Source organism: Candidatus Paceibacterota bacterium (assembly GCA_028697015.1).
GTDB lineage: Bacteria > Patescibacteriota > Minisyncoccia > Minisyncoccales > GWA2-38-27 > JAQVFW01.
The window spans coordinates 1-43764 of record JAQVFW010000004.1 but is presented as its reverse complement, the minus strand read 5'-3'; the positions used below and the strand labels follow the sequence as shown (position 1 = coordinate 43764).

Annotated in this window: 42 protein-coding genes and 8 tRNA genes; 23 read left to right on the top strand and 27 right to left on the bottom strand. The window is 38.0% G+C overall.

What is annotated here, in order from left to right; all coding sequences use genetic code 11:
- The first annotated feature begins 119 nt into the window (after positions 1-119).
- Complete coding sequence (locus PHH50_02230; GenBank protein MDD3729112.1) at positions 120-437, top strand: recombinase family protein; 318 nt, start codon at positions 120-122, stop codon at positions 435-437.
- Between the two features lie 928 nt (positions 438-1365).
- Here PHH50_02230 and PHH50_02225 read toward each other — a convergent pair.
- The 3 genes from PHH50_02225 to PHH50_02215 all read right to left on the bottom strand — a co-directional run bounded on the left by PHH50_02225 (position 1366) and on the right by PHH50_02215 (position 2220).
- Positions 1366-1451, bottom strand: a tRNA-Ser gene (locus tag PHH50_02225).
- Positions 1452-1455: 4 nt separating this feature from the next.
- Positions 1456-1528 (bottom strand) — tRNA-Arg (locus tag PHH50_02220).
- On the bottom strand, positions 1519-2220 hold the full coding sequence (locus PHH50_02215) for a methyltransferase domain-containing protein (protein ID MDD3729111.1): 702 nt from the start codon (positions 2218-2220) through the stop codon (positions 1519-1521). The genes PHH50_02220 and PHH50_02215 overlap by 10 nt, the downstream gene beginning before the upstream one ends.
- Before the next feature lies 1 nt (position 2221).
- On the opposite strand from PHH50_02215, the gene PHH50_02210 reads away from it, so the two are divergent.
- Complete coding sequence (locus PHH50_02210) at positions 2222-3742, top strand: tRNA uridine(34) 5-carboxymethylaminomethyl modification radical SAM/GNAT enzyme Elp3 (protein MDD3729110.1); 1521 nt, start codon at positions 2222-2224, stop codon at positions 3740-3742.
- Between the two features lie 121 nt (positions 3743-3863).
- Here the strand turns inward: PHH50_02210 and PHH50_02205 are convergent, their stop codons facing one another.
- From PHH50_02205 to PHH50_02185, 5 genes are all read right to left on the bottom strand, one after another.
- Positions 3864-4808: a Nif3-like dinuclear metal center hexameric protein gene (locus PHH50_02205; GenBank protein ID MDD3729109.1), complete on the bottom strand. Its 945-nt coding sequence runs from the start codon at positions 4806-4808 to the stop codon at positions 3864-3866.
- A 1-nt stretch (position 4809) separates the two neighbouring features.
- Entirely contained in the window at positions 4810-4986 is a 177-nt protein-coding gene (locus tag PHH50_02200) for a hypothetical protein (protein MDD3729108.1), read from the bottom strand.
- An 80-nt stretch (positions 4987-5066) separates the two neighbouring features.
- On the bottom strand, positions 5067-6293 hold the full coding sequence (murE, locus tag PHH50_02195; protein ID MDD3729107.1) for a UDP-N-acetylmuramyl-tripeptide synthetase: 1227 nt from the start codon (positions 6291-6293) through the stop codon (positions 5067-5069).
- Between the two features lie 5 nt (positions 6294-6298).
- Positions 6299-6862, bottom strand: coding sequence for a Holliday junction ATP-dependent DNA helicase RuvA (locus PHH50_02190; protein ID MDD3729106.1), 564 nt, complete (start codon positions 6860-6862; stop codon positions 6299-6301).
- A 77-nt stretch (positions 6863-6939) separates the two neighbouring features.
- Positions 6940-8448 carry a radical SAM protein gene (locus PHH50_02185; GenBank protein ID MDD3729105.1) on the bottom strand — a complete coding sequence of 503 codons (1509 nt, stop codon included), beginning with the start codon at positions 8446-8448 and terminating at the stop codon, positions 6940-6942.
- A gap of 116 nt (positions 8449-8564) precedes the next feature.
- Between PHH50_02185 and rpsT the strand changes: the two genes are divergently transcribed.
- Positions 8565-8837: a 30S ribosomal protein S20 gene (gene rpsT, locus PHH50_02180; GenBank protein ID MDD3729104.1), complete on the top strand. Its 273-nt coding sequence runs from the start codon at positions 8565-8567 to the stop codon at positions 8835-8837.
- On the opposite strand, the gene holA is transcribed toward rpsT, so the two are convergent.
- From holA to PHH50_02165, 3 genes are all read right to left on the bottom strand, one after another.
- Positions 8820-9749, bottom strand: a complete 930-nt coding sequence (gene holA, locus PHH50_02175) for a DNA polymerase III subunit delta (GenBank protein MDD3729103.1) — start codon at positions 9747-9749, stop codon at positions 8820-8822. The two genes, rpsT and holA, sit on opposite strands and share 18 nt — an antisense overlap.
- Positions 9746-10600, bottom strand: a complete 855-nt coding sequence (gene mutM / locus PHH50_02170; protein ID MDD3729102.1) for a DNA-formamidopyrimidine glycosylase — start codon at positions 10598-10600, stop codon at positions 9746-9748. Before mutM ends, holA begins: the two co-directional genes overlap by 4 nt.
- Positions 10601-10690: 90 nt before the next feature.
- Positions 10691-11059: a response regulator gene (locus PHH50_02165; protein ID MDD3729101.1), complete on the bottom strand. Its 369-nt coding sequence runs from the start codon at positions 11057-11059 to the stop codon at positions 10691-10693.
- A gap of 201 nt (positions 11060-11260) precedes the next feature.
- Between PHH50_02165 and nusA the strand changes: the two genes are divergently transcribed.
- From nusA to rny, 5 genes are all read left to right on the top strand, one after another.
- Positions 11261-12436 carry a transcription termination factor NusA gene (nusA, locus tag PHH50_02160; GenBank protein MDD3729100.1) on the top strand — a complete coding sequence of 392 codons (1176 nt, stop codon included), beginning with the start codon at positions 11261-11263 and terminating at the stop codon, positions 12434-12436.
- 63 nt (positions 12437-12499) lie between these two features.
- Entirely contained in the window at positions 12500-13045 is a 546-nt protein-coding gene (locus tag PHH50_02155) for an inorganic diphosphatase (protein MDD3729099.1), read from the top strand.
- Positions 13026-14261, top strand: coding sequence for a trigger factor (gene tig, locus PHH50_02150; GenBank protein MDD3729098.1), 1236 nt, complete (start codon positions 13026-13028; stop codon positions 14259-14261). The genes PHH50_02155 and tig overlap by 20 nt, the downstream gene beginning before the upstream one ends.
- A gap of 94 nt (positions 14262-14355) precedes the next feature.
- The gene (locus PHH50_02145; protein ID MDD3729097.1) at positions 14356-14940 is read left to right on the top strand and encodes an ATP-dependent Clp protease proteolytic subunit; all 585 of its coding nucleotides are present in this window, start codon (positions 14356-14358) and stop codon (positions 14938-14940) included.
- Positions 14941-15176: 236 nt separating this feature from the next.
- Entirely contained in the window at positions 15177-16706 is a 1530-nt protein-coding gene (rny, locus tag PHH50_02140) for a ribonuclease Y (GenBank protein MDD3729096.1), read from the top strand.
- 53 nt (positions 16707-16759) lie between these two features.
- On the opposite strand, the gene PHH50_02135 is transcribed toward rny, so the two are convergent.
- Both PHH50_02135 and PHH50_02130 read right to left on the bottom strand, forming a co-directional pair.
- Positions 16760-16833: transfer RNA gene (locus PHH50_02135), tRNA-Gly, on the bottom strand.
- Positions 16834-16843: 10 nt separating this feature from the next.
- A tRNA-Pro gene (locus tag PHH50_02130) sits at positions 16844-16914 on the bottom strand.
- 139 nt (positions 16915-17053) lie between these two features.
- Here PHH50_02130 and PHH50_02125 point away from each other — a divergent pair.
- The 6 genes from PHH50_02125 (at position 17054) to PHH50_02100 (ending at position 19513) form a co-directional block, all read left to right on the top strand.
- Complete coding sequence (locus PHH50_02125) at positions 17054-17968, top strand: HAMP domain-containing sensor histidine kinase (protein ID MDD3729095.1); 915 nt, start codon at positions 17054-17056, stop codon at positions 17966-17968.
- Positions 17969-17994: 26 nt separating this feature from the next.
- On the top strand, positions 17995-18426 hold the full coding sequence (locus tag PHH50_02120; protein ID MDD3729094.1) for a hypothetical protein: 432 nt from the start codon (positions 17995-17997) through the stop codon (positions 18424-18426).
- A gap of 55 nt (positions 18427-18481) precedes the next feature.
- A tRNA-Arg gene (locus PHH50_02115) sits at positions 18482-18555 on the top strand.
- 118 nt (positions 18556-18673) lie between these two features.
- Positions 18674-19150 (top strand): hypothetical protein, encoded by a 477-nt coding sequence (locus tag PHH50_02110; GenBank protein MDD3729093.1) that lies wholly within the window; start codon positions 18674-18676, stop codon positions 19148-19150.
- Between the two features lie 119 nt (positions 19151-19269).
- A tRNA-His gene (locus PHH50_02105) sits at positions 19270-19342 on the top strand.
- 18 nt (positions 19343-19360) lie between these two features.
- Positions 19361-19513, top strand: a complete 153-nt coding sequence (locus PHH50_02100; protein MDD3729092.1) for a hypothetical protein — start codon at positions 19361-19363, stop codon at positions 19511-19513.
- Positions 19514-19545: 32 nt separating this feature from the next.
- Here the strand turns inward: PHH50_02100 and PHH50_02095 are convergent, their stop codons facing one another.
- The gene (locus tag PHH50_02095; GenBank protein MDD3729091.1) at positions 19546-20568 is read right to left on the bottom strand and encodes a trypsin-like peptidase domain-containing protein; all 1023 of its coding nucleotides are present in this window, start codon (positions 20566-20568) and stop codon (positions 19546-19548) included.
- Positions 20569-20641: 73 nt separating this feature from the next.
- On the opposite strand from PHH50_02095, the gene PHH50_02090 reads away from it, so the two are divergent.
- Positions 20642-20716 (top strand) — tRNA-Arg (locus PHH50_02090).
- 2137 nt (positions 20717-22853) lie between these two features.
- Here PHH50_02090 and PHH50_02085 read toward each other — a convergent pair.
- From PHH50_02085 to PHH50_02070, 4 genes are read right to left on the bottom strand one after another with little or no spacing between them, the layout of a single operon-like run.
- Complete coding sequence (locus PHH50_02085) at positions 22854-23012, bottom strand: hypothetical protein (protein ID MDD3729090.1); 159 nt, start codon at positions 23010-23012, stop codon at positions 22854-22856.
- On the bottom strand, positions 22981-24486 hold the full coding sequence (locus PHH50_02080; protein MDD3729089.1) for a radical SAM protein: 1506 nt from the start codon (positions 24484-24486) through the stop codon (positions 22981-22983). Before PHH50_02080 ends, PHH50_02085 begins: the two co-directional genes overlap by 32 nt.
- The gene (locus PHH50_02075; protein ID MDD3729088.1) at positions 24473-25912 is read right to left on the bottom strand and encodes a radical SAM protein; all 1440 of its coding nucleotides are present in this window, start codon (positions 25910-25912) and stop codon (positions 24473-24475) included. The genes PHH50_02080 and PHH50_02075 overlap by 14 nt, the downstream gene beginning before the upstream one ends.
- A gap of 24 nt (positions 25913-25936) precedes the next feature.
- Positions 25937-26248, bottom strand: coding sequence for an RNHCP domain-containing protein (locus PHH50_02070; GenBank protein MDD3729087.1), 312 nt, complete (start codon positions 26246-26248; stop codon positions 25937-25939).
- Between the two features lie 224 nt (positions 26249-26472).
- On the opposite strand from PHH50_02070, the gene PHH50_02065 reads away from it, so the two are divergent.
- Complete coding sequence (locus PHH50_02065; protein ID MDD3729086.1) at positions 26473-27798, top strand: radical SAM protein; 1326 nt, start codon at positions 26473-26475, stop codon at positions 27796-27798.
- 16 nt (positions 27799-27814) lie between these two features.
- Positions 27815-27973, top strand: coding sequence for a hypothetical protein (locus tag PHH50_02060; protein MDD3729085.1), 159 nt, complete (start codon positions 27815-27817; stop codon positions 27971-27973).
- Between the two features lie 325 nt (positions 27974-28298).
- Here the strand turns inward: PHH50_02060 and PHH50_02055 are convergent, their stop codons facing one another.
- The 5 genes from PHH50_02055 to PHH50_02035 form a co-directional block, all read right to left on the bottom strand.
- Entirely contained in the window at positions 28299-28730 is a 432-nt protein-coding gene (locus PHH50_02055) for an NUDIX domain-containing protein (GenBank protein ID MDD3729084.1), read from the bottom strand.
- A 2-nt stretch (positions 28731-28732) separates the two neighbouring features.
- Positions 28733-30469, bottom strand: a complete 1737-nt coding sequence (gene polX / locus PHH50_02050; GenBank protein ID MDD3729083.1) for a DNA polymerase/3'-5' exonuclease PolX — start codon at positions 30467-30469, stop codon at positions 28733-28735.
- A gap of 12 nt (positions 30470-30481) precedes the next feature.
- Entirely contained in the window at positions 30482-31114 is a 633-nt protein-coding gene (locus PHH50_02045; GenBank protein ID MDD3729082.1) for an MFS transporter, read from the bottom strand.
- A 95-nt stretch (positions 31115-31209) separates the two neighbouring features.
- On the bottom strand, positions 31210-32823 hold the full coding sequence (gene groL, locus PHH50_02040; GenBank protein MDD3729081.1) for a chaperonin GroEL: 1614 nt from the start codon (positions 32821-32823) through the stop codon (positions 31210-31212).
- Positions 32824-32891: 68 nt separating this feature from the next.
- The gene (locus PHH50_02035) at positions 32892-33185 is read right to left on the bottom strand and encodes a co-chaperone GroES (GenBank protein ID MDD3729080.1); all 294 of its coding nucleotides are present in this window, start codon (positions 33183-33185) and stop codon (positions 32892-32894) included.
- A 220-nt stretch (positions 33186-33405) separates the two neighbouring features.
- Here PHH50_02035 and PHH50_02030 point away from each other — a divergent pair, with 220 nt between their 5' ends.
- The 6 genes from PHH50_02030 (at position 33406) to trpS (ending at position 38914) form a co-directional block, all read left to right on the top strand.
- Positions 33406-33768, top strand: a complete 363-nt coding sequence (locus PHH50_02030; GenBank protein MDD3729079.1) for a phage holin family protein — start codon at positions 33406-33408, stop codon at positions 33766-33768.
- A complete protein-coding gene (gene secG / locus PHH50_02025; protein MDD3729078.1) occupies positions 33753-33968 on the top strand; it encodes a preprotein translocase subunit SecG in 216 nt (71 codons plus the stop codon). The genes PHH50_02030 and secG overlap by 16 nt, the downstream gene beginning before the upstream one ends.
- 88 nt (positions 33969-34056) lie before the next feature.
- Complete coding sequence (locus PHH50_02020; GenBank protein ID MDD3729077.1) at positions 34057-36024, top strand: ABC transporter substrate-binding protein; 1968 nt, start codon at positions 34057-34059, stop codon at positions 36022-36024.
- A 23-nt stretch (positions 36025-36047) separates the two neighbouring features.
- Positions 36048-36129 (top strand) — tRNA-Leu (locus PHH50_02015).
- A 130-nt stretch (positions 36130-36259) separates the two neighbouring features.
- Positions 36260-37933, top strand: coding sequence for a ribonuclease J (locus tag PHH50_02010; protein ID MDD3729076.1), 1674 nt, complete (start codon positions 36260-36262; stop codon positions 37931-37933).
- A gap of 18 nt (positions 37934-37951) precedes the next feature.
- The gene (gene trpS / locus PHH50_02005; protein MDD3729075.1) at positions 37952-38914 is read left to right on the top strand and encodes a tryptophan--tRNA ligase; all 963 of its coding nucleotides are present in this window, start codon (positions 37952-37954) and stop codon (positions 38912-38914) included.
- A 96-nt stretch (positions 38915-39010) separates the two neighbouring features.
- Here the strand turns inward: trpS and PHH50_02000 are convergent, their stop codons facing one another.
- The 4 genes from PHH50_02000 to PHH50_01985 form a co-directional block, all read right to left on the bottom strand.
- Positions 39011-39733, bottom strand: a complete 723-nt coding sequence (locus PHH50_02000; protein ID MDD3729074.1) for a HemK family protein methyltransferase — start codon at positions 39731-39733, stop codon at positions 39011-39013.
- Positions 39715-42405 carry an HAD-IC family P-type ATPase gene (locus tag PHH50_01995; GenBank protein ID MDD3729073.1) on the bottom strand — a complete coding sequence of 897 codons (2691 nt, stop codon included), beginning with the start codon at positions 42403-42405 and terminating at the stop codon, positions 39715-39717. The genes PHH50_02000 and PHH50_01995 overlap by 19 nt, the downstream gene beginning before the upstream one ends.
- A 27-nt stretch (positions 42406-42432) precedes the next feature.
- A complete protein-coding gene (locus PHH50_01990; GenBank protein ID MDD3729072.1) occupies positions 42433-43122 on the bottom strand; it encodes a DUF389 domain-containing protein in 690 nt (229 codons plus the stop codon).
- Between the two features lie 117 nt (positions 43123-43239).
- Entirely contained in the window at positions 43240-43533 is a 294-nt protein-coding gene (locus PHH50_01985) for an RNA-binding protein (GenBank protein ID MDD3729071.1), read from the bottom strand.
- Positions 43534-43764 lie beyond the last annotated feature (231 nt).

Below are 43764 nucleotides of genomic sequence, written 5' to 3'. Positions count from 1 at the left end.
TGCGCGCCGGACAGTCAGACCAAAGCCACTTAATCCCTCTTTTCTTAAAGGGAATTAGGGAGCAGGATGCCATAAGTCACGGCGCGCAAAGCTGCGTGACATCTTCAGTTTAACATAGAATGTCAGATAGATTGGCTCGCAATTCTATAGACGGCGGACGAATAATTTACTTGGTAGATACTGGCAAAATTACCACGCTAAAATTTCCTACTTTTTGGTTTGATCCGACGCCACAGGGAAAATTTATGTTGTCCATTGCTTTTGGGCAATCAAAATATTATGTGGATAATCTTTCTGAAAATATAAAGAGGGGTATTCGCCAGAAATTACGGAATGGTATTTGGCCCGCTTGGGCACCACTTGGCTATGTGAACGACAAAAACGCACGCTGTATCGCCGTGGATAAGGAAAAGGCAATATATCAAGCGGGCTTTTGAAATGTACGCCACTGGCGAATACCCCCTCGCTCAAATCCGAAAGATTATCAATTCCTTGGGCTTGGTTGGCAAGAAAGGCAAAATGCTTTCCGTCTCAAATTATCAGTATATGCTGAAAAATAAAATCTATTATGGAATGATTGAGTATAACGGTGAATTGTATGACGGAAAGCATGAACCGATTATCACAAAAAAACTTTTTGATTTATGCCAAGAAGTGATGATGAGGAAATCAAAACCGAAAACGCCAAAATTGAAGCCATATGTTTACCGCGGACTTTTCCGTTGTGGTGAGTGCGGTTGTTTTATTACCACCGAAACACAAAAAGGACATAACTATTTACGATGCACTAAAAGAAAAGTCCGCTGTTCGCAGAAGTATACAAGAGAAGAAATCATCACTTCTCAAATAAAGGAAGAAATCAAAAAAGTTTCTTTGTCTTCCGCTTGGGCAAACGCTTCAATCAATTATTTTGAAAAAGAAAAAATGAAAATTGCCCAAGCGGAAAGCTCTTTCGCCCAAAAAGCGAGAAATGAGCTTGTGGAAATAGAAGTAAAGCTTGATCGCTTGCTTGATTTGCAACTGGACGGCAATTTATCGCAAGCGGAATATACCGCCAAAAAGCACAGGATCATTCTCGCTAAAAAAGATTTGGAAGAAAAAATCAACGCTTTTAGGCGAAAGAGCAATAATCGGTTCGAACTTGCCATTGCCTTTCTAAAAGACGCCAACCAAGCCGAAAAATACGCTCAACAAGAAAATCCCGAAAGGATTCGGGATTTTCTCAAAAAGATTGGTTCGAACTTCCGCATTGCCGACCGCACGCTGGCGTGCGACTTCAAAAATGCCTTCAAAATAGCGGAAAAATACCATGCCGAGGCGCTTTGCGCCGAGGCAACATCTTACGATTTCACAAAAAGTGAAAATTGGCGGAGGGGGTGGGATTCGAACCCACAAGTCCTTACGGACACCGGTTTTCGAAACCGGCGGAATAGCCGTTATCCGACCCCTCCAATGTGTCCTCATCCCGACTTGAACGGGAATCTCAAGCTCCGGAGGCCTGCGCTCTATCCAATTAAGCTATGAGGACAAAGATGTGGCAACAAGATATATGTTTTTTCTATTCCCTCTTTCATTCTCTATCTGTCCTGTTTCTTTTACCTCAAAGTTCGCTTCTTTTGCAAGTTCACTTAATTCTTTTTCTGAAAAAGAGTGGTAATACCTGTTTGCCTTTTTTCCCCATGGCTCTAAGATATCTTTAAAGTCAAGTTTTGACATTCCAATAAGCTTTAAAAGAAAATACTTAAGAATAAGTTTTTTCTCTTCTTTTCTGTGAAATTTCCAAACAGTTAGAATAACAAGGCCATTATCTTTTAAAACTCTTCTTACTTCTTTTAAAAACTGAAGGCGGAACTCTTTTGAAGGAATATGGTGAAAGACGGCAACAGAAACCACTTTGTCAAAATGTTTGTCCGGAAAAGGAATATTAAGAGCGTCTCCTGTTCTAAAATCAGCAAAGAGATGCTTCTTTTTTGCAATCTCAATAAGTTTTTCGGAATTATCAATGCCAATATATTCCGTTTTCTTTTTTTGGAAATAGGAATAATAGCGGCCGTTTCCGCAACCAAGGTCCAAAACCTTATCTCCTTTTTTAATATATTTATCAAGCAAGGGTTTTAATTCTTCCCATAAATACTCCCTTGTCCTTGAAAAATCATCGGAAATAAAGTTATAATCCTCTCGAACCTTATTTATAATATATTTGGCGTAATCTTCTTTCATTATGGATAAAATAGCAGAAGAATTAATAAAAAGCAAAATAGAGACATTGAAAGACATTGATTCTTTCAGAAAATCCCTGGCTAAGAAACTTAAAATTTCGACTGTCTCAAATGTCGATTTAATTAAAGCATACCACAAAATACCCCTCTCTAAAAGAAATAAAAATCTAAAAAACCTTCTTGTTAAAAAAAGAATTCGCTCTTTGTCCGGAGTATCTGTTGTTTCCGTTTTAACCAAGCCCTACCCGTGTCCCGGAAAATGCATATACTGCCCGAGTGAAAAAGGAATGCCCAAAAGCTATTTAAGTAACGAGCCGGCGGTAATGCGGGCCATTTTAAACAGTTTTGACCCTTACAAACAAACCTCTTCAAGATTAAAAGCTTTAAAAATGGCGGGGCATAATACCGACAAGGTTGAACTTATTGTCATAGGAGGAACATGGTCTTATCTTCCCCAAAAATATCAAAAGTGGTTTATAAAAAGATGCTTTGAGGCCTGCAATAATAAAAAAAGCAAAACTCTTTTGGAAGCCCAAAGAAAAAACGAAAAATCAAAACAAAGGATGATAGGCCTTACTTTGGAAACAAGGCCGGACTTCATTACAAAGGAAGAAGTGGAATTCATGAGAAATCTAGGAGCGACAAGAATAGAACTTGGCGTTCAAAGCACAGATGAAAATGTCTTAATGCACAATAAAAGAGGGCATAAAAGGAAAGAAATAATAGAGGCGACAAAAATCTTAAAAGATGCCGGATTTAAAATTTGCTACCATATAATGCCAAATCTTTTCAAATCAACACTAAAAAAAGATATTGAGATGGCCAAAGAAATTTTCAATAATCATAACTTTCGGCCGGATATGATTAAAATATATCCCTGCGCGATTATAAAAGGAACCCCTCTTTATAAAAAATGGGAAAAGAAAGAATATTTTCCCTATAGTGAAAAAGATCTGATTTATCTTCTAAAAGAAACAAAAAAAGAAGTTCCAAAATATTGCCGAATCCAGCGCCTTATAAGAGACATTCCTTCTCAAAGCATTATCGAAGGGCCGGCCAAAATATCAAATCTCAGGCAGATAATAAAAAAAGAAGCGGAGAAAGAAGGTTGGAAGTGCAAATGCATAAGATGCAGAGAGGTAAAAGAAAACTACAATCCGAAAGAAAAACTCTTCCTTTTCAGGGAAAATTACGATGCCTCAGAAGGAAAAGAAATATTTCTTTCCTTTGAAAATAAAAATCAAGAAAAACTTTATTCTCTTCTTCGTCTTAGAATAAAAGACAATTTTGCGATAATAAGGGAAGTTCATACTTACGGACGAGTTCATTCTTTACTGAAAGGAAAAGATATTTCTCCCCAGCATAAAGGACTTGGAAAAAAGTTAATAAAAGAAGCCGAGAAAATAGCAAAGAAAGAATTCAAGGCAAAAAAAATATCCGTTATCTCGGGAGTGGGAGTAAGAGATTATTACAGATCGCTTGGTTACAAATTGGAAAATACTTATATGGTAAAGCCGCTTTGATAATACTCTCTTATTCTATTTATATAAAAATAAAGAATACGAAAATCAGCTTTAGTATATTTTTAAAATCCAAGCCCATTATTTAACTCAACGGTACTTTTTAAAGTAGAATAGTCATCAGCTAAACCCTTGATACCCTTATAACCCCCGAGCAGGGAACAATCTCAATTCCCCTTTTCTCAAGTTCGTCCAAGAAAAGATTAACGCCTATTGAGTCAGAAGAAATATGCCCGGCAATGACAACATTGATGTTTGCATTTTCAGCTTCTCTTTTATGTTCTTCTGAAATATGCATTCCCACTACCGTTCCTATCCCGACTTGAGCCATTTTTTCATAGAGTTTGGGAGAACCTTCCGTCCCTCCCGTAATTTCAGTAAGAGCTATTTTCCCGCAGCGATTCTCTAAAGAGCCGACAAAAACTTTAGGCCCGACTCCTATTTTTGACGCCTCTTTGTATTCCTGTATCTCATTTAAAGAATCCATCAAATCCTCTATTCTTTCCGGACTGTCTTTTTCTATTTTTTCTTTCAAAAACTTTGCAGCCAGATTATCGCAAGGAGTATGAAGACACATAATATTAAAGCCCAATAATTCCGCTGCATTAACCGTTCTTTGGTGATTAACCTTGTTTACTCCTCTTGCAACTTCGCTTATTCTTTCTCTCATCAACTTTTCGGCAATGTTTATAGGAAGGCCGTATTGATTAAGAACATCACACTGCAATTCCATTACATCGGCTAAATTGGCAAGTCCCTTGCCCAAAGGATGATGAGAAATTATCAAATCAACATTATTAAGTTCCTTGGCAAGAAGGATTTCAGCCGGTTCAACGTCTATTCCGACAAGAACTTTCTTTATATCTTTATCGTTTGCAACATGAAGTATTAAAGAGTCGGAATAAGGATTGCTTAAAGAATCAAGGTCAAAACCCTCTTTTTCTTTTTCACTCAGTTTCTCAAATTTTTCCTTCTTTCTTTTAAGATTTTTTTCAATTGAGGAATTTTCCCTGAAATCAGCGTCAATTCCCATTTGAAGAGCAAGATTGTATATTTCTTTTATTTTCATTTTATTTATTGGCTTTTGCCTTTTCTTTTGAAAAAAAGGCAGACAAATTTAAATTTTTATACAATTCTTCAATTAACTTTTTCTGCATCGAAAAATCAAGAACTTCCTTTCTTATTCTCGCCTTTTTTGCTCTTATGTGCTTTCTTAACGATTTTGACAATCTTTTCTTTTTATCCATAAATTTAAAAATATTAACGATTTTTACTATTTAAATATTAAAACAAAAACAAGGCAGAAAGGCAAGAAATAATATTTTCTTCAAAAAGATTTTTTATCGGAATTCTTTTTCAGTTTCAAAAGTTCCTCTTTTGCTATCTTCCTGTCGTCCCAAGGAATTTTCCTTCCGTTTGAAATACACATCCAAACTTCAGAACCCTTGCCTGTAATAACAACAATATCATTTGAATTTGCAGAAGACATTGCTTTTGAAATGGCCTCTTTTCTATCCAATATCTTTTGCCCTTTTCCTTCTGTACTTTTTGCCACTTCCTCTATTATCTTCAAAGGATCTTCATCATAAGGGTCTTCGTTTGTGATTATAATCTCATCGCAATAAGAGAGGGCAATTTTCCCAAAAACAGGCCTTTTCCATTTATCCCTTCCTCCTCCGCAAGAGCCCAAAACGCAAATCATTTTTCCTTTTTTGATATTAAAAAGAGTTTTATAGACCGCTTCAAGAGATACGGGAGTATGAGCATAATCAACAATCACAAGAGGATTTCTAGAAACAATTTCCATTCTTCCTTCAATAAAAACCTTTTTTAAGGCCCTGCTTGATATTTCAAGCGAAACGCCTTCTGAAAGAGCCGTCATGGAAGCTAAAAGAGCATTATATGCATTGAATCTTCCAAGAACCGGCAAATTAAATTCCACTCCTTTTATCTTAAAATCAATTCCTTTTTCCGTTTCTTTTATTTCTTCTGCCTCTATTTTATTTTTACCGAGAATAATTTTCTTTTCAGAAGGAATTTTAACGAAAAAAGAAGCATTTTCATCATCTCCGTTTATTACATGGGTTTTTTTTGTTTTTTTAAAAAGCTTCAATTTTGCATCGCGGTAATTTTCAAAGCTTCCGTGCGATTCAATATGCTCCAAAGAAAGATTCGTAAAAACGGCAACATCAAAATCAATAAAAAGATGGCGATACTGCTTTATACCTTCTGACGTTACTTCAAGAACAAAGTAATCGCAGTTTTCCCTTACTGCCTGTCTTAAAAGTTTTTGAAGCTTAAAACGGCCGGGCATTGTCATTTTAAGGCGGTTTTTCCACTCTTTTTCTTTTATTTTGAATATAGAAGAAGAAGAAAGGGCAACATTATATTCCGCCTCTTTTAAAATGGCGAAAATAAAATTGGTTGTCGTTGTTTTTCCTTTTGTCCCCGTTACCCCTATAACTTTTATTTTTTTTGAAGGGAAGCGGTATATCAAAGCTCCTAAAAAAGCCAATGAAAAATGATAGATATCTTTTAAAAAATTAATTAACATAGTTTTTACAATCCTTTCTCTGCCAAGACCTTCAGGGCGATTTTGATTTTCTCTTCAACGGTTTTCCCTTCAAAATCAATTTCCGAAATAGTTTCCCTTGCCTTTTGGCGCGAAAAACCAAGATTAACCAGTGACTCAAGAACAACATCTCCTTTATTATGGGAAGCTCCTTTTTTTATTTTCTCTCCAAGTTCAAAAAGAATAGCCATCGCTTTCTTCTTTCCGATTCCGGAAATTCCATAGAGAAGTCCTTCGTCTTGCTTTAATATTCTTTCTTTTAAAGATTTCAAAGTTCCTATTGAAGATATTTCAAGGGCGGCCTTCGGCCCCACCCCCCTTATTTTTTCTACAGTTTCAAAAAACTCAAGCTCTTCTGAATTTAAAAAACCATACAAGTTAAGGGCGTTTTCTTTCACCTCCAAAAAAGAAAAAAAAGATATTTTTTCGTTTTCTTTTATTTTTAAAATATTTTTTTGGGATAAAAAAATCTTATACCCGATTCCGTTTGAAAAAAGAACAACGTACTTCTCCTTTTTTAAGATAATTTTTCCTTCAAGATAAGATATCATATTTTTATTATAACCCTCTTTCTTCATTAAATAAAGGGAGCGCAAGTTTTCTTTTGCGCTCCTATTTCAAAAGAGCATTATTTTTTCAAATAATCTTCCAATTTTTCCACAAACCTTTCCTCTTTTTGCTTCTTTTGCCAGGCAACGACAAGCCGATGCCCGAAATAGCGAACAAAGTCCCTTTTCCAGGCACTGTGCCAAACAGACCATCCTCTCAGAAAATAGTCAAAAGGAAAAAGAACCGTTCTCAGACAGAGGCGGAAAAAGCTTGAAAATCCATAAAATCCCCTCATTATCCTTATAGGAAGCTCTTGAAATTCCCTGACGGTCATATCATCAGGAATAAAACAAGCTGTATTCCCGTCATATTTTTTCCAAGGAACCACACTAAGAGGAAAAATCCTTCCTTCTTCTTCAAGCCGCGCTCTTAATTCCGTTCCCGGAAGGGGAATAGGATGAAGGACTTGAACGCTATCAAGTCCGGCCTTCCTAATAAAACGGGAAAATATTTTAGCCCTCTCTTTTCCGTTTTTTGGGGATTTGTTGCCGCCTTTTTTAGGATACCCGAAAATAAACATGCCATGCACCCAAAAATATTTTCGAAGAATCTTCGTCCATTCAACCATTTTTGAAGAAGAATATCCCTTTTTCATGGCTTTCAAGTCCTCCGTTTCAGGGGACTCATAGCCAACAAAAACGCTGGAAACCCCAGCTTCTTTCATTAGCTCTAGAAATTCCGGCTTTTTTGCGGTTTCAAGCCGCGTTTGAACATTAATTCTTAGAGAATTGTTAAATTTTTCCCTAACCATTTCAAAAAAGCGAAAAGTCCCTTCAAAATCCTCCTCCATTCTATCATCAACAAGAAAGAACTTTTTAGCTCCTCTTGCTGAATTCAGCAAGCTGACCAAATTAAACAAATATTCAGGACTCTGCCAGCGGGATTTTCCCCTGACGCTGCAGAATTCGCAGAGTTTAGAACAGCCCCTTATTCTCCCTATCGGATAAATTTTTACCTTGGCATACTTTAGCAGGCCAAAGTCGGGAAAAGGAAGATTGTCTAAATTCGGAAATTCCAAGCGTCCTTTTGCAATGACAGGATGTTTTTTATCCAGAAAAGAAATTCCGGGAATTTCAAAAAGGGAAACTTCCCTTCCTGAAAAAACATCTAAAATTTTTCCAATCGCTCCTTCTCCTTCTCCGTGAACCACAACATGAATATCATGTTCAAGCTGTTCTTTTGGAAAGTTAAAAGCGTGCCAGCCGCCGGCTACGGTAAAAGCCCCCTGATTGCGATAAAATTTGGCAAGCTCCCAAACCCTCTCAATCGTGCTTGTAAGTCCGCAATAAAATCCTACCGCGCTTGCAGGCCTTTCTTTTTGAAGAAAAGAATGGTCCGGAAGGCCTAAAAAACGATGACCGCGGTAATTATTTTCATCAATAACTTCAACTTGCCAATTTGTGGTAAGATTGGCGGCAGTTGCAACCATAATAGGCCCAAGAGCCGTTGTAAAACGAGCGGCCCGAGAATAAATATTTACCTCCGGAAAAGAAGGAATAATGATTCTAAAAAGCTTTTGAGTTTTCATCTTTTCTCCTTCTGTTTAAAAAGAGCTGTTAACCAAAGTAAAAAGAGCTTGTTTTGATGATATAACAGGAAAACTCCTTTGACAAGTTTGGCTTTTATATGCTAGCATATAAAATCATGCCAACAACAAAATCTGCGCAAAAGGCGCTTTTACAAAATAAAAAAAGGAGGATTGAAAACAGAAATTCAATCAAAAAAAGCCGAGGACTTGTTAAAAAAGTCAATTTATTGATTGGAAAGAAAGAGAAAGAAGAAGCAAAAAAAATGATTCCCGAAATTTACAAGGCCCTGGATAAGGCGGCAAAAAAGGGAGTAATAAAGAAAAAAAACGCTTCAAGAAAAAAGTCACGGCTTACCAAGGCAATCCAAAAGCTAGAGAGCGGCAATTAAAAGCTCTAAAGACAATTCCTTTTGATTTTTACCTGTTTTAATATCCAGGTCGGCTTTTGTTAAATATTTATAAATCTCTTTTAGTTCCGGCAAAGTAAATTTTAAAGATTGATTATAGGTTTTTCTAAAGACGAAAGGATGCATTTTTGTCTTTTTAAGAATACTACTGTAATCTTCTCCTCTTTCAAGAAGGTCTTTAACAGTTAAAATATTTCTGAATTGGTAAATAATCATAGTTAAAAGATAAAGAGGATTTTCTCCTTTTTCAATATGAGATCGAATATGCCCTATCGCCTCTTTTTTCTTTTTTTCAGCTATAGCGTCAATTGTCTTAAAAATCTCGCTTTTAATATCAAAGCAAGTTAACTTTTTTATGTCTTCTTCCGTTATCTCTTTCTTTTCCGAAAAACAGGAAATTTTAATGATTTCATTGCTCGCTTTCCACAGATCCCCTTTAACGGAAGATGCAAAAAGAAAAAGAGCTTTTTCATCTATCGTCTTTCCGTATTTTTCAAATTCCTTTTTAATCCATTTTTTAAGATTTGCCCCGCTTAAAAAATCAAATTTCTGCAAGGAAGATTTTTCTTTCAATATCTTAAAGGTCTTCTCTTTTTCATCCACTTCTTCTTCTGAAAGTAAAAATATATTTTCAGAAGAAACAAAACTGTCTATTTCTTCTAAAAATTCGTCTTTTTTTGAGAAAACGCCAGAAAGAAGATAAAGCTTTTTTTCTTCAAATATTGACTTTTGAGAAGATTGAACGGCAATTTCTTTCATTGAAAAATTATCCCTAAGACAATCAAAGCGCCTTAAATTAACGCCGCTTTTATGTTTTTCGCCATAACGGGAAATAATCTCTCTTGTCTTTTCCCTTATTCTATAAGTATCTTTTCCGTAAAGAAAAATAATCATAATATTTGGCAATTTGGGCAAAAATGAGCGCTCCTCCCTCCTATTTTTATCCTTTCTATTTTTTCTTTGCAAGCAAAACAGTTTTTTCCGGTTCTTCTGTATACTTTATGCTCTTTTTGGAATTCTCCCTTGCTTCCGTCAACTCTCCGATAATCACTCATGCTGTCGCCTTTCAATTTCAATGATAATTTAAGAATTTCTTGCGAGAATTTGAAAATAAGTTTTATTTCCTCTTTACTTAAAGAATCTGCTTTTTTAAAAGGATGTATTTTTGATTTCCAAAGGATTTCATCGGCATATATATTGCCTATTCCGGAAACCAGTTCTTGATTCATTAAAACCTGCTTTATCTTTCCTTTTTGATTCTTAATCTTTTCAAAAAAATTATCAAAAGAAATTTCAAAAATATCAGGCCCTAAAAGGCGAAAATCCGGCTCTTCTTTGGATAATTCCATTTTGGCAAATTTTCTAAGATCAGAAAGAGAAAGCATAAATCCGTCTTCAAAGAAGAAAACTACTCTTATAAAAAGATTCATCGGGTCATTCAAAGGGCCCTCTTTCTGAGAAACCCATCTTTTTTCATTAAATGTCCATTTTCCAAAAAGAAAATGCCCGGTCATTTTTAAATGAGTTAAGAGAAAATAATTTCCCGACAGGACAAAAACGATATTTTTTCCTTTTCTGAATATTTTTTCAATCCGCCTCCCAATAATTTCTTTTTTAAAAAGAGAAAAGTTTTTGGGCTTTTTTATTATATTAGGAGTATCCGTCCAAACATCTTTAATCGTTTTTCCGATTATTTTTTCCTTAAGATCAAGGACTATTGTTTCAACTTCGGGCAATTCAGGCATTTTTTTAGCAAAAAAGGTTAAAAAATAAGAGGCGACAGCAAAGCGCCTCCAAATTTTTGTTTATTAATTCAACTTTAAACAAAGGTTGCTTTATTTCAAAAATTCCTTTATTTTTTCGATTATCTCAAGCGGCGTATGGTGCGCTTTGACCAAAAAATCAACAGCTCCCATTTTCAGTCCTCTTTCAATATCTTCCCTTTGGCCAAGATTTGAAATGATTATAACAGGAATTCCTTCAAGAGCAGAATCTTCTTTCAATCGCTCTAAAACATCAAAGCCGTCAATTCCCGGAAGAATCAAATCAAGGAGAACAAGAGAAGGCTTTTCTTCTTTCGCCTTCTTTACCCCTTCTTCTCCGTCAGCAGCTTCAACGATCTCATATCCTTCTTTGGAAAGTTTCTGGGATATAAGCTCCCTTAGGAACTTATCATCCTCAACTATTAAAATTTTCTTGTCCATAGATTTATTTCTTTTTTTTATTTTATCTTATTTAAAAAATAAGGCAAGTGGCTTTTTAAGTCAAACATCAGCACACCGTTTATTATAATACATTGTTTTTCTAAAGCAAGAGGGAGTTTAAAAATTTGACAAAAGTTTTTCCTTAATATAAAATGAAGATGCTGTCCGTTCAAGAAAAACGGGCATTTTAATTAAAAAAATATGGACTTAAAAAATTTCACATCGGCAATCACCCAAATATCGGAAGAAAAAGGAATACCAGAGGAAAGCGTAATAGAAAGTATTGAGACGGCCATAGCCGCGGCATATAAAAAAGAATATGCCGGAAAAGCCCAGATTATAAAAGCAAAGCTGGATAAAGCAACCGGCCGGGCTTCTTTTTGGCAAATAAAAAATGTTCTCTCCGAGGATATGATTTATTCCGAGGAAGAGCTTGAAGCGCTAAAAGACAATTTTTCTCAAGAAGAAGCGGAGAAGGGCAAAAAACCGGAAGAAGAAGAAAAAAAAATAAGATTCAATCCTGAGCGCCATATAATGATTGACGAAGCAAAAAAAATCGACAAAAAACTAAAACCGGGAGACGAGCTTAAAATTCCCCTTGAAGAGAAAGAATCTTTTGGCAGAATTGCCGCCCAAACAGCAAAGCAAGTTATTCTTCAAAAAATAAGAGAAGCTGAAAGAAGCACGATTTTGAGCGAATATAAAGACAAAGAGGGTGAGATAATATCGGGCGTTATACAAAGAATAGAAGGAAAGAATATCTATGTCGATATAGGAAAAACACTTGGAATTCTTCCGAAAGAAGAACAAGTTTACGGAGAATTTTACAAGCCAAACCAGCGCCTTAAGGTATATGTTTTAAAAACCGATGAGACCCCAAAAGGGCCTGTTGTCGTTCTTTCAAGGGCACATCCCAAAATGGTTTCAAAGCTTTTTGAAATTGAAGTTCCGGAAATAGCCCAAGGAACTGTAGTCATTAAGGCAATAAGCAGAGAACCGGGTTCTCGTTCAAAGATAGCAGTAGAATCAAAAGCCAAAGGAATTGACCCAATAGGAAGCACTGTCGGACAAAGAGGTTCAAGAGTTATGGCTGTAATAAGCGAGCTTGGAGGTGAAAAAATAGACGTAATTGAATATTCAGACAAACCGGAAAAATTCATTGAAAACGCCATTTCTCCGGCGAAGATAAGCCAGATTAAAGTAATGCCTAAAAACAAAGCTCTTTGCATTGTTCCAGAGGACCAGCTTTCTCTTGCTATCGGCAAAGACGGACAAAATGTCCGCCTTGCCGCAAAGCTTACCGGATGGAAAATAGACGTAAAATCTGAAGACGGAGATGAAATTATATCAGACGAAGAAGAAAACGAAGAAGAATAAACTTAAAAAATAAAAAAGGCGGTTTTTTAAAATTAAAAACTTAAAGAATTGCTTTCAAAAAATATGACAAATTTATTCAAAGACATACCAGCGGGAGAAAACCCCCCTGAAGAAATAAATGTCGTTATTGATATCCCAAAAGGGTCAAATAATAAGTATGAATATAACGAAGAAGGCGGATACTTTGAGCTGGACAGAACTCTTTTTTCGCCAATGTATTTTCCTTTTGAATACGGTTTTATTCCCAGAACAAAATCGGGAGACGGCGACTCAATAGACGTTGTTTTGATTATGAGCCGTCCAACTTTCTCCGGATGCCTTATAAAAGCCCGCCCCATAGGAGTTCTTCTTATGAGCGACGAAAAAGGAATCGATAATAAAATAATAGCCGTTCCCACAAAAGAAGTTGATCCTCGATTTAAAGAAGTTAAAAACATAGAGGATATCGGAGAACACTTGAAAGATGAAATAGAACTCTTTTTTTCCGACTATAAAAAGCTGGAAAAAGAAAAATACAAACACGTTAAAATAGAGAAATGGGAAAACGAGCAGAAAGCAAAAGAAATAATAAACGAAGCTGTGATAAAATATGCAAACGAAAATAAATAATTTACCCGATTCAAATATTGAGATTGACTTTGAGCTTTCTGCTGATGAATTTGAAAAGTTTGAAAAAAAAGCGCTGCTTGAAATCGGAAAAGATTTTGAAGCAGATGGATTTCGAAAAGGAAAAGTCCCGGAAAAAACAATATTAGAAAACCTAGGAGAAGAAAAAATATTGTCCGAAGCGATAAACTTGGCAATACAAAAATCTTTTTCCGAGGCGGTTTTGGATAATAATCTTGAAATAATATCAAAACCGGAAGCAAGTATTGTAAAAATTGCCAAGGGAAATCCCTTTCAGTTTAAGGTTAAGGTCTGTGTTATTCCAAAGATAAAGCTGCCCGACTATAAAGAAATAGCTAAAAAATGCGAAAAAAAAGAAATAAGCGTTGAAGAAAATGAAATTGAAGAATCCTTAAAATGGGTTCAAAAATCAAGAACAATTCTTTCACTTAAAGATTCTCCGGCAGAAAAAGGAGATTTTGTCGAAATTGAATATTCTATTTTGGGAGGAGAAAAGTATAAAGACGGCTTTGTTTTGGGGCAAGGAAGCTTTATGGACGGTTTTGAAGAGGCCTTGATTGGAATGTCAAACGGAGAGGAAAAAAAAGGGATTAAAACAAAGACAAAAGAAGGAAAAGAAGTTCTTGCTGATATTGTCCTTATTTCTGTTAAAAAAATGGAACTGCCAGATTTAACCGACGAATTTGTAAAAACCCTTGGCGCATTTGAAGGACTGGAAAACTTTAAAGAAAGTATAAGGGAAGGATTAAAAATAGAGAAAGAAAAAGCCGAACTGCAAAGAGTTCGAACGGAAATAATAGATAAAATAATTAAAGAAACGCCCTTTGATACCCCGGGGGCATTAAAAGAAAAAGAGGAAGAAGCTCTTTTTGAAAACTTTAAAAAAGGGATTAAAGAAAACTTCAATCTTTCTTTTGAAGAGTATATAGAAAAGACGAAAAAAGATGAAACAGAAATGAAAAAAGCATTTTCCGATGAAGCCGAAAAGAAAATAAAAGGTCTTCTTATCTTAAGAGAAATCGCAAAACAAGAAAAAATTGACGCGACAAAAGAGGAAGTGGAAGAAGAGACAAAAAAGATAATGAGCCATTATAAAGACGTTAAAGAGATAAAGTTAACTCCTGAAGAAATAAGAGATTATGTGAAAGAATCCTTAATCAGAGAAAAAACTTTCAAAATTTTGGAAAATTGTGTATAATAATTCTTGAGCTTTTGTAAAGCTCGTACAAGGTCGCTCCTTTTAAACATCAGCTTCAAACGGAGCAATTATCTAAAAAAACAAAAATTAAAATATGAATTTGATTCCAACGGTACTTGAAAAGACAAATTACGGAGAAAGAGCCTACGATATATATTCGCGTCTTTTAAAAGAAAGGATTGTTTTTTTAGCTGGCCCGATAAACGATAATCTGGCCAATGTGGTTATTGCTCAGATGCTTTTTTTGGCAAGTGTTGATCCCAAAAAAGACATCCAGCTTTATATCAACACCCCCGGAGGATCTGTAACCGCGGGGCTTGCGATATACGACACGATGCAGTATGTAAAATGCCCTATTGTGACAATCTGCTTCGGGCTTGCAGGTTCAATGGGCGCTGTTCTTCTGGCTTCCGGAGAAAAAGGAAAAAGGTTTGCCCTTCCAAATTCGGAAATATTGCTTCATCAAGTAATGGGAGGAGTAAGCGGACAAGCAACAGAAATAGAAATTACCGCGAAACAAATTATCAAGATTAAAAACAAGATAAGCAAAATCTTGGTTAAAAAAACCGGAAATCCTCTTTCAAAAATAGAAAAGGACACAGATAGAGATTTCTACCTTTCAGCGGAAGAAGCAAAGAAGTACGGAGTAATAGATGAAGTTATTAAAACAAAGGATTAGATTAATCCTTGTTTTTTGTTTTTGCCTTTTAAAAAAGATAGAAAATATTCTGCCCGAAAAAAAAGGCAAAAAATTAATTATTAGATTTTGGATTAATTCTCACCTTGTTCCCGCTTTCATTCTTTAGAGTTTTTTTGACAGCTTTCTATCATTATCAATCTCAAAAATAAACCGAAAAGAAACGACAAAGGAAAAAAGCGATACGGGGAAAATAGCCAATTTCTTCTCTTAAAAACATGAACCAGTTAATCCTGCTTGTAGCGGTATTTCTGGCTTTGACGGCAGGTTCAATATTCGGATATTTCGCTCGTCAATCAATCGCTAGAAAAAGAGCGGACAAGATTGAAACAACTCTCAAAAAAAGAATTTCCGAAGTAAAAAAAGAAACTGAAGAGCTGTTATTAAAAGCGCAAGAAAAATCATCAGCAATACTTGAAGAAGCCGCCAGAGAAACAGAAGAACAAAAAAAAGAGATATTCAAAGCCGAAAGACTTCTCCTTAAAAGAGAAAACTTGCTGGGAGAAAAAATAACAGATATTGAAAATCGAGAAAAAGAATTTAACAAAAAAGTTGAGAAACTGAAAGAAATCAAGGCAAATTTGGAAAATCTCCATCTTGAAGCATCTTCAAATCTTGAAAGAATATCTTCTCTTTCAAAAGAGGAAGCAAAAAAAGAACTGTTGGAAATAACAGAAAAAGAATATGAAAAAGACCTTTTGTTGCGGCTAAGAAAACTTGAAGAGGAAGGAGAAGAAAGGATGGAAAAAAGAGCGAAAGAAATTCTCACCATGGTAATCCAAAGGTGCGCAATGTCGCATGCTCAGGAAATAACAACAACAACTGTTTCTATTCCATCTGATGAAATAAAAGGAAGAATAATAGGAAAAGAAGGAAGGAATATAAATACTTTGGAAAAACTTACAGGAGTCGAGATTATAGTCGACGATACCCCTGAAGCAGTCACTATTTCGGGATTTGATCCGATAAGAAGACAGATAGCTAAAAATGCTCTAGAAAAATTAGTAAAAGACGGAAGAATACAGCCGGCTAGAATAGAAGAGATGGTAAAAAAAGCCGAAGAAGAAATAGCCTCGCAAGTTAAAGAAGCGGGAGAAAAAGCCATATATGACACCGGAATAATGGGACTTAATCCTCGCCTCGTAAATCTTGTTGGACGGTTGCGGTTTAGAACAAGTTACGGTCAAAACGCTCTTCTTCACTCGATTGAAGTTTCCCACCTTGCCGCTGGACTTGCATCTGAAGTTGGCGGAAACGTTAAAGTAGCTCAAAAAGCAGGTCTTTTACATGACATAGGAAAAGCGATAGACCATCAGGTAAAAGGAACCCATGTCGATATCGGAATCAAAATACTTGAGAAGTTCGGAGTAGAAAAGGAAGTGATAGACGCAATGAAATCCCACCATGAAGAATACCCGACTGAATCTCTTGAAGGAATTTTAGTTCAAACAGCCGACCAAATATCAGGAGCAAGACCGGGCGCCAGAAAAGATACTTTGGAAAATTACCTTAAACGGCTTGAAGATCTTGAACAAATTGCCTCTGACGTTCCCGGGATAGAAAGAGCTTACGCAATTCAAGCAGGAAGAGAATTAAGAATTTTCGTAAGACCCAATGAAATTTCCGATTTTGCCGCAAAAAAAATGGCAAAAGAAATTGCCGAAAAAATTCAGGAAGAACTGAAATATCCGGGAGAAATAAAAGTGACTGTAATAAGGGAAAATAGAGCCGTTGAATACGCCAGATAACAAAAAATGCTCAGTTTTAAAAAAGAATGGAATTTTATTCCATTCTTTTTTATTGGAGCGGGTAACGGGATTTGCACCCGTGCTAAGACCTTGGAAGAGTCTTGTGCTGCTGTTACACCATACCCGCGGACTCTTTGTCGGGGTACTCGGATTCGAACCGAGATTAAATCCTCCCAAAGGACTCGTGCTGCCGTTGCACTATACCCCGAAAAATTAAGTAAAAAACTCTAGTAAAGGCAATATATCTATATCATTTTTAGAGAAAAATATCAAATAATAGCACAAATAATCATATACTTTTTAAAAAATATCTGCTATAATTCAACTTGATTTAAGTAAAATGAAAAATGAAAAAATATTCAAGATACAGAAAAGATAACGGTTCTTTTTGGAGATCCCCCCAGCTTCTTTTTCTAATACTCGGAATAATTATCTGTTTTACCTCTATAATCCTTTATCTTATAGCGATAAAAAATATAGAAGAGCCGACTCTCGCCGCTCTTATTGTGATAATAGTAAACATATTTCTCCTTATAGTTTCCTTCGTAATTTTAAAGAACTTTGAAAAAACTATTGAAATTTCAAAAATAAAGTCAGAATTCATTAATATTGTTTCTCACCAATTAAGGTCCCCTATTGTTAATTTGAAGTGGGCCCTTGAAATACTAGAAGAAGAAGACGACATAGAAAAGCAAAAAAAATACATTAAAAATCTAAGGGAAAACATCGAAAGAATAACGGAATTGGTTGAAGATTTTTTTATCGCCTCTAGAATACAGGAAGAAAAGATTAATTTAAAAAGGGAAGATGTTGATCTAAAGAAAACGACAGAGGATGCAATTTCCCGCTTTAAAATATTTGCCGAAAATCTTGATGTGAAAATAATTCTTCAAGCAGATGAAAATATTCCTTTTGTTTTTATAGACCCTTCACAAATAAAGCTTGTTATTGAAAATCTTCTTGATAACGCAATTTGCTATAATAAAAAAAATGGACAAGTGAATATTTCAATTACCAAGAAAAACGGCAAAGTATATTTTAAAATAGAAGATTCTGGATTTGGAATTCCCAAAGAAGACCAAAAAAACATATTTGAAAAGTTTTTCAGATCGAAAAATTCCCAAAAAAGGAAAGAAAAAGGAACCGGACTTGGCCTTTTTATCGCCAAATCCATTATTGAAAATGAAAAAGGGAAGATTTGGTTTAAGTCAGAAGAAGAAAAAGGAACAACTTTTTACTTTTATTTACCGATAAAAAAGTAGATAAAATTTTCCCCTTTTAAAAGAATATGAAAAATTCCTCTTTAGAAAAAGAAAAAAAAAGAATAATTCTTTCTATTTTTCTTCTTTTTTTGCTTATTGCCTTTCTTAGTTTTGCTCTTCTTTTTGCTAGAGGAAAATTTGAAAAAAAAGAATACATTCCGGATAATCAAGAAATAAAATTTACAAAAAAAACAGAAAATATTCCAAGTAACGAGAATTTTATTAAAAGAATATATGAAATAGCCCCAGAAGGAATAATTATCAACGATTTTTCAATTAGCAAATCTAATTTTGAAGATGAGAATTTTTCTTTTTCTATATACGGTTTTTCTCCTGACACAGAAACACTTTTTCTTTTTTTAAATAATCTAAGAAAAGAGGAAAGAATAAAGGATATATATATTCCTCCCTCAAGCTGGATTAATTCAGAAAGTTTTTCTTTATTCTTTAAATTATAAACAAATCGCTTTTTAAGGTTGACTAAACGGTTTTTTGTTTTAGAATAGAAAATCCGCTCTCGTAGCTTAATTGGATAAAGCAATTCCCTTCTAAGGAAAAGAGTGCAGGTTCGAGTCCTGCCGAGAGCACTAGAATTAAAAGCATTTCCTAAAAAAAGCACGAAATACTTTTCCTATTTCTCTTTTCAATCTTGATTTTTTTATTATCTTAAGCTAGATTGAAAGCCAGATCTTTGAAATTTTGAAAATGAGAAACCGAATGTCAAGAAAAAATTGTCTTATTAAAATGTCAGGTGACACGATTAATATTGATGTGTTGCATTGGATTAAAGAACTGAGTCAAAAATATTTTGTAGTTGTTTGTGTAGGAGGAGGAACGCAAATTAACGAAGCTTTCACAACAGCCGGCTTTCCGATCGGAGAATTTGGTCCGTTAGGCCGAGAAACAAAAAAATTAGAAGAAAGGCAGTTGGCAAGAAATATACTGGAAAAAAACCAGGCAGAGGTTCAAGACCGTCTAGCTAATTTGGGCGTCCACGCCAGCGTTGTAATACCAGTAATAAACATCGGCACTGTCCTTTGCCACGTTAATGGGGACCAGTTCATTCTTTCCGCTTATCACGGATTTGATGTTTTGTATATTGTTACAACAAAAGAAAGAGAAGAAAAAAAGAAATCTCTTTTTTCTCGGTATCCCAAAATTCAAATAATATCGTTCAAATAAGATTTAATAATCCCTTGCAGGCATTAACCTGCTTGGGATTTTTTTGTAAAAAAATACTGAAATAGAAAATAAAATTCTTGATTTAGAAGCAAAATTAAGGTAGAATGCCTTTTACAATGGTGACCGTAGCTCAATTGGCAGAGCACTTCGCTGTGGCCGAAGTGGTTGCGCGTTCGAGTCGCGTCGGTCACCCACTAAATAATCTTATAAATGATAAACTTAAACAGAAAAGTCCCAATAATAGTAGCAGCTATTGTTATTTTCTTAGTAGGATTGCTGTTCTCTTTTTTTATTATTTTAAGGTATAAGGAGATATTGGAAATAAGATACGGCGCTCCTTATTATTTTGATTATTTGAATTAGGTATACTAAAAAAAGGGGCATTTCCCCTTTTTTTATATCTTCTCCTTAAGTTCTATTTTTGTTTTTATCTTTTTGCCGTCTCTTAAAAATAGAAGCTCGGCCTTGTCTCCGATATTGTAATTGCTGATTATCCTTGAAAGCGGATTATCGACATCAATCTTTTCCTCTCCAATGTTAAGTACAATATCAAATTCCTTAAGCCCGGCTTTTTGGGCCGCTGAATTTTTTATTACCGCAGGATCTCCTAATCGTTCTCTTATTATAAGGGCGCCATAATCAACCGGCAAGTTGTTTTTCTCGGCTATTTCCTTATTTATAATAATATATTTTATTCCAAGAAAAGGAACTTTCATCTTTCCGTACATCATAACCTCTTTTAAGTCCTTTTTGGCATAGTTAATGGGTATTGCAAAACCCATGTTCTGGGCGCCAACAATAGCAGCTGTATTTATTCCTATTACTTCTGATTCCATATTAACAAGAGGACCTCCTGAATTTCCTGGATTTATAGCCGCATCGGTTTGAATAAGCCCCCTTAAATTCTCTGTTTGGCCACTAAAATTATTAAAAGGCCTTATAAACCTTGAAAGACCAGAAACAATTCCGGAACTTAAGGTGTCATGAAACTCTCCAAGAGCGTTTCCTATGGCAACAACGTCTTCTCCAAGCTCAACTTTATCAGAATCCCCGAGTTCCAAATAAGGAAGATTTTTTTCTTCTATTTTTAAAATGGCAACATCGTTTATCGGGTCTCTCGCAAGAACTCTTGCAATATATTTTTCACTCGGTTCAAGTAATGCGGTATATTCGGCTTCATTATCTTCAACAACATGGCAGGAAGTAAGGACATATCCGTCCGGAGAAACAATAAAAGCCGATCCTCCTCCTATTTTTTGCATTTCTGTCTTACCATCCTTAATTTTAGGCATAATATACTCTTTTTCTCCAAAAGGAAGCATATAAAAACCTTCCACCTTTGGAAGGTCTTTTGAAATTACAATAGTTATAACGGCAGGACAAGCTTTTTTAGCAACTTCTATAATTGGCGATTTCATCAGTAGGTATTATAACATAAAAAAATTTGTCAGCAAGGAAAAATTCTGTTAGTATCATCTCGAAGAACAAATTGTCCTCGTAGTTCAATGGACAGAACGAGAGTTTCCTAAACTCTAAATGCAGGTTCGATTCCTGCCGAGGACACCACTACAAAACAAGACGGCTTTTTGAGAGCCAAATCGTGGGCGGCACGCAGTGCCGCCCATTGGTTTTTGTGCGGAGAATCCTTGCCGCTCGGCGCGGCAAGCCGCGCCTCGCGGTTGGCCAAGACGAGGTTCGAGCCAAAGATTTCTTTGGCAGCAACCTTTTTGACGAAAAGGTTGCTCTCCCGCGCGATTTTAGGCAGATTCTCTGCCTCTTTTATCCATTCCGCCATAGGTTCGAGCCAGCCAGTCCGCTTTTGTTCAAGATTGAAAGATTGCTCCTCCAGCGACTTTTTCTCGCTTAAGAGTTTTGCCTTTTCCACTCGGTATATTTCCTGCTCAATAACTTGCTCAAGATAGCCGTCTAAAAGTCGCTGGAGCTTGAGCGAGATCGTTTCGATTTTCTCCCGCGCTTCTTGAACAAAAGCGGTTGCGGATTGGGCGGCTTCTGTTTTGTCTTTTTCAAGCATTTTCCTCATTTCTGCCGCCCAATCCGGTCTCAAAGAAAATTTTTGAAGGAGTCGGGATAACTGCCGATTTAATTCTTCCTCGCGGACATAAGGTTGAGAGCAGTTGCCGCGCTTTTTGGTACAGCGGTAATAAATATGCCCCTTTTGCTTTTCGGCAGTTATCCCCATGCCGCACTCGGCGCAACGCATGAGACCGCAGAACGGTTGCGGCTCGTTCTTCGGTTTATGGTGCGGCCGGCCGCGCTCCTTCAAAATTTCCTGTACCTTGTCAAAAATTTTCTTTGAGACGACTGGCTGGTGTTTGCCCTCGTAGACCTCTCCGGCGTAGCGAAAGAGGCCGACATAAAACGGATTGGAAAGGATAAAAGAAATTCTGTCTCGGTTGATTTGCTTGCCGCCGCTTGAAAGCATTCCGTTCTGCGCCAAAAAGTTTGAGATGTCTTCAAGGCGCGAGCCGTTTTGCGCGTAAAGCTCAAACGCGTGGCGAATGATAACCGATTTTCTTTTGTCCACAATGATTGATTTAGTGCGAACGTCATTTATGTAGCCGACCGGCGCAACGCCCGGATATTCGCCGCGCTTCACTTTTTGGCGCAATCCTCGGCGTGTATTTTCGGCAAGCGAATCAACATAATATTTGCTTTGCCCAAAAACAATGTTGAGCATAAATTTTCCTTGCGGCGTATTCTCAAACCATAGCGTCGGAAATTTCAACGCCGCAATATGCCCGCAATCCAAGAGATAAATTATTCGTCCGCCATCAACAGAATTGCGCGCCAATCTGTCCGCGTGCCACGCCAAAATTCCGTTAGCTTCGCCGTGTTCAATGCGGTTGAGCATATCGTTGAATATTGGACGGCCCGGAATTTTGGCGGACTGCTTTTCTATAAACTCATCAACAACATTTAGCCCTTCGGTTTTGGCAAAAGCGCGTAATTCTGCAAGTTGGTCATCGATAGACCGCACTTGTTTATCTTCCACATCAGTGGACTTGCGGGCATACAAAAAGAATTTTTGCGAGATAGTGTTTTGCATAAATATAATACTTAAATCGCCGCCCTGGTGTGCTCAACTCGAAGAACTTCGAATTGTCCAAGACGGCGATCAAAAAAGTCCTTCGACTTGTTGAGCACGACTTCAGTATAGCATAAATCCAAGTCAAGTAAAAATTCTTTTTGTAGGCAAAGCAAATGCGAGACAGAATTCCAAAATCGCACAAGAACGAACCTCGTTTTGGCCAACCGCGAGGCGCGGCTTGCCGCGCCGAGCGGCAAGGATTCTCCGCACAAAAACCAATGGGCGGCACTGCGTGCCGCCCACGATTTGGCTCTCAAAAAGCCGTCTTGTTTTGTAGTGGTGTATCTATACAACCAAGCTCGAACTTATTTTACCAAAAATCTCTGAAAAAATCCAACGAGAGAAAGTGGCCGCCCGCTTTGCGGGCGGCCATGACCCGTCCTGTGGCGGCACACGCCTGCGGCGAGCAAAGCAGAAATTTTTCCAATTTTATTTTTTGTGCCCCCAATTTTTAATTTTTCCATAACGTAGGAAAAATTTCTGCTTTGCTTTTCTCCTAACGGAGAATTGCGCCGCCCTCGCTCAAGATTTTTAGCAAAAAGAAAAAGGGCGACACTCGTTGAGCATCGCCCCTGTCAGCCGTCCTCGTGAAGTTCACTCGGACTGCTGGGTTGTGTGGGGAGCCTGCACTTCGGACTTGTCGGAGCTTTTCGGCTCCGGCTTGTCCTGCGGCTGGCTCTCCTCCTGTGCCTTGGTCTTGACCTGGATTTCGGTGATCTTGTCACCGTCCAGGATGGCCTTGCACTTGGACATAGCGCACCTCCTGTAAAGAACTGTAGTTGTTCTCGCCGTCGGGGAAAGAAGAAACCGCATCTACCGCGCGGTAGGTTTCGACGATTTCTTCCAGCAATTCTGGCGAGAGGTTGCTGATGATGTTTCGGACACGGTTTTCGAAAGCTGGAAGCGTACCGCGCTCTTCCATCCTCCGAATATGGAGACAGTCTCGATGAAGCGCCCACACGATCGTACCGTCTTCTTTCGTCTCAAGACCCAACGGGTAGAGACGGCAGACGAGCGGCCGGTCTTCGTAGATGCTACACCTTCGACTGTCGCTACACAACTGACTGCACGGCGGATACCGAACCGAAAGATTCGGTTTGCCGTTGACCGTTGCGGGAAACGAATGAATGAATGTGGGGCCGTTGTTGACTTGCACCAACGGCACTCCTCGCTCATACAGCCGCTCCGCTTCCTTCTTGAGCAACCAGATATAACCCATGCAATCGGGGTCTTGGCAGTCGCGGCAGTCTTGCTCGATTCCTTGGTAGAGTTCATCGAGAGCGTCATAGAGTTGCGACAGAGTTTCGATACCCTGCTTGCGCGGGGCAAACGGGCACTCCGGCGCAACATTTCCGACAAAGACCACATGCTCGCTCGCACGCACACCATAGCAACACTTGTTTCCGTGGCCGGAGTAAGCAGAAGTGTTACGCTCCAACCACTCCTTGAGCGGAAACGAACGGATATTGCCGATGGCGAGGTCCAGGCGACGCTGGAAAACTTCACTACAGACGTAAAGCTTTCCCTCGGCTGTCATGTAGAGCGTTTCGGCATCCACCCAACAGAGATCGTCCGTTTCGGAAAGTTTCTCTCCGAAAACGTCTTGAGTCGCTTGCGCAACCAACTCCGGCAAACGCCGCTTCTGATCATCGGAGAGAGCAAGCTCGTCCGAGAAGCCGATGGCGCGACCGGCGATGGCCACTTCGTTGAAGTGAATACCGTTACAGCTATACTCCTTGGTGAGCCGGGCAAAAGTGTCCAGCTGTCCTATGTTCGCCACCGTGACTGTGACATAGAGTGTGACTGCAATGTCGTTCTCCTGACATCGCTTGAGAGCCTCGATGGCTTGCTTGAAGTTTCCTTTGCCGCGAATCGCGTCATTGGTTGCTTCATTCGCCCCATCGAGACTGATCCCGAGCTTGACTTCCAGTCGCTTGAGCAGTCCGAGGATTTCGCCTCTAAGATAGGTAGCGTTGGTGATAACGGATGCTCGCATCCCCAACGCCACCGTCCGCTCAAGCAAATCCGTGAAATCCCTGCGACTGAACGGTTCGCCGCCCGTGAAGAAAACCTTGGAAGCTCCGGCGCCTTTGAACGAATCTAAAGCCGCCATTGCTTCTTCGGTCGTGAGTTCGCCCGGTCGCGGAGGACCGGACATCGGCAGGCAGTGCTTACATCGGAGCTTACACCTGTTGGTGACCTCCCAGTGAATCTCACGGAGCGGCATGGTGCACCTCCCCGATGAGATCGAGCGCGTCCACCTGAAGCATCTTGCTCACGAAAAGCCGGATTTCTGGCTTCTCGACCCGCTCGATGAATCTGGCGACGAGATCGCGCTCGCTGATGATGGCTCCGCTCTTGATGGCTTGCGCCATCTCAAGCGCCATCGCATCGAGCTTCACTGTCTGGTAGCGGGTTACCAGGAATTTCTCCGGGTACCGCGTAGTGAGCTTCATGTACCGGTTCGGTCGGAAGATCCGATAGTTTTCCGGATACATATCGGCCGGCCGGCAGTGCTCTACTTTCGCCACAAGTTCGGCGACGGGCTTGGAAAGCCCGCGAGCCGCGTAGTCGATGCAGAATTTGTTGGAACAGTTCGCATCAACCTTGCAGCCGCCCGTGCAGTCGAGCAGAAGTTCGCACGACTTGCACGGCTCGCCGACCCACGACAGATCGCGGAAGATGTCGAGCGCGGGCTTGCTCCAGATCACTTCAATCGGCTCGTCCGACAGGTTGCCGAAAACGAGTTGCGACTGATTGCACATCCGGAATTCGCCCTTGGGATTGATCGCGCAGAAATACGTGCCAACCCCGCAGTTCGAGGTGATGCCCTCAGTGATCATCCGTTCGTCCAAGCAGTACGGAATGGCAGTGCCGAATCCGACCCGCCCTCCGAAGACCGTGAAGTCGCGCTTGGCCTGGATGATCTGCCCCACGGCGATGTGGAACTGCTCGCGCGTCGGCTTGAGACGATAGCCGCGGGAGTTAACCGCGCCGATACCGCCGTCTTCGTAACGATCGACATAGATGGATTCCATGCCGAGGTTCGCTGCGATGCCGATGATATCGTACATCTGATTGTAGTTGTAGCCGGTGAGAACCGGAATACACCGCACGTCGTGGCCTTCACTCACATAGTGTCTGATAGTTTCCAAGGTTTTCTTAAAGCTTCCCTTGGACTGATTCAGAAACTCGTGAGTCTCGGTATTCGCGCCGTGGATCGGAACTCCGAAGCAGGCGAGTTTACTCGAGACGCCCTTGAGCCGCCGGAGACCGTTCGTGACGATGGTCACCGACGAATGCTCGGAAAGCAACTCGATGTACTCGTTGAGTTTCTCCACGGGTAGCAGGCTCGGCTCACCGCCGATCAGGTACACGTGGGGAATCTGACTCTCCGCGACCGAACGGACAAGCCGGTCAATTGCGGAGAGGTCGCCGAGCTTCGCTCGCTCGGGGTTGTAGCAGAAGATGCACTTCTCGTTGCACGCGTACGTCATCTCGATGTGACAGAGATGAGGAATCGTATCGTGCTCGACGTACTTGCCGTCTTCGCGCTGTCCAGCCGACTGGTAATCGCATCGCACCGTTGCGACCGGCGACCAGTCGGGCTGAACCAGCGGCAACGGCGTGCCGGAACTGGACTTCGCGTTCATTACATTCACTCCTTTCTGGTATTTCTACCGTTTGGTTGGACGGCTTGAGAGTTGGAGAATTGCGTCAAAGTTGTCGTCCTTCGCCGCCTTATTCCGCTTCTCGAAACCGCACGAGTTACAGCGATGGAGAATGATGTATTCTCCGCCCTTGAGCTCCACGCTCACGGGTTCCATGAGCCCTTGACATGTCGCCTGGCGGTCGCCGGGATTCACGTCAACGTGCTTGCTCCACAAACACTGCGGACAGTGGTTCGTGTAGCCGCTTCCGCGTACAAAGAATCCGCACCGTTCGCAGGTGAAGTCTTCTTTGGTACGCTGGAATTTTCGAGTCGTCATCATAGTTTTTACCTCCTTTTTTGGTTGTCAAAGATCAGCGTACCTATAAATAAACCCTTATATCATAGTTAGAAAATAAAAGCAAGGTTATGTAAATACGCCGACTTGAGCCGAAACCAAGGAGTATTATTATGTTCACACTATTGTATTATGCAGTATTTTATGCTATAAATCAATCAGTCCATCGGTTCTTTCAAAACTCAATGCCAGAAAGGAGGTAAAAAGTGAAGGCGACATTTGTCTTCCCGCCCATTCCGTACAAATTTGCCAAAACGCCCTACCCTCCTCTTGGGATAGGATATTTGGCGGCTGTCTTGCGGGCGCAGGACGTGCAAATTGACCTTATTGACGGCCAAATGATCGAGGAAGATCATTTTTGGCAAAGGGTCAATGACTTGACCACCGACGTCGTGCTGATCTCGGCTACGATCCGGCAAATCAAGGCTGCTGAATTGGTTGCGAAGATTGTGAAGAAGTACAATCCTACAACCACAGTAATCCTGGGCGGTCCCGGCCCTAGTGCTCTTGCTATACAACAACAAGATTTCAGCAAGGGCACTGAAATCGATATCGTCGTCAAAGGAGAAGCGGAGGATCTACTACCTCTCATCCTCCGTCGTCTGGAGAACTGCGAATCGCTCAGTGATGTTCCTAACCTCATAATCAATAGAGATGGGAACGTCATTAGTACAAGAGTGGATCCGACGCTTCCTGACGTTAGAACGATTCCCTGGCCGGATCGCACAATCTTTGACGAAAAGGCCTACCTCGCGCGATGGCTTAATTCGGCAAAGATAACCTCGGTTCACATCATGGGATCGCGGGGTTGTCCGTTCAGTTGCTCGTTTTGCGATCGGACCGTAACCGGCAGACGAGTGAGGTACCGCGACGCGGAGGATGTTGCCGCAGAGATGCTTTTTCTAGAAAAGCGCTACGCCCCGGATGACATCTTTTACTTCGATGATCTTTTTACGGTCAACAAAAAGCGTGTCATCGCTTTGTGCCAGACGCTCCAGGAAAGATCTCTACGGACCCCGTGGAGCACCCAGGGTCGGGTTGATACCGTTGATGAGGAAATGCTGGAAGCGATGAAGGCGGCCGGTTGCGTCGAGCTTCTGTTCGGCGTGGAATCCGGAAGCGAGAGAATCCTCCAGTTCCTTGTCAAAGGGTTCACGCGTGAAAAGATTGTCCACGCTTTTGATCTCTGTCATCGGGTGGGGATTAAGCCGGGGGCATACCTCATCATAGGCGTGCCGGGTGAAACCAAGCAAGACATCCTGGACACCGTCTCTTTGGTGGAACGGATAGAACCATCGCTTCTCAACTTCTCTTTTCTTACGCCGTTCCCGAACACTGCGTTGTACACCGCAACGCAACACTGGATCGGCGATTGGGATTACGAGCAGTGGGATGACTTCGATGCAACGGTGTACACCTGTAAGTTCGAAGTCGATCCTAGAGAGGCAAGAGACATGATCTTGAATGCCTACCAGAAGAAGATTTCGTCAGGCATGCCGTACAGCGAGTACCAATTCGCGAACGAATCCTAGAGAAAGGAGGTGCGCTATGTCCAAGTGCAAGGCCATCCTGGACGGTGACAAGATCACCGAAATCCAGGTCAAGACCAAGGCACAGGAGGAGAGCCAGCCGCAGGACAAGCCGGAGCCGAAAAGCTCCGACAAGTCCGAAGTGCAGGCTCCCCACACAACCCAGCAGTCCGAGTGAACTTCACGAGGACGGCTGACAGGGGCGATGCTCAACGAGTGTCGCCCTTTTTCTTTTTGCTAAAAATCTTGAGCGAGGGCGGCGCAATTCTCCGTTAGGAGAAAAGCAAAGCAGAAATTTTTCCTACGTTATGGAAAAATTAAAAATTGGGGGCACAAAAAATAAAATTGGAAAAATTTCTGCTTTGCTCGCCGCAGGCGTGTGCCGCCACAGGACGGGTCATGGCCGCCCGCAAAGCGGGCGGCCACTTTCTCTCGTTGGATTTTTTCAGAGATTTTTGGTAAAATAAGTTCGAGCTTGGTTGTATAGATACACAATAATATACCTATCTGCTTTTATTTTGCAGAGATTTTAAAAAATCATCTGCTTTTTTTAATATCTTTTTTAAATCTTTTATTCTTAAAAAGCTTGTAGCATCTTCATAAGAAAGCCATTTATATCCGATATGTTCTTTTGAAATCGTTACCTTTTCCTCTTTGGTCTGCGCAAGAAAAAAAATAACGGTCTTAAAAATTAATTTCCCTTTTTGCCTGAAAATATAATTATTTTTTTCTTTAAATCCTTTTATTATTTTAACGTCTTTAATGCCAGTTTCTTCCAAAATCTCTCTTTTTGCAGCTCTTATTGCTCCTTCATCTTTTTCAAGTCCTCCTTTAGGAAAATTGAAATAATTTTTTGAATGCTGCAAAAGAAGATAATATATTTTTCCTTTTTCTACTCTGAAAAGGACTGCTCCAAATGATAATTCCTTTAGCATATTTAATTTTGATTGTTTCGCTTGAGCAATTTTAAAAATTTATTAAGAGAAAAAGAATTGATTATGTCTTTTTCTTCCGCCCATCCTCTTCTTGCCTGAAAAACTCCAAATTCCATAAACCTGGTCTGGGATTTCTCATGGGCGTCGCTTCCTATTATCATTTTTACTCCGATTGATTTCGCTCTTCTTATATAAATATCTTTTAAATCCAATCTGTAAGGAGACCCGTTTATTTCTAAGGTTGTTCCCGTTTCCTTTGCAACTTTTAAGATTTTTTCAAAATCAATCCGATATTCTTCTCTTAGATTTATTAATCTTCCAGTCGGATGGGAAATAATGTCAATGTTTGGATTTTTCATTGCCGTAATAATTCTTTTTGTCATTTCATCTCTGCTCATTTTTAAGTTAGAATGGACTCCGGCAATAACATAATCAAGTTTTCTTAATTCTTTCTCTTGAATGTCTACGCTGCCATCATTTAAAATATTGCATTCGCATCCCTGCAAGAGAGTAATTCTTCCCTTTAATTGAACATTAATCTTATCAATTTCTTTCCTTTGCTCTATTAACTGTTTTTCATCAAGCCCGCGTTCAATTTTCAAAAATTTTGTATGGTCAGAAATGCCAATATATTCATATCCTCTTTCAATGGCCGTCTTTGCTATTTCTTCTATTTTGTTCTGTCCTCCGTTCCACAAAGAATGGCAATGAAGATCTCCTTTAATATCTTTTAATTCTAAGAGATTGGGAATTTTTTTCTCTTCAATCTCTCCTTTGTCCTCCCGAAGTTCAGGCGGCAAGTAGGAAAGGCCCAAGATTGAATAAATCTCTTTTTCCGTTTTTCCTCCCAATCGTTTTTTTCCTTTGTAAATTCCATATTCGTTAAGTTTAAGGCCTTTTGAGATAGCTATTTTCCTTATTTTAATATTATGCTCTTTTGAGCCGGTAAAATACAAAAGAGCAGAACCATAGTTTTCTTTTGAAACGACGCGAAGATCAACATCAATCCCTTCCTTAAGCTGTATTGAAGATTTGGTTTTTCCTTTTCCCCAAATTTTTGTAATTCCTGGCAAAGAAACAAAAAAATCCATAACCTTTTTTGGGCTTTTTGACGCGATTATAATATCAATGTCTCCAATTGATTCTTTTCTTCTTCTTAATGAACCCGCCTCGCTTATTTCTTCAACCTCTTTCAAAGAAAGAAGCTCTTTCTTTATTCTTTCTGCAATAAGAAAGGCCTCGGCAATGGAAATTTTATCTTTTCTTGTTTTGAAAAAAGCTATTCCTTCCAGTATGTTTTTTTCCGTTTTTTCTCCAAAGCCAAAAAGAGGGGCTATAAGGCCTTTTTTTGCCGCCTTTTCCAAACTGCCCATATCCTTTATCTTTAGTTTTTTATAAAGAATCTGTGCTCTTTTTAATCCTATCCCTTCTATCTTTGCGATTTCAAAAACTCCAGGAGGAATTTTTTTCCCTATTTTTTCATAATCGCTCACCTTTCCTGTTTCAATATATTCCTCTATTTTTAGAGCAATATTTTCTCCTACTCCCGGAATCTCCATAAGGCCCTTTAGCCCTTCTTCTTTATAAATCCGGCTTACTTCTTTTTCCAAAGAAGAAATACTAATCGCCACTCTTTGATAAGCATGGGGCTTGAATTCAACTTTCTGAGACCTTAAATAATCTGCAATTTTATTGAAAATTTCAGCAAGTTCTTTATTTATACCGCCCTTAATTTTCATAAATTTAAAAAATTAAGAATCTTTGTTTTCAAAGTCCTTAGAAGAAAAAAATGAAGAATTTTGAAATTCATCCGATAATATCCTTTTCCTTACATAAAGAAGAGTTAAAACTCCGGAAAAACCAAGGAGGGAAACAACGATAAAAAGGACTCTAAATCCCAAAAGAACTGCAATTATTCCTCCAAAAGCAGCTGAAAATCCAAGCATCACTCCAAGAGCGGTACTATGAACGCTCCAGGAAAAAGCATACCAGTCCTTGTTTATATGCCTTGTAAAAATCCCGTACCAACTGGGAACAACACAGGCCATAGCCACTCCTCTTATCGCTTCAAGAAAAAAAACATGGAATAAGTTAGTTGCAAAAAAATATCCCAAAGGAACAAAGCTTGCAAGAGTCATTCCAAGTATCAGAGAAAAAAAGTCGTCTTCTTCTCCTTTTTTAATATCTAAAAAATTGGCTAAAAACGGCTGGATTATTGATTTGACCAGCCAATATGTGGCAACGATAAAACCGACCATTTCAAGACTTCCATTTTTGATCTGGTCTGTTACAAAAATAGCAAAGATAGGAGAAAATAATCCCCATCCAGAATGGAGAAGCAAATCGGCAAAAATTAAAGTAGCAATTGTTTTGTTAATGCGCATATTTTTAAAAAGGATAATTCTATTAAAGCAGAAATTAGACAAAAAGGAAAGCGCTTTTATGGGCGCTTTCCTCTTTTCTCTCTTTTATATTGATTTTAGTAATCCTGGGGCATTTGAGGAATATTTTTTTCTTTCTCTTCAATTATGTCAGCAACAACGCATTCGGTGGTAAAAAACATTCCAGCTGCAGAAACTGCGTTTTCCAAAGCAGAACGGACTACTTTTTTAGGGTCAACAATCCCCATTTTGAAAAGGTCTTCGTAATTCATAGTATCCGCATTGAAGCCAAATCCTTCTTTTCCTTCTTTTGTTTTTTGAGCGACAACAGCTCCGTCAAGTCCGGCATTTTCAGCAATCTGCCTTATCGGCTCTTCCATGGCTCTTTTTAAAATTTTAATCCCCGTTTTTCTATCGCCCTCAAAAATTGATTCGTCAATCATACTGCTTGCCCTTAAGAGAGCCACTCCTCCCCCGGGAACGATTCCTTCTTCAACAGCTGCTTTTGTTGCGGCAAGAGCATCTTCAACTTTATGCTGCTTGGCTTTTTGTTCCATTTCAGTCGCAGCTCCTATTTTAAGAACCGCTACTCCTCCGGAAAGCTTGGCTAGTCGCTCTTGAAGCTTCTCTTTATCAAAATCAGAATCAACGGTTTCTATTTCTTTTTTAATTTGGGAAATTCTCTTGTCAATTTCTTCCTTATTTCCCTTCCCTTCAACAATAGTGGTTGTTTCTTTTTTTGAAACGACTCTTCTTGCTTTTCCGAGCATTTGAAGTTCAGTGCTTTCAAGTTTTAGTCCGACTTCCTCTGATATTACCTGTCCTCCGACAACACATGCGATATCTTGAAGCATTTCTTTCTTTCTATCTCCGAATCCAGGAGCTTTTACCGCAAGGACATTGAATGTTCCTCTTAATTTATTAACAACAAATGTTGCAAGGGCTTCTCCTTCTATTTCATCGGCAATAATTACAAGCTCTTTTTTCCCGCTTTGGGCTATTTTTTCCAAAAGAGGAAGAATTTCGCTTAAAGAAGACACTTTTCCATCCGTAATTAAAATATATGGTTCTTCATATGCAGCTTCCATTCTGTCGGGGTCTGTTATCATATAGGGAGAAATATACCCTCTGTCAAATTGAAGGCCTTTTACTATTTCTTTTTGAAGTCCGAATGTCTTTGATTCTTCAACCGTAATAACTCCGTCTCTTCCTACTTCATCCATAACCTCGGCAATAAGATCTCCCATTTCCTTACTTTCCGCAGATATCGTGGCAACTTGGGCCATTTCCTCTCTGGTTGTAATCTTCTTTGCCATTTTCTGCAGTTCTTCCAATATCTTTTCTTTCCCCTCTATAATTCCTGCCTTCAGAGCAAGAGGATTAGCTCCTGCTGTAACGTTTTTCAATCCTTCGTTAATTATCGCCTGAGCCAAAACAACAGCAGTTGTCGTTCCGTCTCCGGCAACATCATTTGTTTTTTCGGCAACTTCTTTTACAATCTCAGCTCCCAAATTTTCAATTCTATCTTTAAGCTCGATTTCTTTAGCAATAGAAACTCCGTCATTTGTAATTGTCGGAGAACCGTATCCTTTATCCAAAACAACATTTCTTCCTTTGGGCCCGATTGTAATCTTCACGGCATTTGTCAATTTATCCGCGCCGATTTTTAGTTTTTTTCTTGCTTCTTCTTTGTATTCAATTTGTTTTGCCATAATATTTCTGCCTCAAGTTAGCAAAGACGGGCTTTCAATCTTCCCTCAAATGCTAACTTAATGGCTCTTTATTTTTCCACAATTGCCAATATATCTTCTTCTTTAGCAATTAAATATTCTTTTTCTTCAATCTTAATCTCGCTCGGTCCGTATTTTGTAAAGAGAACTTCGTCGCCAATCTTTATTTCAAGAGGAACTACTTTTCCAGAAGATGTTTTCTTGCCGGGACCAACGGCAATTACTCTTCCCGCTTCAGGTCTTTCTTTTTCCGCCGTTTCAGGAAGAAAAATTCCGCTCTTTGTTTTTGCCTCCTTTTTAGCCGGCTCTATCAATATATGATCTGATAATGGTTTAACTTTCATAATTTTATTAACCAAGCGCTACAAATAATTATCGCAAGCGCTTAGTTTTTACCTTTTTAAATAGATGACCTTTATTTTTTATATTAGACCTTTAAATAGTGATATAATTCTAGGAGAATTTCGATATTTGTCAATACCCGACTTTAAGTTAAAAAAGATGAAAATAGAAGTTTGCACTTGACTAAAAAACCCTTTTTTGCTATTATCCAAAATACTTTTTATGATCAATCGGCTCTTTTTCTATCTTCTTTCCGGAATTATTGGAATATTTATTGCGACAAAATACATTCCCGGGATATCATTTTCCGGGACATATAAGGAAATTTTGCTATCAGGCGCCATTCTCGGACTTGTTAATTTCTTTATAAAGCCGATTTTAAAGATTGTTTTCTTGCCTTTTAGAATAATAACTTTCGGACTTTTCACTTTAATTATAAACGTAGGGCTTGTCTTTTTTGTAATGGGAATTCTTTTCAAAGAAACCTTTGAGATTGAAAAAATAACAGGCCTTATATTAACAACTTTTTTAATTTGGCTTTTAAGCTTCATACTCTGTTTTAAAAAATCATGGAAAAAATCATAACGACTGCTCAAATTGTCGTTTCAATCTTTCTTATTCTTTTTATTCTCCTCCAGCAAAGAGGAACGGCCCTTGGAGCAGGATTTGGAGGAAGCGGAGATTTTTATTCTGCTAAAAGAGGTTTTCAAAAAAAGCTTTCCTTATTAACGGTTATTTTTGCTTCTCTCTTTGTCCTTCTTGCCCTTTTAGGCCTGATTCTTTAATTATAATAGATATCTAAAATTCACTTTTTGTTCTTTAGCTGTAAGATTTTTATATTAAACCAAAAGTAAAAACTCTATTTTTATATATATGATTTTGAAAAAGTGGCCAAGCAGAAAACAATGGGGCCTTTTATTTGAAGTTTTGGACTTGAAAGAAAAAACACTCTTTTTATTTTTCTCTTTTATTTTTGTTCTTTCTTTTCTTTTTATTTCCCTTAATTTCTATTTTAGCAATACGAAAATCGTTCCTGCAAAAGGGGGAGTTCATATTGAAGGAATAGTCGGACAGCCAAGATTTGTAAATCCTATATATCTTGAATCAGATACGGATAAAGACCTTGTCGAGGTTATTTTTTCAGGACTGATGAAATATGACGAAAATCTTGGAATAATTCCCGATCTTGCTGAAAGTTACCAAGTAGAGGAAGACGGAAGAACATACAGAGTTTTCTTAAGAGATGGAATAGTTTGGCAAGACGGAGAGCCAATAACAAGCGAAGACGTTCTTTTTACAATAAAAACAATCCAAAACCCCGACTTTAAAAGCCATTTTCGCCCGAATTGGCTGGGAGTAGACATAGAAAAAATAAGCGAAAAGGAAATCAAGTTTAAATTAAAAAGACCTTACGCTTCTTTTTTGGAAAACCTTACAATAAAAATAATGCCAAAGCATATTTGGCAGGATGTTCCATCCCAAAAATTCTTCACGGATATCCACCAATCAGAACCAATCGGTTCAGGCCCTTATAAGATAAAAGAGAGAAAAGTAATCCAGAATATAACAGAATACATTGTTCTTTCAAAAAATCCCAATTATCACGGCAAAGAGCCGTTCATTGAGGAATTAAAATTTGTTTTTTTTGAAAACGAAGAAAAAGCCCTATCTGCAATAGATAAAAAAGAAATTAACGGACTTTATCTTTCAAGTATGATAAAAACAAATCTTAATGTTTACCGCCTCTACTTTCCAAGATATTTTGCCATTTTCTTTAACCTTGAAAAATCGGAACTGCTAAAAGATGCTGATATTAGAAAAGCCCTTAATTACGGAACAGATAAAAATGCTCTTGTTAAAAATATTCTCAAAGAGAAAGAAGACACTTTGGCAGAAAGACAAATTGCGACATCTCCTGTTTTGCCTTCGCTCTACAAAGTAAAAGAGCCGGTAAATAATTACCTTTTTAACAAAGAAAAAGCCGGCGAAATTTTTGACAAAGCGGGATTTAAATTAAACCAAGAGGGCTTTAGGGAAAAAATTATTGAAAAAGAAAACTCTTTTCAATTCAAAACGGAACTAAAACTCGGCTCCAGAGGAAAAGAAGTGGAAGAGCTCCAAAGATGCCTTTCAAGGTTTGAAGATATATATAAAGACGGAGAAATAAGCGGTTATTTCGGGGAAAATACGAAAGAAGCCGTAAACGCTTTTCAGGAAAAATACAGAGAAGATATCTTAGATCCTTCTGGCCTTTCGGAAGGGACAGGAACAGTTGGCAATGCCACTTCTAAAAAATTAAACGAAATTTGCTTTAAAAACTCCAAAGATACAATTCCTCTTTCTTTCACTTTAAAAACGATAGAGCACCCCGTTCTTATAAAAATCGGAGAAATTTTAAAGACACAGTGGGAAGAAATAGGAATAAAATTAAACATAGAAGCTGTTCCAAGAGAAGAAAGAGAACAAGAGCTTATAAGGCCCCGAAATTATGAAATGCTTCTTTTAGGGACAGTTTTAGGAGGTATTCCCGACTTTTTTCCTTTCTGGCATTCAAGCCAAAAGGAAGACCCGGGATACAATTTTTCTCTTTATGAAAATAAAGATGCAGATAAGATACTAGAAGAAATAAGAGAAACATTAGATGAAGAAAAAAGAAAGGAAAAAATGGCCCTTCTTCAGGAAATTATAATCAAAGATGCTCCATCTATATTCCTCTATTCTCCTGAATTTATCTATATTGCAAAAGCAAAGGGAATAAAAACGGAAAAAATAGCTGATCCTTCAAAAAGATTTGCCGATATCGAGAATTGGTTTTTAAGGACAAAAAGAATTTGGAATTAAAAAATCTTCAAGTATTACCATTTGCCGAGGTGGTGAAATTGGCAAACACGTACGGTTCAGAGCCGTATGCCTTATGGCTTGCGGGTTCAAGTCCCGCCCTCGGCACAAACTAAAAGAATACGAAACTCGTAATCTTTAAAATATAAAAAATAAAATAATTTTTTAAATTGATATAGGAATCGCCCCTCTAGGGCATTTAAAGTTTCAATTTATAAATTTCAGTAAAAATAAACTTATGAAAAAAACAAAAGACGTAAAAGTAATAGCCCTTGGTGGCTTGGGAGAAGTGGGGAGAAATATGACTCTTATTGAATATGAGCAAAAAATTCTCATAATTGACTTTGGGCTTCGCTTTCCGGAAGAAACAATGCCTGGAATCGACTTTATAATCCCAAACACCGCCTATTTGAAAGGAAGGGAAAAAGACATTGTCGGAGCTGTTATAACCCACGGACACCTTGACCATATAGGAGCAATTCCTTATCTTTCAAAAAAACTGCACAATCCAACCATTTATGCCCCTCGGCTTTCAAGAGGGCTGATAATGAAAAGACAGGAAGAATTTCCAGATAAAAACTTGAATTTAAAATCAATAAAAGACGGAGACCATCTTTCTCTTCCTCCTTTTAAAATAGAGCCCTTTAGGCAAAATCACAGCATTCCTGAAAACTTAGGAATGATTATTGATACCCCTGCAGGGAGAATAGTCCACACTTCCGACTTCAAATTTGACAGTAATCCGGTAAACGACATTCCTACTGATTTCAAGAAATTGAAAAAAATAGGAGAAAGCGGCGTCCTTCTTTTGATGTCCGACTCAACGGGTGCCGAAGACACAGGACATTCAATCTCTGAAAAAGAAATTGAAAAGAACCTTGAAGAAATTTTCAAGAAATCAAGGAAAGGAAGAATAATAGCGGGAACTTTTGCTTCTCTCTTAAATAGAATCCAGCAGATAATAACTTTGTCTGAAAAATACGGAAGAAAGGTTTGTGTTGAAGGATATTCAATGAAAAATTATGTGGAAATAGCCAAAAGTACCGGCTATATGAAAATAAAAGAAGGAACCCTTATTTCAGCAAAAGAATTGGAAAAATATCCGGATAGCCAGGTAACAATAGTTTGCACCGGGGCCCAAGGAGAAGGTCAGGCGATTTTAATGCGGATAGCAAACAAAGAACACAGAATTATCCGCCTTAAAAAAGGAGATAACATTATCTTTTCTTCTTCTGTAATTCCCGGAAACGAAAGAAGCGTTCAGGCATTAAAAGATGAATTTTACAGGCAAGGAATTAAGGTCTTCCATTACAAGATGATGGATATACATGCGGGAGGACACGGAAAAGAAGAAGAATTGAGAGAAATGATTCGCCTAATGAAACCGAAATTCCTTATGCCCGTCCACGGACAATTTTCAATGCTTGTAAGCCACAGCGAAATTGCAAAAAGCGAAGGAATCCTCGAAAGCAATATAATAGTTGCTGAAAACGGACAGGTAATTTCTTTAAGCGATGAAAAGTTTTCGATTGCCAAAAAACCCGTTCCTTCAAACTATGTAATAGTAGACGGACTCGGAGTAGGAGATGTAGGAGAAGTTGTTCTCCGCGATAGGCAGGTTCTTTCAAAAGACGGAATGTTTGTCATTATAGCTGTTATTGACAGACAGGCCGGAAAAGTAAAGGGTTCTCCGGATATTATATCCCGCGGATTCATATATTTAAGAGAATCAAAAGATCTTTTGTCTCAAACAAGGCAAAAGGTTATCGAGATAATAAACAAATCAACTGGCGGCGGAGAAGTTGTAAATCTTAGCTACGTTAAAGATGAAATAAGGAACAAGGTCGGAAATTTCCTTTATTCTAAAACAAAAAGAAGACCAATGGTTCTTCCTGTTGTTATCGAAGTGTAATTTTGCTACAATATTTGTATTATGCGAATATTTAGCGGCATACAACCAACAGGAGAGCTTCACATAGGCAATTATCTTGGAGCAATAAAGCAATGGATAAAGCTTCAAGAAAAAAACGAATGTCTTTTTTGTATTGTGGACCTTCATGCTTTAACTTCTCCTTTTGACCCTAAAAAGATGGAAGATCTTGTCATGGAAAAAGCAATGATTTACCTTGCTGCGGGAGTTAACCCTAAAAAATCAATAATCTTCATACAGTCAAGAGTAAGCCAGCACTCTGAGCTTGCTTGGCTTTTGAACACGGTAACTCCTATAGGAGATCTTCAAAGGATGACTCAATATAAAGAGAAGTCGGAAAAATTTAAAAAAAACATTAATGCGGGACTTTTAAACTATCCTATTCTTATGGCAAGTGATATTCTTCTTTATCAGACAGAAATAGTCCCTGTCGGGGTAGACCAGAGACAGCATGTTGAACTGACAAGAACAATTGGAAAAAGGTTTAATAGCAGATTTGGAGAAACTTTTAAGATTCCCGAAGTTTATCTTCCGAAAGCAGGAGCAAAAATAATGTCTCTTTCAATTCCGACAAAAAAAATGTCAAAAAGCGATCCCCCTGAAACTAGAATAGGAATATTCGATTCAATAAAAGAAATAGAAGAAAAAATAATGAGGGCGACAACCGACAGCGAAAGAGAAGTAAAATATAATCCTGTTGAAAAACCGGGCATTTCTAATCTTCTTGAAATATACTCTCTCTTTAGCAACATTCCAATTGAAAAATTGAATTTTAATAGCTATAAGGACTTAAAAACAAATCTTTCAAAACTTCTTGCTCTTTCTCTTTCTCCTTTCAGAGAAAAAAAGAAAAAGCTTAAAATAAAAGAAATCAGAGAAATTCTTTCCAGAGGAGAAAAAAAAGCAAGAGTAATTGCCGAAAAAACAATAATGAAAGCAAAAAGAAATATGGGATTGATATAGTTTTCTATCAATTGAAAAACAATCAAAAAAAACACAATAACTGTGTTTTTTTTGTTTCTGTAAAAATAATAAAATTTGAATATTATTTTAAAACATTCATTTTTTAGATATTATCAAAAACCTCCACTTTCCATATTGGTCTCTATAAAAATCTGCTTCTTTCTCTATTTTTTCTATTTCTTTTTTTTGGGAAGAATCAAACTCCAAATAAGCCCTTCCTCCTTTTTTAAGATGCTTTCTAACTTCTTTTAAAAATATCCTTATATAGAAAAGACCGTCTTCTTTTCCAAAAAGAGCTTTCTTTTTCTCAAACAAAATAACTGATTTTTGGACTTTGTTTTTTCTTTTTTCCGGTATGTATGGAGGATTGGCAAATATATAATCGTATTTCTTTTTAATCTTGCTAAAAATATCTGAATAAAAGACATTATATCTTTCCCTTTTTATTTTATTAATATTAAGATTAAGTTTGATCTGCTTTAAAAGATTTTTGTCAATTTCGCCAAAATCAACTTTTGCATTCTTGTTATTTTTAAGAACGGCTACTCCAACACATCCAGAGCCCGAAAAAAGATCAAGACAAAGGACTTTTTTTCTTCCAATTTCTTTTACTGCCCTTTCTGCCCAGAATTCCGTTTCCGGACGAGGAATAAGGGGTTTATAGGAAAGGTCTATTTTTGCCTTTAAAAAATAAACAAAACCAATTATATAATCAATCGGCTCTCCGTTTTTAAGGCGGCAAATATCCTTTTCAAAATCTTTGGTAATTCCCTTTTTATACTTTTCTTCAATAAGCCAGTTTATTTCTTTTCTGTCCATTTTTTTCTCATTTCTTTATATAATTCCCCGAACCAGAGAACAAAAGAAGATATAATCAAAACCGCGATGAATTCCAAAAAACTCAAAGAATAAAATGAAAATATATTTTGAAAAAAGGGAATATACATTACCGCTATTTGCAAAATAAAAGAGAAGATAATACCAATGGCAAAATAAATATTACTGAAAAGCCCTATCTCAAAAATAGATTTTCTTAAAGAGCGCATATTAACAGCATTAAAAAGCTGGGTAAAGGCCATTACAAGAAACACTCCTGTTCTTGCTTTATCCAGCCCTTCAGGAAGAAAAAACTTAAAAATAAGAAGAACGGACAAAAACATCGTTAAGACCATAACTATTAAAAAAGGAATAATTTCTTTTGATAAGATATCCTCCTTTTCTTTTCTAGGAGGTTCTTCTAAAACTTCTCCATGCCCCGGCTCTGCCGCCAAAGAAGCAGCCGGGATACTGTCTGTTATAAGATTAAGCCACAGAATCTGAGTAGGAAGCAAAGGAAGAGGAAGCCCCAAAAGAAGAGTTCCTATAATACTTGCATCTTCTGCAAAATTGGTAGTGATTAAAAAGGCACTGCTTTGCCTTGTATTTGTAAAAACGACTCTTCCTTCCTCTACAGCACTTACGATTGAAGCAAAGTTATCATCAGCAAGAACAATTTCGGCCGACTCTCTTGCAACGTCAGTTCCGATTATTCCCATCGCAATACCAATATCGGCTTTTTTAATAGCCAAAGCATCATTTACTCCGTCACCCGTCATTGCTATAACATTGCCTTGTTTTTGCAATGTTTCCGCTATTTTTAATTTTATTGAAGGAGTAAGCCTGGCAAAAACAGACACTTCTTTTACCGCTCTTTCAAATTGACTATCTGTCATTTTGAGAAGGTCCTGTTCTACATAAGCTTTTTCTTCGTTTCTTTCAACAAGTCCTATTTCTCTTGCTATAGCAAGAGCAGTTTCCCTGTGGTCTCCTGTAATCATTAAAACTCTTATTCCCGCTTTTTTTGCTTTTTCTATCGCTTCTTTTACTCCTTTGCGAGGAGGATCAATCATTCCAACAACCCCTACGAAAATAAGATCATCTGCCATTTCCTCAGATAATGAGTTTATTTCTGTTCCTGCTATTTTATAAGCAAGAGCAATAACTCTCATCGATTTTTTTGTCAGGTCTTCTGTTCTTTTAATTATTTCATTCTTTTTTTTATCACTGAATTTTTTAATTTTACTTTGTTCAAGACAATAAGAAGAGCGAGACAGTATTGCCTCGGGCGCTCCAATAACATAAATTTCCTTTCTTTCTTTTTCATCTTTTAAAATGGAAAGAGAAGCTCTGAATTTTAATTGGGAATTAAAAGGAATATCGTCTATTCTCTTTTCTCTTTCCTGAATAACTTCTTTTTTTAATCCCGCCTTTTCCCCTAAAACAACAAGAGAGGCCTCTGTTGGATCTCCTAAAATTTTATAACCTTCTTCCTCTTTTATTAAACGGGCATTATTGCAAACAGAAGCTATTCGGAGAAGTTTTGCAAGATTCGGCTTTTCAAGAGGAAATATGATATTATTGCCTTGTCTGAATTCTCCTTTTGGAATCCATCCATCGCCCGAGACAGAAATATTATCCTCTTTGTCCATTATAATCTGCTCTATATTCATTGTATTTTGAGTAAGAGTCCCTGTCTTATCTGTCGCAATAACATTTACCACTCCAAGAGTTTCTGTCGCCGAAAGCCGCCTTATTATTGCATTTTTTCTCGCCATTCTACTGACTCCAACCGCTAAAACAATAACTAATATCGCCGGTAATCCTTCCGGTATCCCTGAAACAAGTGAAGCAATCGTAAAAAGAAATATTTCTTCAAATTCAATATCTCTTAAAAAAAACCCAATTAAAAAGGTGAAGAGTGCTAAACTTGCGGCAATAAGGCCCATTTGCTTTGCCAGCTTATCCGTCTTCTTTTCAAAATGCCCCTTTGCCCTTTTAATTTCTTTCATGCTTTTTGCTATTTCTCCTATAACAGTATGAATTCCGGTTGAAACAACAATGGCTTTTGCCCATCCTCCCGCAGCAAAAGTTCCCATAAAAATCATGTTTTTTCTGTCAGAAATCCCAGTTGAAAAAGACAAAGGTTCAATATCTTTGCTCACGGGAAACGACTCTCCTGTAAGGGAGGCCTCTTGCGTTCTAAAGTTTTTAACTTCTAAAAGCCTACCATCAGCCGGAATTTTATCACCCTCTTCTATAAAAATAATATCTCCGGGAACAAGGTCTCTTGCATCTATTTGAAGAAGCTCTCCATTTCTAAAAACCTTTGCATGAGGAACAATCATTGTCTTTAAGGCCGCTATCGCTTTTTCCGCTTTGTATTCTTGGATAAAACCCATCACGGCATTTATAAGAATAACGGCAAAAATGACATAAACATCAATTAAATGATTGAAAATAAAAGCTATAAAGGCAGCTACAAAAAGAATGTAAATAAGGATGCTGTGAAATTGTTTGAAAAATATAAAGACAGGTCCCTTTTCTTCTCCGGAAGGGATTTCATTAAACCCGTATTTTTCAATTCTTTCTCTAACTTGGCTGTCAGTAAGACCCGATATATTTGAGGATAAACTTTCTATTACTTCTTCGCTTTTTTTTGAATAAAAATTCATTATCTGTTTATTTTCTTTAAATTTTTCTTAATCTTCTTTCTTTTCGTATTCTTCAAGTTTTTCTTCAACTGTTTCTTCTATGGAGCCCAAATCAGAAGCAAAGCCAAAAAGAGAAAACATCACAATGCTTCCAAGTAAAAGGCCAAAGCTATTTATTGTAAAAAAAAGAAAAGAATTACTTATCACTTCTTTATTTAAAAGACCCATTCCAAGGCCAAAAGAAGCAAGAGGAGGAAGAATTGTCACTGCTACTAAAACTCCCGAAGCGATATTTTGAAGATCGCTTCTTACCCAGATATATGTTCCGACAAGACCGGCCGCAAAAGAAATAAAAAGGAACTCAACAAAACTTTCTTTTATTAGTAGTTGAGGGTCAATCTCTTTGAATCTTAGGAAAAAACTGGCAACAAAAGCGGTAAAAATTGAAACAGCAAGAGCTTTTAGCGTTGTAATTGCCCTTTTCAAAGAAAGGTTGCTATTCGAAATAACTATACCAAGCCCTATGACCAGAAAAGAAGAAAGAAGCGGCGCAATAAGCATCGCTCCTATTATTATTGCAGGACTATCAACTGCAATACCCGAAGCGGCGAGAAAACTGGCGGCAACAAGAAGGAAATAAAATTCCTTACTTGGAGTGCTTTCTTTTATAAGTTTGTCGCAAGCCCTTTTCTTCTCAAAGAGAGAAGAAGTTATTATTGGAGATTTGTTGTTTTTCATATTTTTTGGTTAATAATAGCTTATTCTAATCAATTACCGATTTTTTTTCAATACAAAAACCCCCCATCGCTTTATACGTAAAGATATCACGCACAAAATGATGGGGGGTTTTATTGTTTAGTCGCGTCTGTCGAATCCTCTTCCTCCTCCCGGTCTTCGTTCCTGCATCGGTCTTGCTTCGTTTACAGTAAGAGTTCTTCCGTCGAGCTCTTTTCCGTTAAACATTTCGATCGCTTTTTGAGCGTCTTCGTCATTTTCCATTTCAACGAAACCAAATCCTCTTGAACGTCCGGAAAGCTTGTCCATAACTATTGAGGCCGACTCTACCGCTCCTGCTTGAGAAAAGCTTTCTTTCAAGCCGTCTTCGGTAGTATTGTAGGACAAACCACCAACATATAATCTTTTAGCCATAATGAATTTTCTTATTACAAGTAGGTCGACCCTTCTTAGGCACTGAATACTTAAGAAACCTACGCTTTTTTGATACTAAAGGAAAATGTTAATAATGTCAAGTAAGAATTTTTCTCAATCTAAAAATATTAAACATTTTAAAAAAGAGTCATATTCTTTTTTTCTTTTTCTAAAAAACGAAGAATAAGACTGTTAAATCCGTATTTTTTTAAAAAGGCAACAACTTTTTTT

Bases quoted from the DNA above. Each gene is read 5' to 3' on its own strand.
- PHH50_02230 (MDD3729112.1), top strand. From the start codon at position 120: ATGTCAGATAGATTGGCTCGCAATTCTATAGACGGCGGACGAATAATT.
- PHH50_02215 (MDD3729111.1), bottom strand. From the start codon at position 2,220: ATGAAAGAAGATTACGCCAAATATATTATAAATAAGGTTCGAGAGGAT.
- PHH50_02210 (MDD3729110.1), top strand. From the start codon at position 2,222: ATGGATAAAATAGCAGAAGAATTAATAAAAAGCAAAATAGAGACATTG.
- PHH50_02205 (MDD3729109.1), bottom strand. From the start codon at position 4,808: ATGAAAATAAAAGAAATATACAATCTTGCTCTTCAAATGGGAATTGAC.
- PHH50_02200 (MDD3729108.1), bottom strand. From the start codon at position 4,986: ATGGATAAAAAGAAAAGATTGTCAAAATCGTTAAGAAAGCACATAAGA.
- murE (MDD3729107.1), bottom strand. From the start codon at position 6,293: ATGTTAATTAATTTTTTAAAAGATATCTATCATTTTTCATTGGCTTTT.
- PHH50_02190 (MDD3729106.1), bottom strand. From the start codon at position 6,862: ATGATATCTTATCTTGAAGGAAAAATTATCTTAAAAAAGGAGAAGTAC.
- PHH50_02185 (MDD3729105.1), bottom strand. From the start codon at position 8,448: ATGAAAACTCAAAAGCTTTTTAGAATCATTATTCCTTCTTTTCCGGAG.
- rpsT (MDD3729104.1), top strand. From the start codon at position 8,565: ATGCCAACAACAAAATCTGCGCAAAAGGCGCTTTTACAAAATAAAAAA.
- holA (MDD3729103.1), bottom strand. From the start codon at position 9,749: ATGATTATTTTTCTTTACGGAAAAGATACTTATAGAATAAGGGAAAAG.
- mutM (MDD3729102.1), bottom strand. From the start codon at position 10,600: ATGCCTGAATTGCCCGAAGTTGAAACAATAGTCCTTGATCTTAAGGAA.
- PHH50_02165 (MDD3729101.1), bottom strand. From the start codon at position 11,059: ATGGACAAGAAAATTTTAATAGTTGAGGATGATAAGTTCCTAAGGGAG.
- nusA (MDD3729100.1), top strand. From the start codon at position 11,261: ATGGACTTAAAAAATTTCACATCGGCAATCACCCAAATATCGGAAGAA.
- PHH50_02155 (MDD3729099.1), top strand. From the start codon at position 12,500: ATGACAAATTTATTCAAAGACATACCAGCGGGAGAAAACCCCCCTGAA.
- tig (MDD3729098.1), top strand. From the start codon at position 13,026: ATGCAAACGAAAATAAATAATTTACCCGATTCAAATATTGAGATTGAC.
- PHH50_02145 (MDD3729097.1), top strand. From the start codon at position 14,356: ATGAATTTGATTCCAACGGTACTTGAAAAGACAAATTACGGAGAAAGA.
- rny (MDD3729096.1), top strand. From the start codon at position 15,177: ATGAACCAGTTAATCCTGCTTGTAGCGGTATTTCTGGCTTTGACGGCA.
- PHH50_02125 (MDD3729095.1), top strand. From the start codon at position 17,054: ATGAAAAAATATTCAAGATACAGAAAAGATAACGGTTCTTTTTGGAGA.
- PHH50_02120 (MDD3729094.1), top strand. From the start codon at position 17,995: ATGAAAAATTCCTCTTTAGAAAAAGAAAAAAAAAGAATAATTCTTTCT.
- PHH50_02110 (MDD3729093.1), top strand. From the start codon at position 18,674: ATGAGAAACCGAATGTCAAGAAAAAATTGTCTTATTAAAATGTCAGGT.
- PHH50_02100 (MDD3729092.1), top strand. From the start codon at position 19,361: ATGATAAACTTAAACAGAAAAGTCCCAATAATAGTAGCAGCTATTGTT.
- PHH50_02095 (MDD3729091.1), bottom strand. From the start codon at position 20,568: ATGAAATCGCCAATTATAGAAGTTGCTAAAAAAGCTTGTCCTGCCGTT.
- PHH50_02085 (MDD3729090.1), bottom strand. From the start codon at position 23,012: ATGTCCAAGTGCAAGGCCATCCTGGACGGTGACAAGATCACCGAAATC.
- PHH50_02080 (MDD3729089.1), bottom strand. From the start codon at position 24,486: ATGCCGCTCCGTGAGATTCACTGGGAGGTCACCAACAGGTGTAAGCTC.
- PHH50_02075 (MDD3729088.1), bottom strand. From the start codon at position 25,912: ATGAACGCGAAGTCCAGTTCCGGCACGCCGTTGCCGCTGGTTCAGCCC.
- PHH50_02070 (MDD3729087.1), bottom strand. From the start codon at position 26,248: ATGACGACTCGAAAATTCCAGCGTACCAAAGAAGACTTCACCTGCGAA.
- PHH50_02060 (MDD3729085.1), top strand. From the start codon at position 27,815: ATGTCCAAGTGCAAGGCCATCCTGGACGGTGACAAGATCACCGAAATC.
- PHH50_02055 (MDD3729084.1), bottom strand. From the start codon at position 28,730: ATGCTAAAGGAATTATCATTTGGAGCAGTCCTTTTCAGAGTAGAAAAA.
- polX (MDD3729083.1), bottom strand. From the start codon at position 30,469: ATGAAAATTAAGGGCGGTATAAATAAAGAACTTGCTGAAATTTTCAAT.
- PHH50_02045 (MDD3729082.1), bottom strand. From the start codon at position 31,114: ATGCGCATTAACAAAACAATTGCTACTTTAATTTTTGCCGATTTGCTT.
- groL (MDD3729081.1), bottom strand. From the start codon at position 32,823: ATGGCAAAACAAATTGAATACAAAGAAGAAGCAAGAAAAAAACTAAAA.
- PHH50_02035 (MDD3729080.1), bottom strand. From the start codon at position 33,185: ATGAAAGTTAAACCATTATCAGATCATATATTGATAGAGCCGGCTAAA.
- PHH50_02030 (MDD3729079.1), top strand. From the start codon at position 33,406: ATGATCAATCGGCTCTTTTTCTATCTTCTTTCCGGAATTATTGGAATA.
- secG (MDD3729078.1), top strand. From the start codon at position 33,753: ATGGAAAAAATCATAACGACTGCTCAAATTGTCGTTTCAATCTTTCTT.
- PHH50_02020 (MDD3729077.1), top strand. From the start codon at position 34,057: ATGATTTTGAAAAAGTGGCCAAGCAGAAAACAATGGGGCCTTTTATTT.
- PHH50_02010 (MDD3729076.1), top strand. From the start codon at position 36,260: ATGAAAAAAACAAAAGACGTAAAAGTAATAGCCCTTGGTGGCTTGGGA.
- PHH50_02000 (MDD3729074.1), bottom strand. From the start codon at position 39,733: ATGGACAGAAAAGAAATAAACTGGCTTATTGAAGAAAAGTATAAAAAG.
- PHH50_01995 (MDD3729073.1), bottom strand. From the start codon at position 42,405: ATGAATTTTTATTCAAAAAAAAGCGAAGAAGTAATAGAAAGTTTATCC.
- PHH50_01990 (MDD3729072.1), bottom strand. From the start codon at position 43,122: ATGAAAAACAACAAATCTCCAATAATAACTTCTTCTCTCTTTGAGAAG.
- PHH50_01985 (MDD3729071.1), bottom strand. From the start codon at position 43,533: ATGGCTAAAAGATTATATGTTGGTGGTTTGTCCTACAATACTACCGAA.